The sequence below is a fragment of the Caenimonas sedimenti genome (assembly GCF_007833165.1).
GTDB lineage: Bacteria > Pseudomonadota > Gammaproteobacteria > Burkholderiales > Burkholderiaceae_C > Ramlibacter > Ramlibacter sedimenti.
In genome coordinates this window covers 57672-112804 of record NZ_VOBQ01000018.1, presented here as the reverse complement: position 1 = coordinate 112804, position 55133 = coordinate 57672, and the positions used below count along the sequence as shown (strand labels likewise).

General features: G+C 67.7%; 55 protein-coding genes, 2 tRNA genes and 1 pseudogene (2 of these 58 cut by a window edge). 31 read left to right on the top strand and 27 right to left on the bottom strand.

The window, feature by feature from the left end:
• A protein-coding gene (gene polA, locus FN976_RS22135) for a DNA polymerase I (protein ID WP_432417885.1) crosses the window boundary here: on the bottom strand, positions 1-2368 show its 5' portion. 461 nt of this gene lie to the left of the window's left edge; the window shows 2368 of its 2829 coding nt (coding positions 1-2368); it begins with the start codon at positions 2366-2368; its stop codon lies off the left edge, out of view.
• A gap of 34 nt (positions 2369-2402) precedes the next feature.
• On the opposite strand from polA, the gene FN976_RS22130 reads away from it, so the two are divergent.
• From FN976_RS22130 to FN976_RS22110, 5 genes are all read left to right on the top strand, one after another.
• Positions 2403-2726, top strand: coding sequence for a hypothetical protein (locus FN976_RS22130; RefSeq protein WP_145895244.1), 324 nt, complete (start codon positions 2403-2405; stop codon positions 2724-2726).
• Complete coding sequence (locus tag FN976_RS22125; RefSeq protein WP_145895243.1) at positions 2726-3703, top strand: homoserine kinase; 978 nt, start codon at positions 2726-2728, stop codon at positions 3701-3703. The genes FN976_RS22130 and FN976_RS22125 overlap by 1 nt, the downstream gene beginning before the upstream one ends.
• An 82-nt stretch (positions 3704-3785) precedes the next feature.
• Positions 3786-4577, top strand: a complete 792-nt coding sequence (locus tag FN976_RS22120) for a BPSS1780 family membrane protein (protein ID WP_145895242.1) — start codon at positions 3786-3788, stop codon at positions 4575-4577.
• Positions 4574-5404: a FecR family protein gene (locus tag FN976_RS22115; protein WP_255440709.1), complete on the top strand. Its 831-nt coding sequence runs from the start codon at positions 4574-4576 to the stop codon at positions 5402-5404. Before FN976_RS22120 ends, FN976_RS22115 begins: the two co-directional genes overlap by 4 nt.
• Positions 5405-5519: 115 nt before the next feature.
• Entirely contained in the window at positions 5520-5792 is a 273-nt protein-coding gene (locus tag FN976_RS22110; RefSeq protein ID WP_145895241.1) for a hypothetical protein, read from the top strand.
• A gap of 197 nt (positions 5793-5989) precedes the next feature.
• Here FN976_RS22110 and FN976_RS22105 read toward each other — a convergent pair whose 3' ends face one another.
• Entirely contained in the window at positions 5990-6463 is a 474-nt protein-coding gene (locus FN976_RS22105; RefSeq protein WP_145895240.1) for a tetratricopeptide repeat protein, read from the bottom strand.
• A gap of 151 nt (positions 6464-6614) precedes the next feature.
• Complete coding sequence (locus FN976_RS22100; protein ID WP_145895239.1) at positions 6615-7445, bottom strand: IclR family transcriptional regulator; 831 nt, start codon at positions 7443-7445, stop codon at positions 6615-6617.
• 258 nt (positions 7446-7703) lie between these two features.
• On the opposite strand from FN976_RS22100, the gene FN976_RS22095 reads away from it, so the two are divergent.
• Complete coding sequence (locus tag FN976_RS22095) at positions 7704-8294, top strand: hypothetical protein (protein ID WP_145895238.1); 591 nt, start codon at positions 7704-7706, stop codon at positions 8292-8294.
• Positions 8295-8312: 18 nt separating this feature from the next.
• Here the strand turns inward: FN976_RS22095 and FN976_RS22090 are convergent, their stop codons facing one another.
• Positions 8313-10688: a UvrD-helicase domain-containing protein gene (locus tag FN976_RS22090; protein ID WP_145895237.1), complete on the bottom strand. Its 2376-nt coding sequence runs from the start codon at positions 10686-10688 to the stop codon at positions 8313-8315.
• A gap of 24 nt (positions 10689-10712) precedes the next feature.
• Here FN976_RS22090 and FN976_RS22085 point away from each other — a divergent pair, with 24 nt between their 5' ends.
• From FN976_RS22085 to FN976_RS22075, 3 genes are all read left to right on the top strand, one after another.
• On the top strand, positions 10713-11387 hold the full coding sequence (locus tag FN976_RS22085; protein WP_255440708.1) for a hypothetical protein: 675 nt from the start codon (positions 10713-10715) through the stop codon (positions 11385-11387).
• Between the two features lie 89 nt (positions 11388-11476).
• Entirely contained in the window at positions 11477-14443 is a 2967-nt protein-coding gene (locus FN976_RS22080) for a DUF2135 domain-containing protein (protein ID WP_145895236.1), read from the top strand.
• 151 nt (positions 14444-14594) lie between these two features.
• Positions 14595-15572, top strand: coding sequence for a GMP reductase (locus FN976_RS22075; protein WP_145895235.1), 978 nt, complete (start codon positions 14595-14597; stop codon positions 15570-15572).
• Positions 15573-15658: 86 nt separating this feature from the next.
• Here the strand turns inward: FN976_RS22075 and FN976_RS22070 are convergent, their stop codons facing one another.
• The 4 genes from FN976_RS22070 to FN976_RS22055 form a co-directional block, all read right to left on the bottom strand.
• A complete protein-coding gene (locus FN976_RS22070) occupies positions 15659-15892 on the bottom strand; it encodes a CsbD family protein (protein WP_145895234.1) in 234 nt (77 codons plus the stop codon).
• 2 nt (positions 15893-15894) lie between these two features.
• Positions 15895-16044: a lmo0937 family membrane protein gene (locus FN976_RS22065; RefSeq protein ID WP_145895233.1), complete on the bottom strand. Its 150-nt coding sequence runs from the start codon at positions 16042-16044 to the stop codon at positions 15895-15897.
• Between the two features lie 9 nt (positions 16045-16053).
• Entirely contained in the window at positions 16054-16269 is a 216-nt protein-coding gene (locus tag FN976_RS22060; RefSeq protein ID WP_145895232.1) for a YMGG-like glycine zipper-containing protein, read from the bottom strand.
• A gap of 148 nt (positions 16270-16417) precedes the next feature.
• Positions 16418-17269 carry an alpha/beta hydrolase gene (locus FN976_RS22055; protein ID WP_145895231.1) on the bottom strand — a complete coding sequence of 284 codons (852 nt, stop codon included), beginning with the start codon at positions 17267-17269 and terminating at the stop codon, positions 16418-16420.
• An 86-nt stretch (positions 17270-17355) separates the two neighbouring features.
• Between FN976_RS22055 and FN976_RS22050 the strand changes: the two genes are divergently transcribed.
• The 8 genes from FN976_RS22050 to FN976_RS28985 all read left to right on the top strand — a co-directional run bounded on the left by FN976_RS22050 (position 17356) and on the right by FN976_RS28985 (position 22101).
• On the top strand, positions 17356-18036 hold the full coding sequence (locus FN976_RS22050) for a GntR family transcriptional regulator (RefSeq protein WP_145895230.1): 681 nt from the start codon (positions 17356-17358) through the stop codon (positions 18034-18036).
• A gap of 105 nt (positions 18037-18141) precedes the next feature.
• Positions 18142-19023: a phytanoyl-CoA dioxygenase family protein gene (locus tag FN976_RS22045; protein WP_145895229.1), complete on the top strand. Its 882-nt coding sequence runs from the start codon at positions 18142-18144 to the stop codon at positions 19021-19023.
• A 1-nt stretch (position 19024) separates the two neighbouring features.
• On the top strand, positions 19025-20383 hold the full coding sequence (locus FN976_RS22040) for an NAD(P)H-dependent oxidoreductase (RefSeq protein ID WP_145895228.1): 1359 nt from the start codon (positions 19025-19027) through the stop codon (positions 20381-20383).
• 57 nt (positions 20384-20440) lie between these two features.
• Positions 20441-21310 carry an NAD(P)-dependent oxidoreductase gene (locus tag FN976_RS22035; RefSeq protein ID WP_145895227.1) on the top strand — a complete coding sequence of 290 codons (870 nt, stop codon included), beginning with the start codon at positions 20441-20443 and terminating at the stop codon, positions 21308-21310.
• A gap of 49 nt (positions 21311-21359) precedes the next feature.
• A tRNA-Ala gene (locus FN976_RS22030) sits at positions 21360-21435 on the top strand.
• Between the two features lie 22 nt (positions 21436-21457).
• Positions 21458-21533 (top strand) — tRNA-Lys (locus FN976_RS22025).
• Positions 21534-21751: 218 nt separating this feature from the next.
• Positions 21752-21889: a hypothetical protein gene (locus FN976_RS28990; RefSeq protein WP_186511091.1), complete on the top strand. Its 138-nt coding sequence runs from the start codon at positions 21752-21754 to the stop codon at positions 21887-21889.
• A gap of 2 nt (positions 21890-21891) precedes the next feature.
• The gene (locus FN976_RS28985) at positions 21892-22101 is read left to right on the top strand and encodes a hypothetical protein (RefSeq protein WP_186511089.1); all 210 of its coding nucleotides are present in this window, start codon (positions 21892-21894) and stop codon (positions 22099-22101) included.
• A 30-nt stretch (positions 22102-22131) separates the two neighbouring features.
• On the opposite strand, the gene ligD is transcribed toward FN976_RS28985, so the two are convergent.
• From ligD to FN976_RS22010, 3 genes are all read right to left on the bottom strand, one after another.
• A complete protein-coding gene (ligD, locus tag FN976_RS22020) occupies positions 22132-24006 on the bottom strand; it encodes a DNA ligase D (protein ID WP_186511087.1) in 1875 nt (624 codons plus the stop codon).
• A 220-nt stretch (positions 24007-24226) separates the two neighbouring features.
• Positions 24227-25150, bottom strand: a complete 924-nt coding sequence (locus FN976_RS22015; RefSeq protein WP_145895225.1) for an aldose 1-epimerase — start codon at positions 25148-25150, stop codon at positions 24227-24229.
• Positions 25150-26058 carry an SMP-30/gluconolactonase/LRE family protein gene (locus tag FN976_RS22010; protein WP_255440707.1) on the bottom strand — a complete coding sequence of 303 codons (909 nt, stop codon included), beginning with the start codon at positions 26056-26058 and terminating at the stop codon, positions 25150-25152. The genes FN976_RS22015 and FN976_RS22010 overlap by 1 nt, the downstream gene beginning before the upstream one ends.
• A 125-nt stretch (positions 26059-26183) precedes the next feature.
• Here FN976_RS22010 and FN976_RS22005 point away from each other — a divergent pair, with 125 nt between their 5' ends.
• On the top strand, positions 26184-26996 hold the full coding sequence (locus FN976_RS22005; protein ID WP_145895224.1) for an SDR family NAD(P)-dependent oxidoreductase: 813 nt from the start codon (positions 26184-26186) through the stop codon (positions 26994-26996).
• An 18-nt stretch (positions 26997-27014) separates the two neighbouring features.
• On the opposite strand, the gene FN976_RS22000 is transcribed toward FN976_RS22005, so the two are convergent.
• Positions 27015-27974, bottom strand: coding sequence for a LysR family transcriptional regulator (locus tag FN976_RS22000; RefSeq protein WP_145895223.1), 960 nt, complete (start codon positions 27972-27974; stop codon positions 27015-27017).
• Positions 27975-28084: 110 nt separating this feature from the next.
• Between FN976_RS22000 and FN976_RS21995 the strand changes: the two genes are divergently transcribed.
• The 9 genes from FN976_RS21995 to FN976_RS21955 all read left to right on the top strand — a co-directional run bounded on the left by FN976_RS21995 (position 28085) and on the right by FN976_RS21955 (position 39004).
• Positions 28085-29536: an aldehyde dehydrogenase family protein gene (locus tag FN976_RS21995; protein ID WP_145895222.1), complete on the top strand. Its 1452-nt coding sequence runs from the start codon at positions 28085-28087 to the stop codon at positions 29534-29536.
• Between the two features lie 43 nt (positions 29537-29579).
• Positions 29580-30545: an ABC transporter substrate-binding protein gene (locus tag FN976_RS21990; RefSeq protein WP_145895221.1), complete on the top strand. Its 966-nt coding sequence runs from the start codon at positions 29580-29582 to the stop codon at positions 30543-30545.
• A 76-nt stretch (positions 30546-30621) separates the two neighbouring features.
• Complete coding sequence (locus FN976_RS21985; protein ID WP_145895220.1) at positions 30622-32148, top strand: sugar ABC transporter ATP-binding protein; 1527 nt, start codon at positions 30622-30624, stop codon at positions 32146-32148.
• Positions 32141-33166 (top strand): ABC transporter permease, encoded by a 1026-nt coding sequence (locus tag FN976_RS21980; RefSeq protein ID WP_255440706.1) that lies wholly within the window; start codon positions 32141-32143, stop codon positions 33164-33166. The genes FN976_RS21985 and FN976_RS21980 overlap by 8 nt, the downstream gene beginning before the upstream one ends.
• A complete protein-coding gene (gene yjfF, locus FN976_RS21975) occupies positions 33163-34143 on the top strand; it encodes a galactofuranose ABC transporter, permease protein YjfF (protein WP_145895218.1) in 981 nt (326 codons plus the stop codon). The genes FN976_RS21980 and yjfF overlap by 4 nt, the downstream gene beginning before the upstream one ends.
• A 25-nt stretch (positions 34144-34168) precedes the next feature.
• A complete protein-coding gene (locus FN976_RS21970; RefSeq protein WP_145895217.1) occupies positions 34169-35905 on the top strand; it encodes an IlvD/Edd family dehydratase in 1737 nt (578 codons plus the stop codon).
• Positions 35906-35924: 19 nt separating this feature from the next.
• Positions 35925-36851, top strand: a complete 927-nt coding sequence (locus tag FN976_RS21965; protein ID WP_145895216.1) for a dihydrodipicolinate synthase family protein — start codon at positions 35925-35927, stop codon at positions 36849-36851.
• A gap of 85 nt (positions 36852-36936) precedes the next feature.
• Complete coding sequence (locus FN976_RS21960; protein WP_145895215.1) at positions 36937-37938, top strand: NAD-dependent epimerase/dehydratase family protein; 1002 nt, start codon at positions 36937-36939, stop codon at positions 37936-37938.
• 97 nt (positions 37939-38035) lie between these two features.
• Positions 38036-39004: an ABC transporter substrate-binding protein gene (locus tag FN976_RS21955; RefSeq protein WP_145895296.1), complete on the top strand. Its 969-nt coding sequence runs from the start codon at positions 38036-38038 to the stop codon at positions 39002-39004.
• 17 nt (positions 39005-39021) lie between these two features.
• On the opposite strand, the gene FN976_RS21950 is transcribed toward FN976_RS21955, so the two are convergent.
• Complete coding sequence (locus FN976_RS21950; protein ID WP_145895214.1) at positions 39022-39819, bottom strand: transglutaminase-like domain-containing protein; 798 nt, start codon at positions 39817-39819, stop codon at positions 39022-39024.
• A gap of 108 nt (positions 39820-39927) precedes the next feature.
• Positions 39928-40119 carry a hypothetical protein gene (locus FN976_RS21945; protein WP_145895213.1) on the bottom strand — a complete coding sequence of 64 codons (192 nt, stop codon included), beginning with the start codon at positions 40117-40119 and terminating at the stop codon, positions 39928-39930.
• 205 nt (positions 40120-40324) lie between these two features.
• On the opposite strand from FN976_RS21945, the gene FN976_RS21940 reads away from it, so the two are divergent.
• On the top strand, positions 40325-40537 hold the full coding sequence (locus FN976_RS21940) for a hypothetical protein (protein ID WP_145895212.1): 213 nt from the start codon (positions 40325-40327) through the stop codon (positions 40535-40537).
• A 32-nt stretch (positions 40538-40569) separates the two neighbouring features.
• On the opposite strand, the gene FN976_RS21935 is transcribed toward FN976_RS21940, so the two are convergent.
• The 6 genes from FN976_RS21935 to FN976_RS21910 form a co-directional block, all read right to left on the bottom strand.
• Positions 40570-41145 carry a YbhB/YbcL family Raf kinase inhibitor-like protein gene (locus FN976_RS21935; RefSeq protein WP_222432865.1) on the bottom strand — a complete coding sequence of 192 codons (576 nt, stop codon included), beginning with the start codon at positions 41143-41145 and terminating at the stop codon, positions 40570-40572.
• A 24-nt stretch (positions 41146-41169) separates the two neighbouring features.
• Complete coding sequence (locus tag FN976_RS21930; RefSeq protein WP_145895211.1) at positions 41170-42720, bottom strand: bifunctional 3-(3-hydroxy-phenyl)propionate/3-hydroxycinnamic acid hydroxylase; 1551 nt, start codon at positions 42718-42720, stop codon at positions 41170-41172.
• Positions 42717-43577, bottom strand: coding sequence for a fumarylacetoacetate hydrolase family protein (locus tag FN976_RS21925; protein WP_145895210.1), 861 nt, complete (start codon positions 43575-43577; stop codon positions 42717-42719). The genes FN976_RS21930 and FN976_RS21925 overlap by 4 nt, the downstream gene beginning before the upstream one ends.
• A 77-nt stretch (positions 43578-43654) precedes the next feature.
• Complete coding sequence (locus FN976_RS21920) at positions 43655-44557, bottom strand: VOC family protein (protein ID WP_145895209.1); 903 nt, start codon at positions 44555-44557, stop codon at positions 43655-43657.
• On the bottom strand, positions 44554-45585 hold the full coding sequence (locus FN976_RS21915) for an amidohydrolase family protein (protein ID WP_145895208.1): 1032 nt from the start codon (positions 45583-45585) through the stop codon (positions 44554-44556). Before FN976_RS21915 ends, FN976_RS21920 begins: the two co-directional genes overlap by 4 nt.
• On the bottom strand, positions 45585-46556 hold the full coding sequence (locus tag FN976_RS21910) for a Bug family tripartite tricarboxylate transporter substrate binding protein (RefSeq protein WP_186511083.1): 972 nt from the start codon (positions 46554-46556) through the stop codon (positions 45585-45587). Before FN976_RS21910 ends, FN976_RS21915 begins: the two co-directional genes overlap by 1 nt.
• An 86-nt stretch (positions 46557-46642) precedes the next feature.
• Between FN976_RS21910 and FN976_RS21905 the strand changes: the two genes are divergently transcribed.
• Together FN976_RS21905 and FN976_RS21900 are read left to right on the top strand one after the other, a co-directional pair.
• Complete coding sequence (locus FN976_RS21905; protein WP_186511081.1) at positions 46643-47569, top strand: LysR family transcriptional regulator; 927 nt, start codon at positions 46643-46645, stop codon at positions 47567-47569.
• A gap of 45 nt (positions 47570-47614) precedes the next feature.
• The gene (locus tag FN976_RS21900; protein ID WP_145895205.1) at positions 47615-48835 is read left to right on the top strand and encodes a YwqG family protein; all 1221 of its coding nucleotides are present in this window, start codon (positions 47615-47617) and stop codon (positions 48833-48835) included.
• A 47-nt stretch (positions 48836-48882) separates the two neighbouring features.
• On the opposite strand, the gene FN976_RS29235 is transcribed toward FN976_RS21900, so the two are convergent.
• From FN976_RS29235 to FN976_RS21870, 7 genes and pseudogenes are all read right to left on the bottom strand, one after another.
• Positions 48883-49131: an alpha/beta fold hydrolase gene (locus tag FN976_RS29235; RefSeq protein ID WP_222432864.1), complete on the bottom strand. Its 249-nt coding sequence runs from the start codon at positions 49129-49131 to the stop codon at positions 48883-48885.
• Entirely contained in the window at positions 49128-49574 is a 447-nt protein-coding gene (locus tag FN976_RS29230) for an alpha/beta fold hydrolase (RefSeq protein ID WP_222432862.1), read from the bottom strand. Before FN976_RS29230 ends, FN976_RS29235 begins: the two co-directional genes overlap by 4 nt.
• A gap of 10 nt (positions 49575-49584) precedes the next feature.
• On the bottom strand, positions 49585-50280 hold the full coding sequence (locus FN976_RS21890) for a penicillin-insensitive murein endopeptidase (protein ID WP_255440694.1): 696 nt from the start codon (positions 50278-50280) through the stop codon (positions 49585-49587).
• Positions 50281-50374: 94 nt separating this feature from the next.
• A complete protein-coding gene (locus tag FN976_RS21885; RefSeq protein WP_145895204.1) occupies positions 50375-50800 on the bottom strand; it encodes a GlcG/HbpS family heme-binding protein in 426 nt (141 codons plus the stop codon).
• On the bottom strand, positions 50801-51775 hold the full coding sequence (locus FN976_RS21880; protein ID WP_145895203.1) for a Bug family tripartite tricarboxylate transporter substrate binding protein: 975 nt from the start codon (positions 51773-51775) through the stop codon (positions 50801-50803). It abuts the gene before it with no gap.
• A gap of 14 nt (positions 51776-51789) precedes the next feature.
• Positions 51790-53241, bottom strand: a complete 1452-nt coding sequence (locus FN976_RS21875) for an aldehyde dehydrogenase (protein WP_145895293.1) — start codon at positions 53239-53241, stop codon at positions 51790-51792.
• 114 nt (positions 53242-53355) lie between these two features.
• Positions 53356-55026: pseudogene (locus FN976_RS21870) on the bottom strand (thiamine pyrophosphate-binding protein); the annotation flags it as partial.
• A 93-nt stretch (positions 55027-55119) separates the two neighbouring features.
• Between FN976_RS21870 and FN976_RS21865 the strand changes: the two are divergent.
• Positions 55120-55133, top strand: the 5' portion of a protein-coding gene (locus FN976_RS21865) for an AraC family transcriptional regulator (protein ID WP_145895202.1). 877 nt of this gene lie beyond the right edge of the window; only the first 14 of its 891 coding nucleotides appear in the window; it begins with the start codon at positions 55120-55122; the stop codon falls past the right edge of the window.

Genomic DNA, 55133 nt, shown 5'->3' with positions numbered 1-55133 from the left:
TGCGCGCCAGCCCGAAGGCGCTCATGCCGTAGATCAGGCCGAAGTTGATGACCTTGGCATAGCGCCGCTGCTCGCTCGACACTTCCTCCAGCGCGACGCCGAACACCTCGGCCGCCGTCGCGCGGTGCACGTCGATGTTCTCGCGGAAGGCCCGCTGCAGGGCTTCGTCCTCGCTGATGTGCGCCATGATGCGCAGCTCGATCTGGCTGTAGTCGGCGCTGGCGATGAAGTGCCCGGGCGGCGCGATGAAGGCTTCGCGCACGCGGCGGCCCTCGACCGTCCGCACCGGGATGTTCTGCAGGTTGGGGTCGTTGCTCGACAAGCGCCCCGTCACGGCCACCGCCTGCGCGTAGTGGGTGTGGACGCGCCCCGTGCGCGGGTGCGCCATCTGCGCCAGCTTGTCGGTGTAGGTGCCCTTCAGCTTCGACAGGCTGCGATGCTCCAGCAGCTTGGCGGGCAGCGGATAGTCCTCAGCCAGTTCGACCAGCACTTCCTCGTCGGTGCTCGGTGCGCCGCTGGCCGTCTTGCGCTTCACCGGCAGCCCCAGCTTCCCGAACAGGATCTCGCCGATCTGCTTGGGGCTGCCCAGGTTGAAGGGCTGGCCGGCGAGGTCGTGCGCCTCCTGCTCCAGCGCCATCATGCGGTTGCCCAGTTCATGGCTTTGCTGCGCCAGCGACGCGGCGTCGATCAGCACCCCATTGCGCTCGACGCGGTACAGCGCCTCGCTGCTGCGCATCTCCAGGTCGTAGATGAAGCGCAGCTTGCTGTCGCGCTCCAGCTTGGGCCACAGGGCCAGGTGCACGTCGAGCGTCTGGTCGGAGTCCTCGCAGGAGTACTCCGCGGCCTTCTCGATCGGGACCTGGTTGAAGCGGATCTGGTGCGCGCCCTTGCCGGCGATGGTTTCGTAGTCGATGCCGGCGCGGCCCAGGTGGCGCTCGGCCAGGCTGGCCAGGCCGTGCGGCTTGTGCACTTCCAGCACGTAGCTTTGCAGCATGGTGTCGTGCAGGTAGCCCTGCACTTCGATGCCGTGGTTGGCGAACACGTGGCGGTCGTACTTGACGTGCTGGCCGAGCTTCTTCTTCTCGCCGTTCTCCAGCCAGGGCTTCAGGCGCGCCAGCACTTCGTCGCGCGGCAACTGGTCGGGCGCGCCCTGGTAGTCGTGGGTGAGCGGGATGTAGCAGGCGATCCCAGGCTCGGTGCTGAAGGACAGGCCCACGATGGTGGCCAGCATCTCGTCGAGCGAATCGGTTTCGGTGTCCAGCGCCACCAGCTCCGCCGCCTCGATGCGCGCGAGCCATGGTTCGAATTCTTCCCAGGTGAAGATGGTGTCGTACTGCAGGTTGGTGGCCTGCGACAGGCCGGAGAGGTCCGGCTCCTCGAACAGCCCGCCGGGGCCGGGGCCCGCGCCGACCCGCTTCTTGCTGCGGTGTTCCTCCAGCAGCTCCGGCGGCACGTCGTGGGTTTCCAGCTGCTTCACCAGGCCCTTGAAGCCGTAGCGGTCGTAGAACGCCTTGAGCTCCTCCACCTGCTGGCCGCCGATGACGATGTCCGCCAGGTCGGGGATGCCCGGGATGTGGTCCTTCAGGTCGCAATCCTTGCGGATGGTCACCAGGGCGCGCCCCTGCGGGATCCAGTCCAGCGCCTTGCGCAGGTTCTCGCCGACCGCGCCTTTCACCTTGTCGGCGTTGGCGACCAGATTGTCGAGCGAGCCGTATTCGGTCAGCAGCTTCACCGCCGTCTTGGGGCCGACCTTGTCGACGCCCGGCACGTTGTCGACCGTGTCACCCACGAGCGTCTGGTAGTCGACCATCAGCCGCGGCGGCACGCCGAACTCGGCCTCCACGCCGGCGGCATCGCGCCGGCGGTCGTTCATGGTGTCGATCACCACCACGTGGTCGTTCACCAGTTGCGACAGGTCCTTGTCGCCGCTGGAGATGACCGTGTGCACCCCCTGCTCCGTCGCCACGCAGGACAAGGTGCCGATGACGTCGTCGGCTTCCACGCCGGGCACGCTCAGCACTTTCCAGCCCATGAGGCGGACCACCTCGTGGATCGCGTCGATCTGCGAACGCAGGTCCGGCGGCATGGGCGAGCGCGTCGCCTTGTAGTCGGGATACAGGTCGTCGCGGAAGGTCTTGCCGGGCGCGTCGAACACGCACGCGGCGTAGTCGGCGCGCACGTCCTTGCGCAGCTTCTGCATCATGTTGATCATGCCGCGGATGGCCCCCGTGGCCGGGCTCGTGGGGTCGCCGGGCACCGCCCGCAGGTCGGGCATGGCGTGGAAGGCGCGGTAGAGGTAGCTGGAGCCGTCCACCAGCAGCAGGACTTTGGGTTCGGGCAAGGGGACTTGCGGACTGTCTTCGCTCATGGCCGGGATTGTGCCTGCGCCCTACAATCCAGCCATGCGCTCCACCCTGCTGCTCCTGACATCGGTTGTTGCCGCCGGCGGCGCCCTGGCGCAGGCCGCGCTGGTGCAGGAGTCCGCGCCGGCCGATCCCCGCCTCAACCAGAAGATCGAACGGATCGTCATCGAGGACGAAGGCAGCCGCGTGGAAGAGGTCCGGGTCGGCGGCCAGACGCAGAGCGTCACGGTGCAGCCGCGCGGCGCCCTGCCCGCCTACGAGATGCAACCGAACGACCTCGCGCGCAACCGTCCGGGCGACGGCCGGGAAGGCCTGTCCGGCAGTGGCGGCCGCCAGCGCGTCTGGAACGTGCTCAACTTCTGATGGCCGTCTTCACCGAGGTCTCCGAAGACGAGGCGCGTGCGCTGCTGCACACGCTGAAACTGGGTGAGCTGCGCGAGCTGCGCGGCATCCAGGGCGGCATCGAGAACACCAACTACTTCGCCACCACCGAGCGCGACGGCACGCCGCACGAGTACGTGCTCACGCTGTTCGAGCGTCTCGGGCCGGAACAGCTGCCGTTCTACCTGCACCTGATGAAGCACCTGGCGCAGCGCGGCATCCCGGTGCCCGACCCGCAGCCCGACGCGAACGGCGACATCCTGCACACGGTCTGCGGCAAGCCCGCCGCCGTGGTGAACAAGCTGCGCGGCAAGAGCGAACTCGCGCCGCTCGCCTCGCATTGCGCCGCCGTCGGCGCCATGCTGGCTCGCATGCACCTGGCCGGCCGCGACTACGACCGCCGCCAGCCGAACCTGCGCGGCCTCCCGTGGTGGAACGAGACGGTCCCCGTGGTGCTGCCCCACGTGAATGAATCGCAGGCGCAGCTGCTGCGCGGGGAACTGGCTTTCCAGAACCATGTGGCCGGCAGTTCCGCTCATGCGGCACTGCCCACCGGCCCCGTGCATGCCGACCTGTTCCGGGACAACGTGATGTTCGAAGCCGGGGAGCTCACCGGCTTCTTCGACTTCTATTTCGCCGGCACCGACACCTGGCTGTTCGACATCGCGGTGTGCCTGAACGACTGGTGCGTCGACCTGCCCACCGGCGCGCACGTGCCCGACCGCGCCGACGCCTTCCTGCGCGCCTACGCCGGCGTGCGCCCGCTGGCCGCCGCCGAGCGCCAGCTGCTGCCCGCCATGCTGCGCGCAGGCGCCTTGCGCTTCTGGATTTCGCGCCTCTGGGACTTCCACCTGCCGCGCGAGGCGGCCCTCCTGCAGGCCCACGACCCCGCCCATTTCGAGCGCGTCCTGCGCCAGCGGGTGCGTGCGCCGGCCGTCAGCTTGCCCGCGTTGCGTTAAATTTGTCACGCGGACACCCACTGATCCGCCCCGCCGTCGTCAGAAGGCGCCTCCAAAACCGACCCATGCTGCGTATCTGTTTGTGAAACTCAACATCGTCCCGGCTCGCACCGGCATCCAATGGGTCAAATCCGGCGTCCAGACCTTCCTCAAGCAGCCGCTCGCGCTGGCCGGCCTGTTCTTCATGTACATGGCCGCCGTGCTCGTGGTGTCGCAGGTGCCCGTGCTCGGGCCTTTGCTGGCCGGCATGCTGGTGCCCGCGGCGACGCTGGGCCTGATGGCGGCCACCGCCGAGGCCGCCAAGGGACGCTTCCCGATGCCCTCGGTCCTGATCAGCGCGTTTCGGGCGGGGCGCCAGCAGGCCCGCGCCATGCTGGTGCTGGGCTTGCTGTACACCGGTGGTTCGCTGCTGGCCACCTTGATCGGCAGCTTGCTGGTAGGAGCCGGGCCGGTGCCCGCCCCTCCAGCCGCGGGCGCGGAGGCCACGCCGCAGATCGACGGCCGCACGCTGTTCATCCTCGCGCTCCACACACCGCTGCTGCTGGTGTTCTGGCATGCGCCGGCGCTGGTGCACTGGCATGGCGTGCCGCCGGTCAAGAGCCTGTTCTTCAGCGCCGTGGCGTGCTTCCGCAACTTCGGCGCGCTGCTGATCTACGGCATCACCTGGCTCGGGCTGTTCCTGGGCGTGGGGTTCGTGCTGAGCTCGATCGGCCTCATGTTCGGCGGCCTGGCCGTGGCGCGCAGCGTGATGATGCCGACCGTGCTGCTGCTGGTGGCGATGTTCTCCACCTCCATGTATTTCACCTTCCGTGACAGCTTCCTCGCAACCGACGACAACGATGAACCGGGCCCGCCCGCAGGAGAGACGACGTGAGCAATGAACGACACATGCTTCAGGGACGCACCGAGGAGGAAGTCTTCTGGTTCCGCCGGCGCAGCTTCCTGCAGGGCGCGGCCGCCTTCGTGGCGATGGGCGGCTTCGGCGCGGCCCTCGCGCAGCAGCGCAGCAACATCGTCGAACTGAAGGGCGACGCACAACTGAACGGCCAGCCCCTGCGCGCCGCCTCCGTCATCCAGACCGGCGACCGCATCGAGACCGGCCCGGGTTCGAACCTGGTGTTCGTCGTCGGCAATGCGTCCTTCCTGGTGCGGCAGAACTCGCGCATCACGGTGGAACGCGGCGAAACGCTGAACACGGTGAGCGTGCTGCGGATGGTCACCGGCGCCGTGGCCAGCGTCTGGGGCCGGGGCACCAGCCGCCAGATCATCACGCCCACGCTGACCGCCGGCATCCGCGGCACGGGCGTCTACACCGAAGTGTTTCCGGAGCAGGACTCACGCAGCTACTTCTGCAACTGCTATGGGGTGGTCGACGTCTCGGCCGGCCGCGAACGCGACCTGTCGCGCGCGGAATACCACCAGTCGTACTGGGGCGAAGCGCAACCCAAGGACGGCAAACTGCTGACCGCGGCCCCCCCGATCAACCACACCGACGAAGAGCTGGAGATGCTGGCACAGCTGGTGGACCAGCGCACGGCCTGGCAGATCACGGGGCGCAAGGGGCAGAAGGCTTCGGATGCGGGTGGTGGCAGCGGCTATGGGGCGGCCAAGCCGGCAGCGGGGGGGGCTCCTGCGGCTGGTGCGGCGCCTGCGAGCAGTGGCGGTGGTTATGGGGCGTCGCCGACTGGGGCGTATCGGTAACTCATCCCGTCATTCCCGCGGGGGCGGGAATCCAGGGCTTTCCGTCTCTCTGCATCGTCGCGGGCAAAGCCGCGCCCGGGCGGACTGCCCGATCGGTTAACTCCACTTATTTGGCATGAACTACCGCTGCGTCTTGCCGGAGGCGTTGAAGACCGTAGCCTCACAGTTTCTTGAGTTCGCCAATGGTGGAGCACAGGCCACAGTGGAACTCAAGGACGGTCGCGTGTTTCCGAGAGCGCTCATCTCGAATTCATCTGCAATCGTGGCCCTGCGAGGTTTCGATTCCCCTCCTTTTGGGTCTGACCAGATCGCGCGCGTGTACCAGACCGAAGATGACGCAAATCCGGAAGAGCGAGACGGCTGGAGGTATTGGGACAACTGGGCGTGACCACGCCGGCCATCGTGCTCTGACTCGCGGCCGCTGTCTGAACGCAGCGGCGCAGGGGCGAGTTCTGCAGGGAAGCCGCAGCGAAGCGGAGGCCGCCTTGCCTAGCGCGGCGCAGCCCGCCCGGGCGCGGCTTTGCCAGCGAGGATGAGAAAAGAAGGGAGCCCTGGATTCCCGCTTCGCGGGAATGACGAAGGCCCCTACTTCGCCGCCGCCTTGAACTCCCCGATCGCCTTCGCGAGCTCCTGGTACTCCGGGCACTCCTTGTTGCCGCAGATCTTCTCCAGCTCCGCCAGGTGCTGCTCCGCCTGCGCGGGGCGCTTCTCCATCAGGTAGGCCTGGCCGATGTACTCGTGCGCGCCCTTGTGGCGCGGGTCGAGCCGGAGCGCGATGTAGTAATGCTCGAAGGCCTTGGTGATGTCCGGGCTGGAGCGCTTGCGGTAGCTGTAGCCCATGAGGTTGTGCGCGTCGGCGTTCCGCGGTTCTTCACGCACCACCACGTTCAGCTCGCGCTGGGCGGTGCCGAAGTCCTTCGCGGCGAGCGCCTTGCGCGCGTTGGCCATGCGGTCGGCCGAAGTGACCTGCGGGACATTCGGGTTGCTGCCGGGGGTGTCGGCCGCCTGGGCGGCACAGCCGGCGGCGATCAGGGCCAGGGCCAGAAGCTGCTTTCTCATGGGTCTTCTCCTTGCGATGCGAGGTTGAGGTTGGGACCGAGTGTGGAAGCGGCGGCTGCGCGCGTCAACGGGATCGGCCTGCAATCACAAACGGCCGCCAGATCGCATTGGATGCAAACCAGCCGCCCGCATCGCAACTAAGTCACGCTTTTCAGGTTCCAGCGGCCATGTGCTGCAGCCGCTCGCCCATGCCCACGAGCAGCGGCCGCACTTCCTCCAGCAGGAACTCGCGCGAAAGATTGACACCGGCCCCGCCGCAGTTGATGGCCATGATGCTGCGCCCCGTGGGCGGGCGGAAGGCCACGGCGACGGCGTTGACGTGCGGCTGCCATTCGCCGAACGAGGTGCAGCAACCCAGGCGCCGGTACTCTTCCAGGGCGCGGTCGACGCCCGCGTCGATCCGTGGCCACAACTCGGGATTCCGGTCGCGCACTTTCTGCAGCAGGTCGTTGCGCTCGCCGTCACTGCACAGCGCCAGGTAGGCGCGTCCCATGGCGGTGGTGGCGATCGGGATGCGCGAGCCGACGTCGAGGCTGAGCGTCAACGCCGACTCGCTGCGGCAGTTCTCCACGTAGATCATCGACGTGCGGTCGCGCATGCCGAGGGACACCATGGCCTGCGAGTGGTCGGCCAGCTCCTGCATCAACGGCCGGGCGACGGCGCGCATGTCCATCCGCGCGAGCATGGTGCTGCCCAGCGCCAGCACCGCGCTGCCCAGGCGGTAGCCAGTGGCGCCGGTCGCGTCCTGCGCGTGCTCCAGGTAACCCAGCTTCGTCAGCGTGTACGTCAGGCGCGAGATCGTGGACTTGGGCAGGCCGCTGCGCTTCGCGAGCTCCTGGTTGCCGAGCATGCGGTCGCGCGAGCGGTACGCGCTCAAAACGTCGAGACCGCGCGCGAGCGCCGTGACGAAGTGGCGGTCGGCCTTGGCGTTGATGGGGCGGCGGGCGGCGGGGGCGATGGCGGTCGCGGACTGCGGGGGCATTTGGCTGGACTCCTCGTTCTGCATCTCAGAACCAAAACTCTAGCTGAACTCGCCGCTCTGCCATAGAGGCCAGGAGTCGCCGGGGCTACAGGGACCACAACTCCGCTCGGCTTCAGGGTTCTGCAATGCGAAAATCGTGTTGGGCGCCGGCCAGAGAATGGTGTCGCCAAGCCGGTAGAGAACTAATGGATTCACGTTGTTTTTTGATTGGATGCCACTGGACCGCCACGGTACAGTCCGTTCAACTCACGCTCGCAAATGGCCAAACCACCCTCGAAACCAGGCTCCCCCAAACGCCCGCGGACCGCGCTCGACCTCCCTTACGAGCCCGGTGACCTGATCCCGAAGCCCGACGTGGTCGAACGCTCGGGCGATTCCGCGTGGGCGATGTTCAATGAGCTGCAGGACCAGCAGGACCGCAAATTCGCGGACACCGTTCCTGGCGGCGTCGGGATTCCGTTCGCGCCGTCCACGCAGGACCCGGCGTATGCGCCGACCAAGCCCATGGGCTTGCCGAGCACCAAGGACGGCGAGCGGCCCGTGGCGGCGCCGAAGGTCACGCTGGACTTCGTGATGGTCGAGGCACGCCGCAAGAACCGCGTCTGCCCGCGGCCGCGCCGCTGGCAACAGCTGTACGACATGCTGCCGAACAAGCAGGTGGTCAACGGCATGCCGCATCCGCCGGCACCCATCGTCGGAGCCGCCTGGAATGCCGTCGCGCCCCTCGGCAAGCGCCTTTGCTTCCGCGAACACCTCGAGTGGGCGGAGAAGCAGGGGAAGCTGGTGGAAGTGTTTGCCCTGATCCAGTCCTTGACTGAAGAAGAGTGGTTCCACATGGAAGACGCCTAGGCGTTTTCCACTCCGGCGTCAGTTCACCGGCGTCAGCTTCGCCACCGAGAGCGCCAGCCACTTGGCGCCATGCCGCGGAAACTGGATGTGCGCGCGCGCGTCCAGGCCCTGCCCTTCGAGCGTCAGCACGGTGCCTTCGCCGAACTTCGTGTGGAAGACCTTCATGCCCTGCCGCAAACCGTGGGTAGGCTCGGCCTTCTGCACGGGCACGGGCGGGCTGGCGATGGATTCGCGCTGGTAGCCGCCGCGGGTCGAGGGGTAGCCCATGCCATAGCCGAACGCGGAGCCGCCGAAGTTCTGGTTCTTCGGCGTCAGCCACTTCACCGCGTGCTCCGGCAGCTCCTCGAAGAAGCGGCTCTTGACGTTGTAGCGGGTCTGCCCGTGCAGCAGGCGCGTCTGCGAGTAGCTCAGGTAGAGGCGCTTGCGCGCGCGCGTGATCGCCACGTACATCAGGCGCCGCTCTTCCTCCAGGCCTTCGTAGTCGGACATCGAGCGTTCGCTCGGGAACAGGCCCTCCTCCAGTCCGGTGACGAAGACGCAGTCGAACTCCAGTCCTTTGGCGGAATGGACGGTCATGAGCTGCACGGCTTCCTGGCCGGCGTTCGCCTGGTTGTCGCCGGATTCGAGCGCGGCATGGGTCAGGAAGGCCGCCAGCGGCGACAGTGTTTCCCCCGTCTCGGCATCCGGCGGCACGTAGTCCGGCGCCGGCTCGTGCACCTCCGGCAGGCTCGGGTCCAGCCCCTGGCTCGCCGGTGACTGGCGCAGGATCGCCCCGCCGCCCAGTTCGTCCACGGGCAGGGCCACGGCATCACGGCCGAAACCTTCCTGCGTGACGAAGCTCTCCGCCGCGTTCACCAGTTCTTCGAGGTTCTCGACGCGGTCGGCGCCGTCGCGCTCGGCCTTGTAGTGATCGAGCAGGCCGCTTTGCTGCAGCATCACTTCCATGATCTCGCGCAGGGTCAGGCCTTCGGTCTGGGCGCGCATGGTGTCGATCTTCGCCACGAAGGCGGCCAGGTTCGCGCCGGCCTTGCCGGTGGTGGCCGTCACCGCATCGTGCAGCGAACAGCCGACGGTACGCGCCGCATCCTGCAGCTGCTCGACCGATCGCGCGCCGATGCCGCGCGCCGGAAAGTTGACGACGCGGATGAAGCTGGTGTCGTCGTTCGGGTTCTCCAGCAGCCGCAGGTACGACAACGCGTGCTTGATCTCGGCCCGTTCGAAGAAGCGCAGGCCGCCGTAGACGCGGTACGGCACCGCGGCGTTGAACAGCGCCGTCTCGATCACCCGGCTCTGGGCGTTGCTGCGATAGAGCACGGCCACTTCGTTGCGGGACACGCCTTCGTCGGGCCCGCCGCCGCGCACCACGTGGCGGATCTCCTCCACCATCCACTGCGCCTCGGCCATGTCGGTCGGCGCTTCGTAGATGCGCACCGGTTCACCGGCGCCCTGGTCGGTGCGCAGGTTCTTGCCCAGGCGCGTCTTGTTGTTCGAGATCAGCTGGTTGGCGGAGTCGAGGATGTTGCTGTAGCTGCGATAGTTCTGCTCCAGCTTGATCTGGTGCCGCACCGAGAACTCGCGCACGAAGTCGGCCATGTTGCCCACGCGCGCCCCGCGAAAGGCGTAGATGCTCTGGTCGTCGTCGCCGACGGCGAAGACGCTGTTCCCCGGGCCGGCGAACATCTTGATCCACGCGTACTGCAGCTTGTTCGTGTCCTGGAACTCGTCGATCAGGATGTGATGAAAGCGCCGCTGGTAGTGCTCGCGGATCGGGTCGTTGTCGCGCAGCACCTCGTAAGCGCGCAGCATCAGCTCGGCGAAGTCCACCACGCCCTCACGCTGGCACTGCTCCTCGTAGAGCTGGTAGATCTCGACCTTGCGCCGGTCTTCCTCCGACTTCACCTCCACCATGTTCGGGCGCAGGCCGTCCTCCTTGCAGCCGGCGATGAACCACTGCAGTTCCTTCGCCGGGAAGCGCTCCTCGTCGACGTTGTGCTGCTTCATCAGCCGCTTCACGGCCGACAGCTGGTCCTGCGTGTCGAGGATCTGGAAGGCTTGCGGCAGCGCGGCCAGCTTGTAGTGGGCGCGCAGGAAGCGGTTGCACAGGCCGTGGAAGGTGCCGATCCACATGCCGCGCACGTTGACGGGCAGCATCGCGCCCAGCCGCGTCATCATCTCCTTGGCGGCCTTGTTGGTGAAGGTGACGGCCAATACGTTGCCTGGGCCGATCTGGCCGGTGGCCAGCAGCCAGGCGATGCGGGTGGTCAGCACGCGAGTCTTGCCGGAGCCCGCCCCGGCGAGAATGAGCGCGTGTTCGTTGGGCAGCGCGACCGCGGCCCGCTGTTCGGGGTTGAGGTTCTGTAAGAGCGGGGAGCTGTCGGCGACTTCTGGGAACATGGGCCATTGTAGGAAAGGACTCGAATGCCGACTGCCGGGCTGAAGCGGATCGCCGCGGGATTGCTGACACTGGTGCCTTTGGGAAGCTGGGCGCTGTGCACCAGCGATGGCGTGGCGCAGCCGCAAGCCGTGCTGGAGCGCTTCATCAGCGCCGACTGCGACACCTGCTGGGCGGATCCGGCCACGCCGGGCGCCGCGGCCAACGCGCTGGCACTGGACTGGGTGCTGCCGGGTGGCAGGGGCGACGACGCCCCGCTCTCGGCCGTGGCCAGCCGCGACGGGCTGGACCGGCTCGCGGCCCTGCGCCAGCCAGTGCCCCCGGCGTCCGCCGCGCACACCAGCTTGCGCAAAGGCGCCGGCGCGCGGGTGCGGGTGGCGCAGGGCAACGCCTTCAACGATTACGTCGGTGCATCCATCGAACTGAAAGGCGGCGGCCGATGGGATGCATGGCTGCTGCTGGTGGAAGAACTTCCGGCCAGCACCGAAGGCAGCCCGGTGGCCCGCAACCTGGTTCGCAATGTCTTCCGGCCCGACTGGGACCGTCCGGACCGCGGCGGGCGCACGGGCGCCGGATTGGCCGAAACGCGCGCGATGCAGATTCACCAGGGGGCGCAGCCCGACCGCTTACGGCTGGTGGCACTGGTGCATGACCGGTCGGGCCGCCTGGCCGCCGCCACCATGACCAGTTGCAAGCCCTGATTGGCCCGCGTCCGGAATTTTTCTTCACGAACCCAAACCCCGTTCGTCCGCGTGGCTCGTATGAGCATGGGAACCACCTGGAGGACACCATGCGAAGACTCTTGCGCCCGCTCGCGGCGCTGGCCCTGACCTTCCTGGGCGCGGCCGCGTCCGCGCTCTCGCCCCCGCCACCACCGTTCAAGCCGCCAACCAACTGGCAGCCGCCGGCCATCGTCGTGCCCATGCCGGGCCAGCAGGCCATTCAGCTGCGTTCGGTGCAGATCCGCGCGACCCTCGCCGCGGGCCAGGCCCAGACCGAAGTCGAGATCGTGCTGTTCAACCCCAATCAACGGCAGTTGGAAGGCGAGCTGCAGTTCCCGCTGCTGGAGGGCCAGGTGGTGACCGGCTTCGCGCTGGACGTGAATGGCCGCCTGCGCGACGCCGTGGCCGTGCCCAAGGCGCGCGGCCAGGAGATCTTCGAGGACATCCGGCGCCGCCGCGTCGACCCGGGCCTGCTCGAGGCCACGGCCGGCAACCAGTACAAGCTGCGCGTCTACCCGCTGCCGCCGCGCGGCGAACGCCGCGTGCTGTTGACCATCGCCGAGACGCTGCCGCGGCACGCCGCCGGAGCACTGCTGCGCCTGCCGCTGGAATTCGGCGCGCCGGTCGAGGCGCTGGACGTGTCCGTGGCCGCACCCGGCGCGACGGCGCGCGAAGTCACGCTGGTGGGCGGTCCCGCCGGTGTCACGCCGAACTCCATCCAGTCCAGCCAGGACGGCTCCGCCCTGCGCTTCACGCGGCAACGCTGGGAAGCCCCGCGTGGCCCGGCGGGCTGGCTGCAGGTGGCGCTGCGCGAGCCGGACCGGCCGCAGCTGATGCGCGGCGAATCGGGCGGCGCGCGCTACTTCTCGGGGCTGCTCCCCTTGCGCGATGAGCCGGTGCGGCGCCCTGAACCCAAGCACATCGCGCTGGTGTGGGACGCCTCCGGCTCCGCCGCGCAGCAAGCCCGCGTGCTGCCGGTGCTGGACGCCTGGTTCGGCGCGCTGCGCCAGCCGGTGCAGGTCAGCCTGCTGGTCGTGCGCAACCGGGTCGAGCCGGTCCGGCATTTCACGGTCTCGCCGGGCGGTTTCGCGGCGCTGGCGGATGCCCTGAAGCGCGAACCCTTCGACGGGTCGAGCAACTTCGACGATCTGCCGATTCCGTCCGGCGTCGATGCCACACTGCTGGTGAGCGATGGCCTGGCCACCGACGGCCAGCGGCTGATCAACTACCGCGGCACGGCCCCGCTCTTCGCGATCAACGGCGCGACCGCGGCGGATGTGCCGCGCCTCACCCGCCTGGCCGAGCGCACGGGCGGCGCCTATGTGGACGCCGCCGCACTGGCGCCGGCGCAAGCCGCACGCGTGATGCTGATGCACGGCTGGCGCATCGAGCGGCTGCACAGCCTGGTGGCGGACGACCTGGTCGCGCCCTCGCTCGCGGTGCGCGATGGCCGCATCGCCCTCGCCGGCCGCCTGATCGACGACGGCGGTGTGGTGGAAGTGGCCCTGACGCATCCCGACGGCCGGCGTCGCACGCTGCGCACGCGTTTGCCCGGCACGGACACCGGCCGGCGCTGGCCCGGCCAGCAATGGGCGCAATGGCGCAGCGCGCAGCTGGCGGACAACGCGGTGTCGCATGCGGGCGAGCTGCGCCGCATCGCCGCCGAACACGGCATCGCCGGGCCCAACAGCTCGCTGATCGTGCTGGAGCTGGCTTCGGACTACGCGCAATACGACCTGCCGGCACCGCCGGAACTCGCCGCCGAGGTGGCGCAGCTGCGCCAGCAGCGGCAGGGGCAGCAGCGCGCGACCCAGCAGGCGCACCTGGAACAGATGGTGCGCCAGTTCGAGGCGCGCCAGCGCTGGTGGGAGCGCGACTTCCCCAGGGAAGAGCAGGTCAAGAAGGAGCAGGCGGCGGCGTCCACCCAGGCGGCGCTCGGCGAAGCGAAGCTGCGGCGCGACGCGTCACCGCCACTGCCCGCCATGCTTGCGCCGGCTGCGCCCGCCGGGCCGCCGATGGAGTCGCGGGCGGGAGCCTCCCGCGCAGCCGCGGCAGCGCCTGCCTCGCGCATGCAGCAACTTGCGGCTGACTCGGCGGCGCCGGCGCCCGCCCAGGCTTCCGCACGCATCGCCCTCCAAGCGTGGATCCCGGATGCCGCCTACCTGCGCCGCCTCGCCGACGCACCCGACGGCGACCTCTACGCCGCCTACCTGGACGAGCGCCGCGAAAACGCGGCCAGCAGCGCCTTCTTCATGGACGCCGCGGGCCTGTTCCTGCAGCGCGGCCAGCCCGAACTGGGATTGCGCGTGCTGTCGAACCTGGCCGAGATGAACCTGGAGAACCGCCAGTTGCTGAGGCTGTACGCCTATCGCCTGGTGCAGGCACGCCGGCATGCGCTGGCGGTGCCCGTGTTCGAACGCGTGGCCACGCTGGCGCCGAACGAACCGCAATCCTGGCGCGACCTGGCGCTGGCCCAGGCGGATGCGGGCCAGCCGCAACGCGCGGTCGATCACCTGTGGCAGGTCGTGTCGCGGCCCTGGCACGGGCGCTTCGCGGGCATCAACATGATCGCGCTGGCCGAACTGAACGCGCTGGCGACCCAGGCGCAGGCCACGGGCCGTCCGCTGGACCTCTCGCGCGTCGACCCGCGCCTGCAGCGCAACCTGCCCCTGGCGCTGCGGGTGGTGCTGGCCTGGGACACCGACGACACCGACATGGACTTGTGGGTGACAGACCCGAATGGCGAGGTGGCGAGCTACGGGCGTCCGCTCACGCGCCAGGGCGGCGCGATGAGCCCCGACGCCACGGGTGGCTACGGCCCCGAGGAATTCGCCTTGAAGCAGGCCAGGCCCGGCAAGTACGTGGTGCAGGCGCAGTTCTACGGGCACCGCCAGCAGGCGCTGTCCGCCGGCACGACGGTGATGGTGCGGGTGACGACCGGCTTCGGCACGCCGGCGGCGCGCGACGAATGGCTCACCGTGCGGCTCACCCGGGGCAGCGAGACGGTGCGGCTGGGGGAAATCGAAGTGCAATAGGCCCCATACGAAAGGCCGGATAACCCTACCGGCTGCGAACGCCTAGAATCAGTCACCGGGCCCAAGCATTTGTGGCCCGGTTTTTCTTTGGCGCGCCCGCGCCGGAGCTTGCCGGGTCCCTGTCCAAGCGCTCACCCTCAAGGAGCCTGGAATGGAAATCTTCGACTACGACAACGTCCTCCTGCTGCCGCGCAAGTGCCGCGTGCAGAGCCGGTCCGAATGCGACGCCGGCGTGGAACTCGGCGGGCGGCGCTTCAAGCTGCCCGTGGTGCCGGCCAACATGAAAACCGTGGTGGACGAAAAGATCTGCCTCTGGCTGGCGCAGAACGGCTACTTCTACGTGATGCACCGCTTCGACCTCGACAACGTCGCCTTCGTGCGGCGCATGCGCGAAGCGGGCGCCTACGCGTCCATTTCGGTGGGCGTGAAGCAGGCGGATTACGACGTGGTCGACCAGCTGGCGGCCGCAGGCCTCGTGCCGGAGTACGTGACCATCGACATCGCGCACGGCCATGCCGACACGGTGAAGAACATGATCACGCACCTCAAGGCGAAGCTGCCCAATGCCTTCGTGATCGCCGGCAACGTGGGCACGCCGGAAGCCATCATCGACCTGGAGAACTGGGGCGCCGACGCCACCAAGGTCGGCATCGGCCCGGGCAAGGTTTGCATCACGCGCATGAAGACGGGCTTCGGCACCGGTGGCTGGCAGCTGTCGGCGTTGAAGTGGTGCGCCCGCGTGGCGACCAAGCCGATCATCGCGGACGGCGGCATCCGCGAGCACGGCGACATCGGCAAGAGCATCCGCTTCGGCGCCACCATGGTGATGGTGGGCAGCATGCTGGCGGGCCACGAGGAGTCGCCCGGCGAAACCGTCGTCGTCGACGGCAAGCGCTTCAAGGAATACTACGGCAGCGCCTCGGACTTCAACAAGGGCGAGTACAAGCACGTGGAAGGCAAGCGCATCCTCGAGCCGGTGAAGGGGCGCCTGCCCGACACGCTGCGCGAGATGGAGGAAGACCTGCAAAGCGCCATCAGCTATTCCGGCGGCACCAGGCTGATGGACATCCGCAAGGTGAACTACGTGATCCTGGGTGGGGACAACGCCGGCGAACATCTATTGATGTGAGACGGCGTTTTGCTGTGACTCGCGGGGGAGCATCTGCTGATGTGAAAAAGGGGCCGACTGGCCCCTTTTCTTCTCGATCCGATGGATCAGCCCTTCGGCGGGTCCTTCTCGAACCAGCTGTCGGTGGCCGAGCGCTCCCACGCCGCGATCTGCTTCTGGGCGTCTTCCTTGGCCACGCCATAGCGTTCCTGGATGCGGCCCGCCAGTTCGTCGCGACGGCCGGCGACGACCGTGAGGTCATCGTCGGTCAGCTTGCCCCACTGGGCCTTGGCCTGCCCCTGGACTTGTTTCCAGTTGCCTTGGATGCGGTCCCAGTTCATGGTCACAACGCCTTGCGGCCGCTGATGACGCGCAACAGCACGACCACGATGGCGATGACCAGCAGGACGTGGATCAAGCCACCCGCGCTGACGGAGGTGACCAGGCCCAGGGCCCAGAGGATGACGAGGACGACGGCGATGGTGTAGAGCATGATGTTTCCTTACTTGGCGATCTGGTTGCCGATGACGCCGCCGATGGCCGCGCCGCCCAGGGTCCCGCCGACGCTGCCGCCGGTGAGAACTGCGCCGGCGACACCACCGATGGCGGCGCCGCCGACGGTGCTCTGGTCACGGTGGGACATGCCCGCGCAGCCGCTGAGGGTGGCGACTGCGAGAACAGCGATGGCGAGGGACGTGCGAATCGAATTCGTTTGCATGGTGGATCTCCTGGATCGGGTGGCCCGGCAAGACATTCACCAGGACGTTGACCTCAGCCAACCCGTTCAGGATGAGTCATGCGGTGCCCACGCGGCGTACGCGGAGAGACCGATGAGCTGTAGGACGTACGGCTGACCTGCGCCGCGGTCAGGCGCGCAGCAACTGCAGCGCCAGCTGGTGCAAGCGCTCCCCCGGCGTCACCAGCGCATCCAGCACGCTGAAGTGGTTGCGCCCCAGCACCGGCTCGCACACCGGCACCCGTTCCGCTCCCCAGGCCTGCTGGATCAGGCGGTTCTGCCGGATGTATTCCTCGCTCTCGTCGCCCCCCGTGACGGTGTAGAGCGTGCCGTGCGGCGGCGCGGGCAGCCGCGCGGGGCTGGCTTGCGCCACCTGCTGCGGGGTGAGCTTCAGGTCACCCTGCAGGAAGGGTGACTTCATGATCGGCTCCAGATCGTGCAGCGCGGAAATGGCCAGTGCACTGCGCACCACGTCCACCGGCAAGGCCTGGTCGTGCCGCTTCCACTGGCAGGCCAGCATCATGGTCGCGAGCTGGCCGCCCGCGGAGTGACCGGCCACGGTGATGCGCCGGGGATCGCCGCCGAACGGCGCGATGTTGGCGCAGGTCCAGGCCACGGCACGCACCATCTGCAGGGTGATCTGCGGAATGGTGACCGCCGGAGCCAGCGCGTAGTTGGGGACGACAACGCAGGCGCCAGCGGCCGTGAACGGCGGCGCCACGAACGAGTGGTCGCGCTTGTCGAGCGCGCGCCAATAGCCGCCGTGGATGAAGACCAGCACAGGCGCGCCCGAAGTCGCCCCGGGAAAGACATCCAGTGTTTCACCAGGCTCGCCGCCGTAGGCGATGTCGAGCTTGCAGGGAAGGTCTGTCCGCGCCTGCGCGGAGGCAGCCGCCCACCGCGCCAGGTAGTCCGCCGTGTCGGCCACCCGCGCGCGGTTGTTGTACATGCTGTCGTGCCAGGCGCCGTCTTGCTTGCTCATTGCCGTTCCATGGTGTGCGGCGGCATCTTGGCACAGGCCCAGCCTGGCGGTTGACACGGCCGTACTCTGTATACAGAATGCGAACCATGCCCGCCCAACTGGTCCAGCTCGAAGCCGCGCCCGACCTCGTCGAACGCGTCTATCGCAGCCTGCTCGACGCCATCTGCGAAGGCTCGCTGGCGCCCGGCCAGCGGATCACGCAGGAAGACATCGCGCAGCAGCTGGCCGTCTCACGCCAGCCGGTGCTGCAGGCCCTGCGCCTGCTGAAGAAGGACGGCTTCGTGCACGACGCCCCGGGGCGCGGCCTGCAGGTGGCGGCGCTCGACAGCGCCTGGATGCAGAAGGTCTACGAGGTGCGCGGCGCGCTGGATGCGCTGGCCGCCCGCCTGGCGGCGGCGCGCAAGGTGAAACTGGACCCGCACCTCATCGAACAGGGCCGCAAGGCCGCGCGCGGCCGCAACGTGATGGCCATGATCGACGCCGACACCGCTTTCCACCAGGCCATCTACGAAGCCGCCGGCAACCCGCTGATCGAGCAGAGCGCGCAGTTGCATTGGCGCCACCTGCGGCGCGTGATGGGCGCCGTGCTGCAGCAGGCCCGGCAGCGCGAAGCGGTGTGGGACGAACACGAGGCGATCGCCAGGGCCATCGCCTCGGGCGACGGCGGCCGCGCCGCGAAATTGATCGAAGAGCACAGCCGCCGCGCCAGCGACAACCTGGGCGCGCGGCTGGACGTCGTATTGAAGACCCAAGGAGACAAGTCGTGAAGCGAAAGGCGAGGGGCCCCAGCTTTGCTGGGGATCGACTCGCGCAACGACTTGATCTGGGCGACGCCCGTATCTATGAAAACCAAACGCCGTAAGGAGCCCACCATGAGACTCACCAAGGAGCAACTCGAACAGTTCGACCGCGAGGGCTACCTGTTCTTCCCCGGCCAGTTCACACCGGAGGAGACCCGCACCCTGACCGCCGCCGTCCCCGAGCTGTACAGCCGCCGCGAGGCCTACAACGTGCGGGAGAAGGACAAGGAAGCGGTGCGCACGAACTTCGCGGCGCACATGTACAGCGAGCCTTTCGCCCGCCTCGCGCGCCACCCCCGCATGATCCAGCCCGTGATGGACCTGTTCGACGAACAGCTCTACATGCACCAGTTCAAGATCAACGGCAAGATGGCCTTCGAGGGCGACGTCTGGCAATGGCACCAGGACTACGGCACCTGGCTGAACGACGACATGATGCCGACGGAGCGCGCAATGAACGTCGCCATCTTCCTGGACGACGTCAACGAGTACAACGGCCCGCTGATGTTCATCCCCGGCAGCCACAAGAAGGGCGTGGTCGAGGCGAAGCATGACCTGACGACGACGAGCTATCCGCTGTGGACCGTCGACAACGACCTGATCCGCCAACTGGTGGACCGCGCCGGCGGCAAGCAGGGCGGCATCGTTTCGCCGAAGGGGCCCGCCGGCTCCATGATCCTGTTCCACAGCTGCCTGGTGCACGCGTCCACCAGCAACCTGTCGCCCTGGAACCGGGTGAGCGTGTACCTGAGCCTGTGCGCGGTCTCGAACCACATCCGCCGCTTCAAGCGGCCGGAGTACATCGCGCATCGCGACTTCACGCCGATTGAAGTGCTGCCCGACGATTGCCTGTTGAAGCCCTACCCGGTGGACCTGCCGTGGAAGAACGGCATGCCGGCAAGTGCACTGGCGACGACGAGCGAACCGTTCGACCAGATCCGGAAGGCCGCCTGAGATGTCGTTGCATGCTCAACTGCAAAAGCGCGCCGCCGAAGGCAAACCCATCCGCGTCGGCCTGATCGGCGCCGGCAAGTTCGGCTCGATGTACCTGGCGCAAGCGCCGCGCACGCCGGGCGTTCACCTGGCGGCCATCGCTGACCTTTCGCCCGACAATGCACGCGCCAACCTGGCGCGCGTCGGCTGGAAGGCCGAACGCTCGCAAGCCTCGTCGATCGAGGAAGCCCTGAAGACGGGCGCCACCCATGTGGGCACCGACTGGCAGGCGCTGGTGCGCCATCCGGCGATCGACGTGGTCGTCGAATGCACGGGCCATCCCATTGCCGCGGTGGACCACTGCCTGGAAGCCTTCAGCAACGGCAAGCACGTGGTGAACGTGACCGTCGAAGCCGATGCGTTCTGCGGGCCCCTGCTCGCCCGCAAGGCGGCGGACGCCCGCGTCCTCTATTCGTTGGCCTTCGGCGACCAGCCGGCGCTGATCTGCGACCTGGTGGACTGGGCCCGCACCTGCGGCTTCCCGGTTGTTGCAGCAGGCCGCGGCCACAAGTGGTTGCCCCACTTCAGCGGGTCGACACCCGATACGGTCTGGGACAACTACGGCCTGACGCCGGAGCAGGCGCTGCGCGGCGGCCTCAACCCGAAAATGTTCAACAGCTTCCTGGACGGGTCCAAGCCCTCCATTGAGAGCACGGCCGTTGCCAATGCAACGGGGCTCACGGTGCCCAGCAACGGCCTGCTCTACCCGCCCGCCAGCGTCGAAGACATACCCTATGTCACCCGGCCCATCAGCGAAGGCGGCGTCCTGGAGCGCAAGGGCATGGTGGAAGTGATCTCGTCACTGGAGGCCAACGGTCGCAAGATCCCTTACGACATCCGCATGGGCGTCTGGGTGACTGTCGAAGCCGAGACGGAGTACATCAAGAACTGTTTCGAGGAATACAACGCGCACACCGACCCGAGCGGCCGCTACTTCACGCTCTACAAGCGCTGGCACCTGATCGGGCTGGAAGTCGGCATGTCGGTGGCCAGTGTCGCCCTGCGCGGCGAAGCGACCGGCGTGGCGACGTGCTGGAACGCGGACGTGGTGGCCACGGCCAAGCGCGACCTGGCACCGGGCGAACTGCTCGACGGCGAAGGCGGTTACACGGTCTGGGGCAAGCTGCTGCCGGCCGAAACCTCGGTGCGCCTGGGCGGCCTGCCGCTGGGCCTGGCGCACGACGTCAAGGTGGTGCGTCCCGTGAAAAAGGGCCAGAGCCTGTCGTGGAGCGACGTCGCGATGGACACCGCGACGCATGCTTACAAGATCCGCCGCGAGATGGAAGAGCGCTTCGCGCCGCCTGTGCTGAAAGCTGCCTGAAAGTAATCGCGGCGCCCGCGGCGCCATCATGGCCCTCTCACCTGGCAAGGAGCCGCCATGAAGATCGCCGTCCTGGGCACTGGAGCGATGGGATTCGCCTTGGCGCGCCGCCTGTGCGAGGCAGGCTTCGAGGTCCACGCCTGGAACCGCACCCGCCACAAGGCCGAGCGGCTGCTGCCCTTCGGCGCCCAGGTGCATGACAAGCCGGCCGGCGCCGTGCAATCCGCGGAGATCGTCATCGGCATGCTGGAAAGCGGGCCGGTGGTCGACGACGTGCTGTTCCGCCAGGGCGCGGCGGCCGCGATGGCGCGCGGGACGCTCTTCATCGACATGGCCTCCATCCAGCCGCGCGAGGCGCGTGAGCATGCGGCGCGACTGTCCGACTTCGGCGTGCAGCACCTCGATGCCCCCGTCTCTGGCGGAATCCACGGCGCGGAGACCGGCACGCTGGTCATCATGGCCGGCGGCAAGGCGGCGGACTTCGCGCGCGCGCAGCCGGTGTTCCAGGCCTTCGGCCGGGCGACGCATGTGGGGCCGCATGGTGCGGGCCAGCTGGCGAAACTCGCCAACCAGATGATCGTCGGGGTCACCATCGGCGCCGTGGCCGAGGCGCTGCTGCTGTGCGAACGCGGCGGCGCCGACATGGCGAAGGTGAAGGAAGCCATCACCGGCGGCTTCGCTGACAGCCGCATCCTGCAACTGCATGGCCAGCGCATGGTGGAGCGCAACTTCGCCTCGGGCGCCAAGGTGGCGATCCAGTTGAAGGACATGCGCAACGCGCTGGCGACGGCCGAGGAGATCGGTTTCGAAGCGCCAGTCACCGCGCTGTTCGAGAAGCTCTATGCGGAATCGGCCGAGCATGGCCTGCAGGACCTCGACCATTCCAGCCTGTTCGTCGAACTGGCGTCGCGCAACGGGATGAGCTGAGGGCCCGCCGGAAAGCTCCCGCAAGGTTTGCTAGAATATCGTTCGTTGTGGGGGGGTAGCTCAGCTGGGAGAGCGTCGCGTTCGCAATGCGAAGGTCGGGAGTTCGATCCTCCTCCTCTCCACCACAACACATCAGTTTTCAGACGTGGGTTCTTAGCTCAGTTGGTAGAGCAGCGGACTCTTAATCCGTAGGTCGTAGGTTCGAATCCTACAGGACCCACCACCACATCTTCCAGTGAAAAAGACAACGCCGGCCTTGTTGCCGGCGTAGTGCTTTTCGATGGCGACAGTTCGGTGACAGTTCCTCATCTCGTCACCCGCCGTCCTCGCGCACTCGCTTGACCCAGCTCAGCGCGGTGCAGGACCGCAGAGTGAATACCGCACAGGATCCGCGCGCAGTGGTTCATCGCGGTCGCGGCGCACCACCGGCACGATCCAGGCATGAAGACCCAGCCCAGTCGCGAAGACTTGCCCTGCCAGTTCGACGACTGGCCTGCCGTGCTGCGCCACTGTATGGCCAAGCGCCCCACCGAGGCGCGCACGGCTCAGTACCTCCGGCTCCTCTTCGCGCGCGGGTAGCCATGGCACTGCCTACCGCCCCGGGCCTCTACGACTTCCTGGACGCCGTGGGCGGGCCGCCGCAGCTGCTCCATGTGAGGGATGCCGACGGCGTTCTTGTGGCGCGCTTCCCGGTGCTCGGAAGCTATGAAGTGCCTGTCATCGATCTGATGGGCGAGTTTCGTCCAACTCTCCACGCACCGTGGGCTGCGCAGAGGGGCGGGCGGCCATAGAGCAGGTGGGATCGGTGACGGTTCCGGTGACTAAATCAGCGCTCGCAGTCGCTGCATCGCCGGAGCGAGGTGTTGGGGGTTGCGCCAGTAGCCACCCCATGGATCCGACTTGCGCGAGCGAAGGTAGGCGATCGCAGTGCTGACTGTCCAGTGGCCGCCGCTCCTGACTTCCGCCAACTGGTCCCAGGTGATGGGCATGCTGACCCCCATCCCGGGCCGTGCGCGCGCCGAGTACGCTTCCGCCGTGCTTTGCGACTGGCCGTTGCGGAGGTAGTCGACGAAGATGCGACCCATCCGGTTGCGGCCGCCGGACTTCGCCACGAAGAGTTGCGGCACGGCTTGGCCCAGGTGGGTCGCCACGGCTTCCGAGAACGACTTGACGGTGGGGTACTCCAGCTCGGGCTTCAGAGGCACGACGATGTGAAGACCCTTGCCGCCACTGGTCTTGAGCCAGGACGCCAGTCCAAGCTCCTGGAGCATCACCCGCACCAACTCCGCCGCCTGGCGCATCCGCGCCCAGGTGACGCCGTCGCCCGGGTCAAGATCGAAGATCACCCGGTCCGGCAGCTTGATCGCATTTGCAGTGCTGTTCCACGTGTGGATCTCGATGCAATCGAGCTGCGCGGCCCGCACGAGATCCTCCGCGCTCTCGAACGCAATGGCGGGCTCGTGTCCCCGCCACAACGCAGGATCGGTTCCACGGAGTCCCGCCATCCCTTGAGGGTGTTGCTGGAAGATTCGTTCACCTTCGATGCCCGTGGGGAAGCGCACGACGTAGGCATGCCGGCCCGCGAGGTACGGGAGCATCCACCGCGCGACCTGGGCGTAGTAGGTGGCCAGGTCGAGCTTCGTCAGGCCCGTGGAGGGGTCGATCACCCGCTCGCCGTGCGTGATGCGCAGCTTCCCCGGAGGCGCCACTGCCCTTGTTCTGGCCTTCGCAGGCCGCTCAGGCGCAACTTCCGCCGCCGGCTTGTCGTCAGGCTCCCGCAGCCCCTTGAACGATGCGTGCCGCAGGCTGCCGCCTTCGGGCCACTCGCTGTAGACGACCTCGCAGACCAGTTCAGGCCGCACCCAGGTTGCATGCGTGTCGTGGCCCGTGGGGCCTGCAAAGGGCCGCTTCGGCATGGACATCGCATCCAGTCGCTGGCGCAGGGCTGCGGACACCTTGCCTGTGTAGCCGGTGCCGACCTTCCCCGCGTACTGCAATATTCGGCCCTCATCGACGTAGCCGACCAGCAACGCCCCGATCCCGTTCGCCCGGGAGTCGTCCGGCCAGGTGAATCCGCCGATGACGAACTCTTGCCGCTGCGTGCACTTCAGCTTGATCCAGTCATCCGAGCGCCGATGCACGTAGGGGGAGCCTCTGCGCTTGCCGATGACGCCCTCCAGGCCCAGGCGGCAAGCGGAGTCCAGCAGGTCCGCGGCCTTGCCCTCGATCTCCTGGCTGAATCGCAACCGGTCGGTCTCCTGCAGCACCTCCTGCAGCCTGCGGCGGCGTTCTTCGACGGGCACCTGCCGCAAGTCGTGGCCGGCCAGAAAGGGGGCGTCGAAGAGGTAGAAAACGATGTCGGCATTGGCGCCGCTCTCGATGGCGTTCTGCAGGCCGTTGAAGGTCGGCATCCCGGTTCCGTCGAGCAGCACCATTTCGCCGTCGTACCAGCCAACGGGCAGCTTCGCGGCCATCAGCGCGGCGCGCAGGGTCGGGAAGCGCGACGTCCAGTCGTTGCCGCGCCGGGTGAGGATTCGCACATCGGGCCCATCCACCCGGGCCAGCATGCGGTACCCGTCGTACTTGATCTCGTACAGCCAGTCGCCTGCGGGTGGCTTGCTCACCAGCGTGGCAAGTTCGGGCTCCAGCGTGGCGGGAAGGGGCGAGAGGGGTGCGCGCGAGTGCTTCGAAGTCACGCTGCCCGTGCCCACGCGAGCGGGGCCTACGCGCCTGGGGGCCTGTTCCGGTTCCGCCCTGGCCTTTGGTTTCGCCACCATCGCGGCCTCTTTCGCGAAGCTGAACAAGCATGGTGAGCGCTTTGCCAAGGCCCGCTGGTAGGACGCGATTGATCGCGCCTGTCTGCAAGCCGCGCGAACCTGGCCCGAGTGGCCCCGGCCCTCACCGGCCCAAAAGCCCTCAAGCGCCGATCGCTTCCACCCGCCACTGGACACAGAGGCTGCAAGCCTCCCCCGTCCCCAGCACCCTCAGGCCGGGCCGCCCCGGCAGATGGAACGCATCGATCGGCTGGGTGATGGGCTCGAAACAGAACGCGGGCCCTTGCGGCGGACGGTAGACCAGGCAGAAGTGCCGGTCCGCCCCGCCGTCCTGCTCGAAGTCCGGCATGCGCATCGTGAGCTGCAACCCGAGTTCCGGCCAGGCGATGCGGGCCTGGCCGCCCCAGCCGGTGAACCCGTTGTCGATCAGTGAGCCCCAGGCTTGCATCCCCTCGTTGAGGTTCCAGCCTTCGGGGAAAACTGTCGTGTGCGCAGTCGGCAGCGGATCGTCACCGCACAACCAGACGCCCTTGACCGGCGTGGTGATGCGTGTGTTCTCTGTTCGCGGAAACCACGGGTGCAGGCCCAGACCAAAAGGCAAGGGGTCGGATCCGAGGTTGCGAACCTGCAGCTCCTGGTCGAGCCCGCCTTCCACCAGGCGGAAGGTCTGCGTGGCTTCGTACTCGTAGGGATTGCCGTCGAAGCGGCGCGACTCGAGCGTCATGACCATCGTGTCGGGCGCCGGCTGTGCCAACTGCCACGGCTGCAGCCAGCCGTCGCCGTGAATCGGGTACGGCTCGCCGGCGCGATTGGGGCGCATCGGGTGAGACGTCCCCTCGTGCGTGAAGCCGCCGCCGCTGATGCGGTTGGACCACGGCACCATGGCGAACGACGCCAGACGGTAGAGATCCGGCGTGGCACCGTCCCAGGGCCGCCACAAGTCCAGCGGGCCTTGCGGGCGGTCCAGTTGCCAGGCGGCCACGGAGCCGCCGAGCGAGGGGACGAGCCCCAGGCGCTGGCCGGCATGGTGCAGCCAGGTGATGGGGTGCGTGGAGGATGTCGACATCAACCGCGAAAGGAATGAGCGGGGGTGCCGGGGCCATCGACGCGCACAGCGAACAGCCCGCCCGCCAGCGGTTGCGCATCCAACTGCGCCGGTGTGAGGCCCGTGCGCGCAGTCGTGATGAAAAGTGTCCGCAGGTCCGGCCCGCCGAAGGCGCAGTTGGTCACGTTGCTCACGGGCAGCGCTACGCGGCAGAGTTCGGCGGCGCTCGCGGAGTCGTGGCAGCTGACGCAGGCTCCGCCCCAATGCGCGATCCAGATGCGGCCGGCAGCATCGGTGGTCATGCCGTCCGGCACGCCATCTCCTGGTGCGAAGCTGTGCCACAAGCGCTTGTTGGAGAGCGTTCCACTCGCCGCGTCGAAGTCATAGGCATGGACATGGCCTTTGACCGTGTCGTTGAAGTAGAGCGTGGTGCCGTCGGCCGACCAGGTCGGGCCGTTGGTCACGGCGAAGTCGTCGTCCTGCTTCGAGCAGGCGCCACCGGGGTCATAACGGTAGAGCGCGCCGGTGGGTGCCACGCAGTCGAAGTCCATCGTCCCGGCCCAGAAGCGCCCTTGCGCGTCGCACTTGCCGTCGTTGAAACGATTGCCGGGCAGCGCTTGCTCGGGCTGGTGCAGGTAGCGTGGTTCGCCGCCTTCCGAAGGGTCGAACAACGCGAAGCCCCGGCGCAGCGTCACGATGAGTCCCGGGTGTCCGGCTCTTTCCGCGAGTGCCGAGATCTCTTCCGCGAAGCGCCATTGAGCCGTGGCCCCGGTCGCCGGATCGAAGCGATGCAGCCGGCAGCCGAGGATGTCCACCCAGTAGAGCGCCTGTTCGCGCACGGACCACAGCGCGCCCTCACCGAGCAGCGCCGCTGCGGGCAGGACGCACCGGGGAGTGCCGACGGTGGGGGCGGGCAAGTTCGTGCGCACTCCATCTCCAGGAAAGTTCAGGTCCGTCCAGCTGCGAATGGCCGCCACTTGACGCGACGGATGATATCCACGCATAGTCATGCTTGAAAGTCAAATTTTTGGCATAGTTACATATCGAAATTGCAATGTCACATTCGCTCACCACTCCAACATCCCGGGCCGCGCCGCAGGGCGCCTCCCTTTCGATGTTCCCCAGCCTCAAGGGCCGGGCCGTCTTCGTCACCGGCGGCGGCAGCGGCATCGGCGCGGCCATCGTCGCGGCGTTTGCCGAACAAGGCGCGCGCGTCGCCTTCATCGACGTGGCGCGCGAAGCCAGCGAAGCGCTGGCGGGACGGCTGGCCGACGCGGGACATGAACGCCCGTGGTGGCGCATTTGCGACGTGCGCGACGTGGCGGCGCTGCAGTCCGCAATCGCCGACGCCGCCAATGCGCTGGGCGACTTCTCGGTGCTGGTCAACAACGTGGCGAGCGACGACCGCCACACGCTGGAGTCGGTGACCGCCGAGTACTACGACGAACGCATGGCGATCAACGAGCGTCCGGCCTTCTTCGCCATCCAGTCGGTCGTGCCGGGCATGCGCCGGCTCGGCGCGGGCTCGGTCGTCAACCTGGGCTCGACGGGCTGGCAGGGCAAGGGGGCCGGCTACCCCTGCTACGCCATTGCCAAGTCGTCGGTGAACGGCCTGACGCGCGGGCTGGCCAAGACGCTGGGCCAGGACCGCATCCGCATCAACACGGTGTCACCCGGCTGGGTCATGACCGAGCGGCAAATCAAGCTGTGGCTCGACGCGCAAGGTGAAGAGGAACTCAAGCGCAACCAGTGCCTGCCGGACAGGTTGATGCCGCACGACATCGCGCGCATGGTCCTGTTCCTGGCGTCCGACGACGCCGCGATGTGCACCGCGCAGGAATTCAAGGTCGACGCCGGCTGGGTCTGACAGCGGTCACGGAGCGCCTCAGTCCGCCTCCAGCTTGCGCCCGTACAGCGTGAGGCTGGCGGCCTTCAGTGCCCGCATCATCACCTTGGCCGCCGGCGACGGGAGCCGGTCGGTGCGGGTGATGATGCCGAAGGCGTCCATCTGGCAGGGCATCTCCAGCGGCAGGATGGCCACCATGCCGTGCGAAGCGTAGTAGCGCGCGACATCGGCCGCCAGTACCGCCACCATGTCGCTCTGCTGCAGCATCCGCGTGATGAAGAGCAGCGCGGCCGTTTCGATCACGTTGGCCGGCGGTGCCAGCCCGGCGGCGCGGAACATCAGGTCGAAGCGGTGCCGCAACACGCTGCCGGCGGGCGGCACGATCCAGCCGTTCGAAACCACGTCGCGCAAAGTCACACCGGCCATGCCGGCCAGCGGATGCCCGGGCCGCGCGACGGCCAGCACCAGTTCCTCGACCAGCGGCTCGTAGCGCAGGTTCGATTTGTCGTGTTCGGCCATGACGCGAGCGACCAGGATGTCCAGCTTGCCCTGCTCCAGCCGCTCGACCAGCACGGGGCTGGTCTCGATGTCGAGCGAGATCCGCAGGCTCGGCTGCTCGCGCTTGACGATCGCCATCGCCGGCGGCAGCAGCGCCAGTCCGGGCGACGTGATGGCGCCGACGCCGACCTGGCCGAAGCGGCCCGCCTTCAGGGCGGTCAGCTCATCGTTGGCCTGGTTCAGGTTGGTCAGCACCATGCGGGCGTGCCGGATCATGCTTTCCCCATACCAGGTCGGCTGCATCCCGCGCGGCAGGCGCTCGAACAGCTGCACCTCCAGCACGTCCTCCAGCTCCTTGAGCATCTTGGAGGCGGCGGGCTGCGTGATGTTGAGCACCTGCGCCGCGCGATGGATGTTGGCCTCCTCATCCAGTGCCACCAGCAGCAGCAGTTGCCGCGTCTTCAGGCGCGCGCGGATGAACCAGTGGTTGTAGGTCGTCATGGCAGGGTTTGTCCCCGATGTCCGGATTGATATCTATTTTGCCGAAAAAACCATTGGTTCGATTCCTTTCTTGAACCTAGACTCGCGCCGCATCAGAAGGAAGGTTGCGTTTGAGAGTCCACGAGCTGAAGCAGAACGCGCGGCAATACATCAACGGCCGATGGGAAACGAGCGGCACCACCGGCATCAGCCGGAACCCCTCGGACACCCGCGAAGCCGTGGCGGAGTTCGCCCGGGCCGACCGCAGCCAGGCCGAACTGGCCATCCGCGCCGCCAACGAAGCCCTGCCCCAATGGAGCCACAGCGGGCCGCAGCGCCGCGCCGACGCGCTCGACCAGATCGGCACCGAACTGCTGGCGCGCAAGGACGAACTGGGCAACCTGCTGGCGCGCGAGGAGGGCAAGACCCTGCCCGAGGCCATCGGCGAAGTGGCCCGCGCCGGCAACATCTTCAAGTTCTTCGCTGGTGAAGCCCTGCGCATCGGCGGCGAGACCCTGGCCTCGGTGCGGCCCGGCGTCCAGGTCGAGGTCACGCGTGAACCGGTCGGCGTGGTCGGGTTGATCGCACCCTGGAACTTCCCCTTCGCCATTCCGGCCTGGAAGATCGCGCCCGCCCTGGCCTACGGCAACACCGTGGTGTTCAAGCCGGCCGAATCGGTGCCGATCTGCGGCTGGGCGCTGGCCGAGATCATCAGCCGCTCGACGCTGCCCGCGGGCGTGTTCAACCTGGTGATGGGCAGCGGCCGCGAGGTCGGACAGACCTTCGTCGACAGCCCGCTGGTCCACGCGCTGAGCTTCACCGGCTCCGTCGCCACGGGCGAGCGCATCCTGCAGGCCGCGTCGGCCCGCCGGGCCAAGGTGCAGCTCGAAATGGGCGGCAAGAACCCGCTGGTGGTGCTGGCCGACGCCGACCTGGACCAGGCCGTCGACTGCGCGCTGCAAGGCGCCTATTACTCGACGGGCCAGCGCTGCACCGCATCCAGCCGCCTGATCGTGGAAGACGCCGTGCACGACGCCTTCGTGGCGCGCCTGCGCCATCGGCTGGTCGCGCTCAAGGTCGGCCATGCCCTGGACCGCGACACGCAGATGGGCCCGGTGGCCGACGCGGCCCAGCTCGCGCAGAACCAGACGTACATCGAAATCGCGCGCAACGAAGGCGCCGAGCATGTGTGGGGTGGCGAGCTGCTGGAGCGGCCGACGCCGGGCCACTACATGAGCCCCGCCCTGTTCCTGGCCAAGCCCGAACATCGCGTCGCACGCGAGGAAATCTTCGGGCCCGTGGCCTGCGTCCTGCGTGCCGACGACTACGAGCATGCGCTGGCGCTGGCGAACGATACCGAATTCGGCCTGTGCGCCGGCATCTGCACCACGTCGCTCAAGCAGGCCACGCACTTCAAGCGCCACGCACAGGCCGGCATGGTGATGGTCAACCTGCCCACCGCCGGCGTCGATTTCCACGTGCCCTTCGGCGGCCGCAAGGGCTCCAGCTACGGCCCGCGCGAGCAGGGCCGCTACGCCGCCGAGTTCTACACCACCGTCAAGACCGGCTACACGCAGGCCTGATGGCGGCCACCGCATTCTTTCGCAACCGCAACAGGAGACAACCATGAAGATGAACCGCAGAACCCTGGCCGCCACGCTGGCCGCCGTATCGATGGCAGCGATGCTGCCGGGCACCGCCCTGGCGCAGAAGAAGATCGTGCTCGGCTTCAGCCAGGTCGGCGCCGAGAGCGAATGGCGCACCGCCAACACCGAATCGATCAAGAGCGCGGCCAAGGACGCCGGCATCGAGCTGAAGTTCAGCGACGCGCAGCAGAAGCAGGAAAACCAGATCAAGGCGATCCGCGCGTTCATCGCGCAGAAGGTGGACGTGATCGCCTTCTCGCCGGTGGTCGCGTCGGGCTGGGACACCGTGTTGAAGGAAGCCAAGGCGGCCAAGATCCCGGTGGTCCTGACGGACCGCGCGGTCGACTCGAAGGACACCTCGCTCTACGTCACCTTCATGGGCTCGGACTTCACCGAGGAAGGCCGCAAGGCCGGCCGCTGGCTGGTGGAGAAGATGAAGGACACCAAGGGCGACGTGAACATCGTGGAGCTGCAAGGCACCGTGGGTTCGGCGCCGGCGATCGACCGCAAGAAAGGCTTCGAGGAAGTCATCAAGGCCGACCCGCGCTTCAAGATCATCCGCTCGCAGACCGGCGACTTCACCCGCGCCAAGGGCAAGGAAGTGATGGAAGCCTTCCTGAAGGCCGAGGGCAAGAAGATCAACGTGCTGTACGCGCACAACGACGACATGGCCATCGGCGCCATCCAGGCGATCGAGGAAGCCGGGCTGAAGCCGGCCAAGGACATCACCATCATCTCGATCGACGCCGTCAAGGGTGCCTTCGAAGCCATGATCGCCGGCAAGCTCAACGTCTCGGTGGAGTGCAGTCCGCTGCTGGGCCCGCAGCTGATGACCGCGGTCAAGGACATCATGGCCGGCAAGCCGGTGCAAAAGCGCATCGTCACGGAGGAAGGCATCTTCCCCATGGAAGTCGCGGCGAAAGAATTCCCGAAGCGCAAGTATTGACCCCGCGCCTTCCGTCATCAAGGGCCTGGCGCTGCCGGCGGCGGTGCCGGGTTGACGTTGATCAACAGAACAAGGCATGACCCCAGAAAGCGCCAACCCCATCCTGGACCTCTCGGGGATCGCCAAGCACTTCTCCGGCACGCCGGTGCTGCGCGACGTGAAGCTGCGCCTGCATCGGGGCGAGATCCACGCGCTGATGGGCCAGAACGGCGCGGGCAAGTCCACGCTCATCAAGGTGCTGACCGGCGTGATCGAACCCGACGCCGGCCGCATGCTGCTGGAAGGCCAGCCGGTCTGGCCGAAGTCGCCGCTGGCGGCCCAGAAGCTGGGCATCAGCACCGTCTACCAGGAAGTGAACCTCTGCCCGAATCTCTCGGTGGCGGAGAACATCTTCGCGGGCCGCTATCCGCGCCACGGGCTGGCGCAGGGCTTCCGCATCGATTGGGCGACCGCCAACCGGCGCGCACGCGAGGTTCTTGCCCGGGTTGGGCTCGACATCGACGTGGAACGCCTGCTGGCCAGCTACCCGGTGGCAGTGCAGCAGCTGGTCGCGATCGCGCGCGCCATCAGCATCGAGTCCAAGGTGCTGATCCTGGATGAACCCACCTCCAGCCTGGATGACGACGAAGTCCGCAAGCTGTTCGAGGTGCTGCGCCGGCTGCGCGACGACGGCCTGGCGATCGTGTTCGTGACGCACTTCCTGAACCAGGTGTATGCGGTGTCGGACCGCATCACGGTGCTGCGCAACGGCGGCTGGGTCGGCGAGTGGCGCGCAGCCGACCTCGGCCCGCAGGCGCTCATCGCGGCGATGCTGGGGCGCGAGATCGCGGCGCAATCCACCGCACCGGCAGTCGCGCCGGCCTTCGACAACAGCGCGCCGCCGCTCTTGCAGGCGCTGGGCCTGGGCCAGGCCCGCCAGTTGCAGCCGGTGGACCTGCAGGTGCGCGCGGGCGAAGTCCTCGGCGTCGCCGGACTGCTTGGTTCGGGCCGCACCGAACTGGCCCGCCTGCTGTTCGGCCTGGAGGCGCCGGACCGCGGCGTGTTGCGCATCGACGGCAGCGAAGTGAAATTCGGTTCCCCGGCGGACGCCATCGCGCAGGGCCTGGCGCTCTGCCCGGAGGAACGCAAGACCGACGGCATCGTGGCGGAGCTCTCCGTGCGCGAGAACATCGCATTGGCCCTGCAGGCGCGGATGGGCGTGCGGCGTTTCCTGTCGCACGCCGAGCAGACCGCACTGGCGGAGCGTTTCGTCGCCGACCTGGGCATCAAGGCTGCGAGCGTGGAAACGCCGATCGGCCTGCTGTCCGGCGGCAACCAGCAGAAGGCCATGGTTGCCCGCTGGCTCGCCACGCAGCCGCGCCTGCTGATCCTGGACGAGCCCACGCGCGGCATCGACGTCGCGGCCAAGCAGGAGATCATGGAGCAGATCCTGCGGCTGGCCCGCGCGGGCATGGCCGTCATCTTCATCTCCTCGGAGATGAGCGAGGTCGTGCGGGTGGCGCATCGCATCGTGGTCCTGCGCGACCGGCGCAAGGTGGGCGAGTTGCCCGCCGGCAGCAGTGAAGACGCGGTCTACGAACTGATCGCGGCCGAGCATGCCTGAATTCATGCGCCACCGTCTCGCCTGGCCGCTGGTCACGCTGTTCCTGCTGCTGGCTGTCAACACGGCGTTCAACCCCAGCTTCCTGCACATCCAGTGGCGCGACGGCCACCTGTACGGCAGCCTGATCGACATCCTCAACCGCGCGGCGCCGCTGGTGCTGGTGTCGCTGGGCATGACGCTGGTGATCGCCACCCGCGGCATCGACATCTCGGTGGGCGCCACCGTCGCCATCGCGGCGGCGCTGGCAGCCTGGATGATCGGCGGGTCGGTGGCGGGCGACGTCAGCCGCTTCCCGATGCCGGTCGCCATCCTGGGCGCGCTGGCCATCGCCCTGGTCTGCGGCCTGTGGAACGGCCTGCTGGTGGCCAAGGTCGGCATGCAGCCGATCATCGCCACCCTCATCCTCATGGTCGCGGGACGCGGCATCGCGCAGCTGATCACCGGCGGCCAGATCATCACCATCTACTACGCGCCCTTCTTCTTCCTGGGCGGGGGCTACCTGCTGGGACTGCCCTTCTCGCTGTTCATCGTGGGGGCGGTCTTCGCCGCGCTGTACCTCGCCATGACGCGGACGGCGCTCGGGCTGTTCATCCAGGCGGTCGGCATCAATCCCGGGGCGGCGCGCGTGGCCGGGATTCAGTCGCGCCGGCTGATCGTCGGCGCCTACGCGTTCTGCGGACTGTGCGCCGGCATCGCCGGCCTGCTGATCTGCTCCAACGTCAAGAGCGCGGACGGCAACAACGCGGGCCAGTTGCTGGAGCTCGATGCGATCCTGGCCGTCACGTTGGGCGGCACGGCGCTCACCGGCGGGCGCTTCAGCCTGGTCGGCAGCGTGATCGGCGCCCTGATCATCCAGACGCTGACCTACGCGATCTACTCGCTGGGCGTGCCGCCCGAGATCAACCTGGTGGTCAAGGCCATCGTCGTGTTCATCGTGATGCTGCTGCAGTCGCCCGAGTTCCGCGCCTTCATCGGCAAGGCGATCCGCCGCCCTGCCCTGCACGAGGGAAGGCCATGAACCCCGCCCCGCCCCGGCGCTTCAACCTCAAGTACCTGCCGCTGGCCGCGACCGTCTCGCTGTTCGTCGCCATGGCCACGCTCGGCTCGGCCATGTACACCGGGTTCTTCTCGGCGCAGGTGTTCCTGAACCTGCTGATCGACAACGCCTTCCTGATCGTGGTGGCCGTGGGCATGACCTTCGTGATCCTCTCCGGCGGCATCGACCTGTCGGTCGGTTCCGTGGTGGCGCTCACGACCATGGTCTGCGCATCGCTGGTCGAGCACCGCGGCTGGAGCATGGGCACCGTGATCCCTCTGGTGCTGGCGATGGGCACCGCCTTCGGCGCTTTCATGGGCTTCCTGATCGAGCGCTTCCGCCTCCAGCCCTTCATCGTGACGCTGGCCGGCATGTTCCTGGCGCGCGGCCTGTGCTACCTGATCAGCATCGACTCGATCAGCATCGGCAACGAGACCTTCGCCGCGGTGTCGCAGATGCGCATCCCGCTGTGGGCGGACGCATCGCTGTCGGTCGGCGCGGCGATCGCCCTCGCCGTGCTGCTGGCCGCGATCTTCATCGCCCACTGCACCGGCTTCGGGCGCGCCGTCTACGCGATCGGCGGCAGCGAGCAGTCGGCCGTGCTGATGGGCCTGCCCGTGCGGGGCACGCTGATCGGCGTCTACACGCTGTCCGGCTTCTGTTCGGCACTCGCCGGCGTGATCTTCACCTTCTACATGCTCTCCGGCTACGGCCTGCACGCGGTGGGCCTGGAGCTGGATGCGATCGCCGCCGTGGTGATCGGGGGCACGCTGCTGACCGGCGGCGTCGGCTACGTCGCGGGCACGCTGTTCGGCGTGCTGATGCTCGGGATCATCCAGACGCTGATCGCCTTCGACGGCACGCTCAGCTCCTGGTGGACGCGCATCGTGGTCGGCCTGCTGCTCCTCGCTTTCTGCCTGCTGCAGCGCCTGCTGACGCAGCGCGCGCCGAAGGCCTGAGACCCTACAACCTCCAGGCAATCCAATGACTGACACCAAGAGAAAGCTGCGGTCCACCGAGTGGTTCGGCACCGCGGACAAGAACGGCTTCATGTACCGGAGCTGGATGAAGAACCAGGGCATCCCCGACCACGAGTTCGACGGCCGCCCCATCGTCGGCATCTGCAACACCTGGTCGGAGCTGACGCCCTGCAACGCCCACTTCCGCAAGATCGCCGAGCACGTCAAGCGCGGCGTCTCGGAGGCCGGCGGCTTCCCGGTCGAATTCCCGGTCTTCTCCAACGGCGAATCCAACCTGCGCCCCACCGCCATGCTGACGCGCAATCTCGCCAGCATGGACGTCGAGGAGGCCATCCGCGGCAACCCCATCGACGCCGTGGTGCTGCTGGTGGGCTGCGACAAGACCACGCCGGCGCTGATGATGGGCGCGGCGAGCTGCGACATCCCCGCCATCGTGGTGTCGGGCGGCCCGATGCTCAACGGCAAGCTCGACGGGCGCGACATCGGTTCGGGCACCGCCGTCTGGCAGCTGCATGAATCGCTCAAGGCGGGCGAGATCAACCTGCACCAGTTCCTCTCGGCCGAGGGTGGCATGTCGCGCTCGGCCGGCACCTGCAACACCATGGGCACGGCATCGACCATGGCGTGCATGGCCGAGGCGCTGGGCGCCTCGCTGCCGCACAACGCGGCGATCCCGGCCGTCGACGCGCGCCGCTACGTGCTCGCGCAGATGTCCGGCGCGCGCGCCGTCGCGATGGCCCGCGAGGGGCTCACGCTCTCGAAGATCCTGACCCGCGAAGCTTTCGAGAACGCGATCCGCGTCAACGCGGCGATCGGCGGCTCGACCAATGCCGTGATCCACCTCAAGGCCATCGCCGGCCGCATCGGCGTGCCGCTGGAGCTGGAAGACTGGACGCGCATCGGCCGCGATGTCCCCACCATCGTCGACCTGATGCCCTCGGGGCGCTTCCTGATGGAGGAGTTCTACTACGCCGGCGGCCTGCCGGCCGTGTTGCGCCGCCTGGGCGAGAACGGCCTGCTGCCGCACCCGGGCGCGCTCACCGTCAACGGCCAGTCGATCTGGGACAACGTGCGCGAGGCGCCGAGCTTCAACGACGAGGTGATCCGCCCGCTCGACAAGCCGCTGATCCAGGACGGCGGCATGTGCATCCTGCGCGGCAACCTGGCGCCGCGCGGCGCCGTCCTCAAGCCTTCGGCCGCTTCACCGGAACTGCTCAAGCACCGCGGCCGTGCGGTGGTGTTCGAGAACCTGGAGCACTACAAGGAGCGCATCGTCGATGAGACCCTGGAGGTCGACGCCAGCAGCGTGCTGGTGATGAAGAACTGCGGCCCCCGCGGCTACCCGGGGATGGCCGAGGTCGGCAACATGGGGCTGCCGCCCAAGCTGCTGCGCCAGGGCGTGAAGGACATGGTGCGCATCTCGGATGCGCGCATGAGCGGTACCGCCTATGGCACCGTGGTATTGCACGTCGCGCCGGAGGCCGCTGCTGGCGGGCCGCTGGCCGTGGTACGGGACGGCGACTGGATCGAACTGGATTGCCACGCGGGCCGGCTGCATCTCGACATCAGCGAAGCCGCGCTCGCCGAGCGACTCGCCGCACTGGAAGCCGCTCCGGCACCGGCGCGCCAGAGCGGCTACCAGCGACTGTACATCGACCACGTGCTGCAGGCCGACGAAGGCTGCGACTTCGACTTCCTGGTCGGCTGCCGCGGCTCCGAAGTGCCCCGCCACTCCCACTGACACCACCCGAGAGGCACACATGACCACGCCCCGCCAGCCGCGCTATCGCGGCATCTTCCCCGTCGTCCCGACCACGTTCACCGAAGCCGGGGAGCTCGACCTGACCAGTCAGAAGCGCTGCGTCGACTTCATGATCGACGCCGGCTCCGACGGCCTGTGCATCCTCGCCAACTTCTCCGAGCAGTTCGTGCTTTCGGACGAGGAACGCGAAGTGCTCACCCGCGCCATCCTCGAACACGTGGCCGGCCGGGTGCCGGTGATCGTCACCACCACCCATTTCTCGACGCGGGTGTGCGCCGAACGCAGCCGGCGCGCCCAGAACATGGGGGCGGCCATGCTGATGGTGATGCCGCCCTATCACGGCGCGACGTTCCGGGTGAGCGAGCCGCAGATCCAGGAGTTCTACGCGCGGCTCTCCGACGCGGTGAACATCCCCATCATGATCCAGGACGCGCCGGCGGCCGGAACGCCGCTCTCCGCACCATTCCTCGCGCGCCTGGCCCGCGAGATCGAGCACGTCGCCTATTTCAAGATCGAGACCGCGGGGGCCGCGGCCAAGCTGCGCGAACTGATCCGCCTCGGCGGCGACGCCATCGAGGGGCCCTGGGACGGCGAAGAGGCGATCACGCTGTTCCCCGATCTCGAAGCCGGCGCCACCGGCTCCATGACCGGCGGCGGCTTCCCCGACGGCATCCGCCCCATCATCGAGGCGCATCGGCTGGGCGACCGCGAACGGGCGTTCGCGCTGTACCAGCAATGGCTGCCCCTGATCAACTACGAGAACCGCCAGTGCGGCCTGCTGGCGGCCAAGACCCTGATGAAGGAAGGCGGCGTGATCGCCTGCGAGGCGCCGCGCCATCCCCTCCCGGCGATGCACCCCGAGATCCGCAGCGGGCTCATCGAGACCGCGCGCCGGCTGGATCCGCTGGTGTTGCGCTGGGGCTAGGGAAAATACGGTCAGGCCAATTTTATATAAATCTATAATTGGCCTTACCACACAACAGGAACGACCTCGTTCCCGTTGGACATCCATGCCACAGCCCCATTCCCCTGCCCTCCTCCTCGTGACGGGTGCCACCGGCAAGGTGGGCCGCGCCTTCATCGAGCGCCTGCTGCAGGGCCCTGAGCGTGAGCGGTTTCGCGTGCGGGCGCTCTGCCACAAGCGCACGTTGCCGCCGCAGGAAGGCCTGGTGTGCGTGCACGGGTCCATCCAGGACCGCGCGGACGTCCAGCGGTCCCTCGACGGCGTCACGCACGTCCTGCACCTGGCCACCAGCAAGGAAACACCCGATGACGTGATGGACGTCGCCGTGAAGGGGATGTTCTGGCTGCTGGAGGGTTGCCGCGCGAGCCCCACGTTCCGGCAGTTCGTGCTGGTCGGCGGCGACGCCGCGGTCGGGCATTTCCACTATGCGCACCCGGCACCGGTGGTGGAGAGCCAGCCGCACACCGCCTATCCGGGCTGCTACGCGCTGTCCAAGGTGCTGGAGGAGGTGATGCTCCAGCAATACCAGATCCAGTACGGCCTGAACGGCTGCTGCCTGCGCGCCCCATGGATCATGGAGAAGGACGATTTCCGCTTCACCCTCTCGTTTGGCGAGGACGTGTTCGGCGGCCCGCGCTGGCGCGACCTGGTGTCCGAGAGCGAAGCGCGGGACCACGTGCGGACCGGCGCGGTCCCGGTGATGCTCGACCCCGAAGACCGGCCGGTCCAGCGGAACTTCGTCCACGTGCAGGACCTGGTGGACGCGATCCTGCTGGCCCTCGATGCGCCGCGCGCGCGGCATCAGCTGATGAACGTGTGCATGGACGAGCCCATCGACTACGGCGTGCTGGGCGAGTACCTGGCCCGTACGCGGGGCGTGCCACTCGTGCCGATCCGCACGCCCTATCGCTCCACCTGGCTGGACAACACCAAGGCGAAGTTCCTGCTCGGATGGCGGCCGAAATTCGACATGGTCCGGCTGGTCGAGTCCGCGTGGGCGCATGAACGGGCGGCAGACGACCCGCGCGTGGTCTGGTACCCCGGTTGATCTCCGGCCGCCCGCCACAGCACCGGGCGGCCTGCAACACCTGAAGTGCTGCTGTCCATTGAATCGAGACGAACGCGAGGAGACACAGATGAACACGATGAAGCGACGCCGCTTTGCCGCGGCACTGGCAGCCACCGGGCTGGCCGCCACATGGGCAACCCCGGCCTGGAGCCAGGCCGCCGGCAAGAAGCTGGTCATCGGCTTCGCGCAGACCGGCGCCGAAAGCGAATGGCGCACGGCGAACACCGACTCCGTCAAGGCCGCCGCCCAGGCGGCCGGGTACGAGCTGAAGTTCTCCGATGCGCAGCAGAAGCAGGAGAACCAGATCAAGGCGATCCGCTCCTTCATCGCCCAGAAGGTGGACGTCATCATCCTGGCGCCGCTCGTCACGACGGGATGGGATACCGTGCTGAAGGAGGCCAAGGCCGCCAAGATCCCCGTCATCCTGGAAAGCCGCAACGTGGTGGTGAAGGATCCCTCCACCTGGACCACGTTCGTGGGCTCGGACTTCGTCGAGGAAGGCCGGCGCGCCGCGCAATGGCTGCTCGGGCACACGAAGAACACCACCGGCACCGTGAACATCGTCGAATTGCAGGGCACTGTGGGGTCCGACCCTGCCATCGAACGGAAGAAGGGCTTCGAGGAAGTGCTCAAGGCCCATCCGCGCTACAAGATCATCCGCTCGCAGACCGCCGACTTCACCCGCGCCAAGGGCAAGGAGGTGATGGAGGCCTTCCTGAAGGCCGAGGGCAAGAAGATCAACGTGCTGTACGCGCACAACGACGACATGGCGATCGGCGCGATCCAGGCCATCGAGGAAGCGGGCCTGAAGCCCGCCAAGGACATCCTGGTGATCGGCGTGGATGCGGTCAAGGGCGCCTTCGAGGCGATGATCGCCGGCAAGATGAACGTCAGCGTCGAATGCAACCCCTTGCTCGGCCCCCAGTTGATGGAAGCGGCCGCCAAGGCCGCCGCCGGGCAGCAGCTGCCGCGCTGGATCAAGTCGATCGAGGGTGTGTTTCCAGCCGAAGTGGCCGCCAAGGAATTCCCCAACCGGAAGTACTGACGCCGCGCCGCCCGCGATCAGGTCTGCGGCTCTTCCCGCGGGTGCACCGAGGTCACCACCCGCACCGCCCGCAGCCGGCCGATCGAGCGGCTCATCGCGGGGGCCAGCATGTTCCACTGGATGGCCAGCACGCTGCGCCGGTAGCGATAGCCGTTGGCGCGCAGCGCGGGGGCCACCAGCTGCAGCGGATCGCTGACGACGCAAAGCACGCGCTTGAGCAGCGGATCGTTCTCGATGGGATGGCCGCCGAGGAAGGCGTCGTCCTTGCCGTTCCAGAGCATGTCGGCGTCGCGGTGGAGTCCCCAGCCGCAATCCCAGCCGCGTTCTTCCATGTGCCGCAGGGCGCCCGAGACGTAGGACGCATCGAAGATGTAGGTGTCCGTACGCACCCAGCGGTCCAGGAAGATTTCCAGCACCGGGCGCGCGGCATCCGGCGGATCGGGGCTGGGCACCAGCCCGCGCAGCATCACGCCGTTCATCTCCATGTAGCGGATGCGCGCGGGGATCTCGCTGACGCGCAGCAAGGCGACGAAGAGCGTGGCCTTGTCGTCGCCGTCGCCGCTGCGCTGCCGCAGCACGTCGGCCGCGGTGGGATATTCGAGCTTGATGCGCTTGGCGTAGGGCAGGCGCTTGACGAAGGCATAGATGGCCAGGGCCTTCTGCCGGTCGGACCGGGCGAGCTGGGTCAACGCCCGCGCTTTGAGGCGCAGCTTGGGATCGGACAAGTCCAGCAAGGGCGTGTTGCCGAGCCAGTCCTCCGGCCGTTCACTCAGTGGGGCCGGCCCCACCGTCTCGGACAAGCGGCCGCGTTTCATGGGTGCCTCGCAGGCACATGGTGAGCCAGTTGGGCGCGCCGGTCAACCGTCGCGGCGCGGCGGACTCGTGAAGCTGGTGGAACAGACTGGCTGGCGGCCCGTCGCGAGCTAGTGCGGCTTGTCGGTGACGAGGATCTGGCGCAGCCGCTTGCCGAAGTCTCGCGCGGCCCCCGCGACTTCCTTCAGCGCCCCTTCATGGTGCCGGCGGCGGCTCACGGGCCGTGCCCAACCCTCGTTGTCGGGATTGAATCGTTCGGGACACCGCCAGGGTTCGCGGTCGCCCATCCTGCGTTCGTTCATCGCGGTCTCCCAGTGTTTTGACGTCATCCTGCGGGAGCTGGCGGGCGGCCCAGGTAGGACGGGTCAGGGCGGCCGCGACAGCCGCGACGCCGCGTCTTCCCGGCCGACAGCGCGACAGCGGCAACCGACGCTTTCTCGGCGAACTGTCCCGCAGCTTCCTCGACGCGGGTTGCCTATCTTTGCTGGACTGTCGTTTTGGACCAGCATGAAACCCAAGAAGCAACCGCCGCAGGAGAAGCCCCCCAGGCAGCACCAGCAACAGCAGCAGCAGCCAGCGCGCGGCAAGGATCAGGCCCAGCAGGCTCTGCACAGCGGCAAAGGCGCGGACAGCGCCCTTCGCCGGCTCAAGGAGTGGGAGCGCGGCCGCGCATCGGCCAGCCCGAAGCGCGGCGGAGACGGCCAGCCGTCGGCGACCTGACGCCCGGGGATGTCCAGCACCACCGGGACGCGTCAGGGCCGCCCGTAGCGCAGAACCATGCTGCTGCTGCCCTTGGCACGCCCGGCCAGGCGTTCGGTCAGCTCCTGCATGGTCAACCCGGCGGGCAATGCGCCGGGTTCCACATCCGTGGCGATCACCGTGAAGACGTAGTGATGTTTGCCGGTATTCACCGGCGGGCACGGGCCCATGTAGTTGGGCAGGTTCAAGGTGCTCTTGCCGCCGGTGTACTTGGGGGAAGGCCCACTGATCTCGTTGTCCGCGAAGGCGGTCACCGTGGCGGGGATGTTGTACGCCACCCAGTGCGCCACACCCAGGCCGTTGCGGCCCTGCTGGTCGTACACCAGCATCGCGAAGCTGCGGGTGCCCGCCGGGACGTTCGTCCAGGCGAGCGGCGGCGCCACGTTCTGCCCGACACAGTTCGGGTTGGTGGGCACGTTGCCCGCGTGCTTCTGCTCCAGCTGCGCGCCATCCGCGAACGCAGGCGACCAGAGGGTGAACACGGGGCCCGCAGGCGGCGCCACGTTGCCGGTGGCTGCGCAGCCGGTTACCAGGGCCGCAGCCAGCACGGCTGAGATTTGTTGCTTCAAGGGAGTCTCCTCGTCGTTGATGAATCAGGCGGGGCACGTCATGGCAAAGCCCAGCGCGAGCGCGGCTTCGTCGACCAGCGCACGGGCATCCGCCGGGTCCGCCGCCAAGCCGAACACGTAGTTGTCCGGCCGCACCAACGCAGCCACGCAGGCATGCCGGTGGAACCAGGCCGCAGCCACGCCGTCCGCCTCGGGCTGCGCGTCCAGCGACACCAATCGCAGGCCGGGCCATGAAGCTGACTCGTCGAGCGAAACTCCTGCCGCCAGCACCAGGCGCCAGCCGTTGCCGGCGATGGCGTCCATCTGCCGACGCCCGCCACCAGCCAGCAACCACGGCTGGGGGAACAGGCTGCCGCGCGCCGGATGGTCCTGTTGCGCCAGCAAGCCGGGTTCCAGGCGGGGCAGGATGTCCTGCCTCGGTGTGTCCTTCACCACGCCGCCGCAGTCGGCCAGCAGCTTGGCATCGCGCGCGCGCGCCTTCGCCGGGTCCCGTTCGCAGATGACCGCGCCCACGCCCTTGATGCGGCTCGTGAGTTCACGCACGTGCGCCTTGCGCTCGATGCCGTAGCTGTCCAGAAGTGCTTCACCGGCGGCTCCCCCGACTTCGCCGCGCAGCACCGGAGCCAGCTTCCACGACAGGTTGACGGCATCGCGGATGCCCTGGCACATGCCCTGCCCCAGGAAGGGCGGCTGCATGTGGGCGGCATCGCCCGCCAGGAACACACGGTCCTTGCGCCATGCCGCGGCCACGAGGGCATGGAAGCGGTAGCTCGCTTGCCGCCACAACTGCCCATCTTGCGGCGTCAGCCAGCGGGCCAGCAGCTTCCAGGTTTCCTCCTCCGTCGCCACCTGCTTGAGGTCCTCGCCCGGCTTCAGCGAAATCTCCCAGCGCCGATGGTTCTTCGGCCCGATCACCAGCGTGCAGGGACGCTCCGGCTCGCAGTACTGCACGCTCGTCTTCGGCAGCTTGGCGAGTCCTTGTTCATTCACCAGCACGTCGACCACGAGCCAGGGCTCGTCGAAATCCAGGTCTTCCAGCGGCATCTCGAGCTGCGTGCGTACCGTGCTGGAGCCGCCGTCGCAGGCGATCGCATACTTCGCTCGCACCTGCTTGGTTGCAGCGCCGTCGACGATGTCCAGCGTGACACCATCGCTGTCCTGCGCGACGCGCGCCATCTCCACGCCGAGCTCCACGGTCACGTTGTCCAGTTCCGCCACTCGGGCACGCAAGGCCCGCTCCACCGGCGGCTGCGTGAAAACCACGGACGGCGTGTAGCCCTGCGGGTAGGGCGGCGCGACCATCGTCATGCGGCGGATCAGCTGGCCGTCGACGCCGTAGAACTCGGATGGCGTGAACGGCTCGCAGTACGGCGCGACGGCATCCATCACGCCGAGCTGCTGGAAGACGCGCTGGATCTCGTGGTCCATCGAGATCGCGCGCGGGATCGCGTACACCTCGCGCAGCCGCTCGCACACGTAGACGCTCAGCCCGGCCTGCCCGAGCAAACCCGCGGCCACCGCGCCCGCCGGGCCGTAGCCGACGATCGCGACGTCGTAGACAGTCTCCGCCGTCATTGCGCTTCGTTGACGATGGGATTGGAAAGCAGACCCACGCGCTCGATGTCGATCTCGATGGTGTCACCGGCTTGCATCCACACCGGTGGCGTGCGGGCCTGGCCCACGCCGGCCGGCGTGCCCATCACCAGCACGTCGCCCGGCTCCAGCGTCAGCACGTCGGCCAGCAAGGCGATGGTTTCGGCGACGCTGAAGATCATGTCGCTCGTGTTCGCGTCCTGCATCACGCGGCCGTTGAGGCGGCTCTGGATCTTGAGGCCCACGGCGCCGGCCGGCAGTTCGTCGGCCGTCACCAGCACCGGGCCAAAGCCGCCGGTGCGGTCGAAGTTCTTGCCGATGGTCCACTGCGGCGTGCGCTTCTGGTAGTCGCGCACGCTCATGTCGTTGTAGCAGCTGTAGCCGAAGACGTACTGCAGCGTGTCGGCCTCCCTGGTGTGACGCGGGACCTTCTTTCCGATCACGACAGCGAGTTCGGCTTCGTAGTCGAACTTGGTGGAGACCTGCGGCAACCACGCAGCCTCGCCGTGCGCCACCTGGGAGGATGCGGCGCGGAAGAAGAACCACGGGTAGTCCGGCTTCTCGCGGCCGCCCTCCTTGGCATGGTCGAAGTAGTTGAGGCCCAGGCAGACGATCTTGCCGGGCTCAGGCACCAGCGGGGCGAGCTTCACGCTGGCCAGTGCGACGCGCTTGCCGGAGAGTGCGGCGCGCGCGGCCGCGGCCAGGTCGACGCCCGCCTTGAGCGCCAGGCGCAGATCGGAGGGGACCTGCGGCTGCGCATCGTTCAGGTCGATCAGGTCGGTGCCGTCGACGAGGGCGAGGCGGGGCGCGGCGTCGCGCAGGTAGGTGGTGAGTTTCATTGAGCAGCTTTCAGTCGGAATCAAGGGAGCCCTGGATTCCCGCCTTCGCGGGAATGACGGCCAAAAGGGAATGACGGCTAAGTGGGAACGAACAACACGCGCCGCTGCGCTTCTTTCAAGGAAGCACCGGGCGGCGGGGAGATGCCCCACTGGTCGACGCGGCCGGGGGGCCACTTCCAGTCTTCGGGGCCGCGCGGCTGGTAAGAGTCATCCACCTGCTCCACCTCGGCGGTGTACTCGATGACGACACCAAAGGGATCGATGAAGTAGTTGAAGAGGTTGTTGCCGGGGCCGTGGCGGCCGGGGCCCCACTGGATCGGATGGCCGGCATCTTTCATGCGGCCGCCGCCGCGCATCACCGATTCGTAGTCCGGCATCAGGAAGGCGATGTGGTTCAGCGCGTCGTTGTCGGTGATGCCGATGGCGATGGTGTGGTGGTCGGTGTCACAGTTCATGAAGGCCATGATCCCGGTGCGGTCGGCCAGGGTGAAGCCCAGGGCCTGCTCCAGGAAGGCCTTGGTCTCGTCGACGGCATGGCTGTTCAGCACCACGTGGGTGAGGCGGATGGGGCGGTCGCGCGTGGGCTCCCTGGCCTCGTGCGTGCGGTCGCCGTGCACCACCTGGAAGATGCGGCCGTGCGGGTCACGCAGCGTGAGACCCGTGCCACCGGCCGGATTCTTCGTCAGCGGGCCGATCGGCGAGAGGATGGTGCCGCCGGCACGCGGCGCCGCCTCCGCCACGGCTTGCAGGGCCTCGGCGCTGCGCGCGCGCAGCGTCACCTGGCGCAGCTGCGGCAGCTCGCCGCCCGCATAGAGCGCCAGCAAGTGATGGTCGGTGCCGCTGCCGCGCAGGTACACCGCGCCTTCCTTGCGGTGCGACACCTCGAGGTGCCACACCTCGGTGTAGAAGGCTTCGGCCTTGGCGAGGTCCGGCACGTTGAGCGCGACGCTGCGCAGGCCGGCGATCCAGGGGGAGCTCATGAGACGGTGTCTTTCTGCCGCGCGAGGAAGCGTTCGGCGTTGCCCTGCACGAGCGCGGTGACGGTGGCCTCGTCGAAGCCGGCGGCTTCGATCCGCTCCACCGGCGTGCGATCGTGGAAATTGAATGGATAGTCGGTGCCGATCATCAGCTGCGAGCTGCCGAAGCTGTCGGCCAGGAAGCGCAGCGTCGGCATGTCGAACACCAGCGTGTCGTAGAACAGCTTGCGCGCCTGGTCCACCGGCGCCTCGGCCACGCTGTCCTTCAAGGCCGGGAAGACGCCCCAGCCCTGCTGCAGTCTCGGCAGCAACAGGCCCAGCGTGCCGCCGCCGTGGCTGAACGCGATTCGCAGCTTGGGCCGGCGCACCAGCAGGTTGCCGGTGATGACGGAGGCAGCGGCCAGGCCGACATCGCCCGGATAGCCCAGCACTTGCTGCAGCGGCGCTGGTCCAACGAGGCGGTCCATCCCGGCCGGCCGGATCGCATGCACGAAGACGGCCGCGCCCAGCGCCTCGCAAGCTTCGAAGAACGGATCGAACTGCGGCGCACCGATGGGCGCGCCATTGATGTTGCTGCCGACCTCGACGCCGGGGAAGCCCAGCGTCTTGATCACGTATTCCAGTTCACGGATGGCGAGGTCGACGTCCTGCAACGGCACGGCGCCCAGCCCAGCCAGGCGGCCGTTGCTCTCGTCCACCATGCCGGCGATCTGGTCGTTCAGGTAACGCAGCAAGGGTTGCGCGTCGGCGGGCGCCATCCAGTACGACAGCAGCTCCGGCATCGGCGAGACGACTTGCAGCGCCAGGCCCATGCCCGGCAGGTCTTCGAGCCGCTTGGCGGTGTCCCAGCACTTGTCGGACACGGTGCGGTAGACCTTGCCCGCGATCATCACGTTGCGGTGGCATTCGTGGGCCGGCGCCATCGAAGGCCAGTCCGTCGGGACCTTGGCGCCCAGATACGACGGGAAGTCGTGCGGGATCACGTGCGCATGCACGTCGATGCCGCAGGCGCACTTGATCTGGCCGGCCATCACTCCGCCGTGATGCCCAGCGTCTTGACGACCTGCGCCCAGCGCTCACGCTCGCCGCGCATGAAGGCTTCGAACTCCGGCACCGACATCTTCTGTTCCGCGATGGACCCCAGCGCCAGCAGGCGTTGCGTCACTTCGGGCTGCTTCAGCACGGCTTCCAGGTCGCGATTGACACGCGCGACGATGTCGGGCGGCGTGCCCGCCGGGGCGAACACGCCGTTCCAGCCGGTGTATTCGAAGCCCGGGAACGTCTCGGCCAGGGTGGGGACATTCGCCAGGTCGGCCTGGCGTTGCGCCGTGCTGATCGCCAGCCCGCGCACCTGGCCCGCCTTCAGGTAGGCCGTGAGTGCCGCGTCCGGCAGGCACACCAGCTGCACGCGGCCGCCGATCACATCCTGCATCGCATCGGTGGCTTTGGTGTACGGCACGTGATTGAACTTCACGCCGCCCATCTGCGCCACGCTGTCGGCCAGCATGCCGGAGAAGGTCTTGGGCCCTTCGGTGGCGATGGTGATGGTTCCCGGCGCCGCTTTCGCCTTGGCGAAAACCTCGGCGAGGTCCTTCGCCTGGAAGCTCGAAGCCGCGGCGATGACGAACGGGCTGCGTCCGACGAGGCGGACCGGCACGAAGTCCTTCACCGGGTCGTACGGCAGTGCCTTGAAGGTGAAGGCGTTGGTCACCATGGCGGCGGTGGTCGCGTAGTAGAACGTGTAGCCGTCAGCCGGTGAGCGCGCCGCCGCCTGCGCGCCGATCACGTTCTGGCCGCCGGGGCGGTTCTCGATGACGATGGGCTGTGGCCAGCTCTTGCCCAGCTGGTCGGCAACGTAGCGCGCCAGGATGTCCGGGCCCGCGCCAGCCGGTTGCGAGAGGATGAACTTGACCGGGCGCTGGGGCCAGGCCGGGGTCTGGGCCCATGCCGCGCCGGCGAATGGGAATAGCGCCGCCGCGCGGGCGAAGTCTCTGCGTTGCATGGGGCTTTGTCTCCTGATTGCCTCGCATGCTAGGGACTTCCCCTGCATCTGGCCAGACGATACCGTGGATTCATAGAATCCATGCCATGGATATCCGATCTGTTGACCTGAACCTGCTGGTGGTGTTCGACGCCATGGCGCGCCACCGCAGCGTGGGCCTTGCGGGCGAGGCCCTGGGCCTGAGCCAGCCGGCGACCAGTGCCGCCCTCGCGCGCCTGCGCGCCACCTTCGACGACGCCTTGTTCGTGCGCGCCGGCACGCAGATGAAACCCACGCCGCGCGCACTGGAGCTGGCGCCAGCCATCCACCGCGTGGTGGAGTCCATCCAGACCGACATCCTGCAGCAGGCCGAGTTCGATCCGGCCAGTGCCGACCGCAGCTTCACCATCCTCACGCCCGACATCGGCGAAGTGGCTTTCCTGCCCGGCGTGTTGCGCAGGCTGCGGCAGGAGGCGCCGCAAGTGCGCCTGCTGGCCAGCGCCTTGCCAAGGCAGGCGGCGGCGCAGGCGCTGGAGTCGGGCGAAGCGGACCTGGCGGTGGGCTTCTTCCCTGATCTGCAGAAGGCGGGCTTCTTCCAGCAAGGCCTCTTCAAGACTTCCTATGCGTGCATCACGTGCGCCAAGTCCGGCCCGCGCGTCGAGCGCCTCACGCGCAAGCAGTACCTGGAAGCGCGGCATGTGGTCGTGCGGCCCGACGGCCGGGAGCATGCGCTCGACCGCTTCCTCGAAGCCAAGGGGTGGCGGCGCCATGTGACGCTGGAGCTGTCGCACTTCATGAGCCTGTTGGCCCTGCTACCGGGCACCGACCTGGTGGCCACGGTGCCGGAAGACATCGCGACCGTGACGGAGCGCCTGGTGCCGATCCGTCGCATCGCCCTGCCCTTCAAGGCGCCGGTGATCGATGTGCAGCAGTTCTGGCATCGGAGAATGCAGCACGATCCGGCGAGCAAATGGCTGCGGGGGGTGTTTTACGACGTCAACCGGCGGGAGGCGAATGCGGGACTGCCGCGGTGATCTGTTTGGTTTACAAATCATCAATGCCATTCCCGGGGACCACGTATGGATGCGCTGTTAACCGACTTCAGCCAAAGGCGGTGGGAGACACGCCCTTTTGAACGGCTGTTTGAACTCTTGCAATCAGGCCCGCAAGCGGCGGCGTTGTTTGCGGAATCAGCCCTTGAGCGCGTGCCGGAGGGAGGAACTTTCCTCAACACGGCGCTGAGTTTCGTGCCGCGCGATGAGTTCCAACGCTTGGTCGAGGCATCGCTGCAGCGTTTGGGACGGTCGCAAGCGGCAGAGGATTTGGTGGCCCATGCCAGCCTGCAGTTTCCCGATCTGCTGCACCCCCATCTGGGGCAAATCTTCGAAGCGCGGCCCAACAAAGACACTTACTACGAGCAATGGCCATGGAGGAGTTCCGGCGAAGCCGCAGGCGAACACTTGCTGGACGTGCTGGCATGCCCACCTTCCGAAGCTGCCGCGCTCAGGGCTTGGCTCTGCCTGCTGGAGACCCGCCACGAAACACTGTTGCGCGTGGCCGAGGCCAAGGCCGATGCGGTTCCGCTGGAGCTGCCATTCGCCGACTACTTGCTGGAAATTGGATTCGCGTGGCCTCACGGGCCAATGTACACGTCCGAGGTCTCGCACCTGATCTTCGCGGAAGGCTACTTCACCGCACCCCGTGCGACCTGGACCGCGCGGACACTGCACCCGAGCTGGCATGTCGAGGGCACCGGAGTTGCATGCAGAGTGGGTGGCTGCGCCGCTGGCACCTGTGGCCTGTGCGGAGGGCAGTTGCACCATCTCCTCACTTGCCCTTTGCCGGCCGGCAACGGTGAGTCGACGTGTGAACCGATCGCTTTCGTGACGTGCCTCTCCTGCCTGGGCTGGGAAAAGCCTTTGCTGTCGTACCACCATCCTGTCGGCGACTGCCCGCGCTCTCTGGATGTCGGGAATATCGTGCCGCAGTTTCCTGCGCTGCCGCTGAGAGAGACCGTGGCGCAACTGACGCCGACCCCGTCTCGCTGGAGATGGCAGGATTGGGGACTCTCCAATTCGCGCGAGAACCTCTGTCGCGTGGGAGGCTATCCGACCTGGGTTCAATCGGCAGAGTACCCGGCCTGCCCGGGATGTGAAGAGCGAATGCGCTTCGTATTGCAACTCGACTCCGAGTTGCCAACGGAAAATGACGGCGAGTGGCTCTGGGGCAGTGGCGGGGTGTGCTATGCGTTTTGGTGCGCCAGTTGCCGCAACAGCAGCTTGTTCTGGCAATGCACTTGACCCGCAACTGGAATCCGGGCGACGGTGAATACGAACCTGGCGGCCCATCAACCTTGCTGATCCGGCACCTTCGACGCGAGAAACTCCCGCACGATGCGCGCCGCCTGGTCGGGCACACACTGAAGCAGGAAGTGCGGTGCCACGAACTCTTCAAGGTCGGCCTGCATGGCCGCAGCCAAGATCAACTTCGACGCGCTTGGTGGCACCACGCGATCCTCCGAGGCCCGGAGGACCAGCACCGGAACTTCAATGGACTTCAGCTTTTCGACGACGTCGATGCTCGTGACTGCGTTCAAGCGCTCACGCAAAGCGGTTGGGGAGACTTGTTGAATTGATTGGCGCAGCGCATCGCGAAGGCCTGAATTCGCGAAGCGGCCGCATAACGCAAGTTCCAGCAATCGAAGGGGCGGCTTGCCAGGAGCATGGGAAGCAAGGATCGGAACGGCCCGAGGAAAGGACGCGGATTCCGCGCGAACGTGCAGCACAGGATGACGCCCAGCAGATTCGGCGGTCGGCTGGCGGCGAGGGAGATGGCGATCGGACCGGAGAAAGATTCGCCGAGGAGCACGAATGGCTCGCCACGCGGCAACGCCGATCTCGCGACCTCTTCGAGACCGGCATAGTTCAATACGGCCGTCGGTGGATACCGAACCACTTGCGTCGCGCCCCCGTAGGCCGCAATGAACGGCGCGAACAGCTCGCCCGTTCCGTCCATGCCGGGGAGAAGCACGAGAGTCAACTTGCTCGTGCTACCGGGAACCACACGGGATCGCGAAATCGACATGGTAGTGCTCGTCGTGGCGCACCCACGGCTTGCCCTTCATGAACGGAAGCTGCGTGCGCAGGTAGGCGCCGCGTGGCGTCGCGAAGAGCTTCGGCAAATACTTGTCGTCGAAGATCACGAGCGCAATACCTGCGCCTCGCGCCTTCGCCGACACGTCGAGCTGGTAGAGATGTTCCGCCATCGCCTGGAAGTCGATGGCGTACTCGCCGTGACGGCCGTTCGCATCGAACTCGATGTCGTAGCCGAATCGCTCGGTCAACTTCGTCGGCAACGCGACCGATTTCCCCTTGGCATCCAGGACGGGAACGAAGAAGTCGATCGAAAGGCCGTTCTGGTGCGTTCGATGCGGACGGAATTGGCCGCCGGACGGCCAGCCGGTCTCGCCGTAGACGAAGGTCTTGGCCGGGGCCGATGCTTCGAGGGCCTTGTAGCTTTGCGCGAAGATGGCAGCGACGCGCGAATGCACATGGGTTCGGCCAGCCGCGGCTGCCAGGGAACTGTAGGCGGAGAAATTCGCTCCGCCTGCCGGGAGCGCCACGGCGCCCTCGATGCGCCCGTTGCTGACGGTTCCGAAGCAGCGGCTCTCGGCGGCAACTGCCGAAGCATGGGCGCAGGCCAGGAGCGCAAATCCCAACAACAGTTGATCGATCGAAAGGAACACAGGGCGGCAATACTACGCCGTCGCGTTGCGAGCCGGGCCGCGGGGGGGCGCCCCCATCCCAACCTTCCCCCAGAGCGGGAAGGGGGAAAGCCCGTCAGCCGGCGGTGAGGCCAGCCGCTTCCACCCCCGCCATGCAGATCAATTCATCCTCATCGCCGGTACCGCCACTGGCTCCCACCGCGCCGATCACATTTCCAGTCGCATCCTTGATGACGACGGCGCCCGTCTGCGGTAGGAACTTCCCTTCCGCGGTCGCCGCCAGCGACACGAAGAAATTCGGATTCCCCTTCGCCCGCTCACCCAGCACCCGGCTGGAAACGCCCATGCCGACCGCGCCCCAGGCCTTCGCCCGCGCGATGTCGAAACGGAACATGCTGGCGCCGTCCTCGCTCGCGAAGGCCTTGAGGTTGCCGGATTCATCCAGCACGGCGATGCCCATCGGCTTGAAGCCGGAGGCCGTGGACTTCGCGAGGGCCGCCTCGATGATCGTGTTGGCTTGCGCCAGGGTCAGCTTGACCATTCAATCCTCCGGTTTGAAGCCGATCGCCTTGGCCACGCCGCCCCAGTAGGCGTGGTCCTGTTTCACCATGGCGGCGAAGCGGTCCGGCGCGACCCGCAAGGGTTCCAGGCCATTCTTGGCGAAGGTCTCCGTCATCGCCGGCGAGGCGAGCGCTTCGCCGACAGCCGCATTGATCGCGGCCACGCGCGTGGCAGGCATCTGCGCCGGGCCGAACCAGGCCAGCCACTCCAGCGATGCCAGCTCCTTGTACCCCAGCTCCGTCATCGTCGGCACCTCGGGCAGCGCCTTCCAGCGCGTGGGGGCATTGACGGCCAAGGCCCGCAGCTTGCCCGAACGCACATGCGGCAGGATCTCGCTGACGACATTGATGCTGAACGGGACCTGGCCACCGAGCAGGTCGGTGAGCAGCGGCGCACCGCCCTTGTAGGGGATGGGATTCAAGTCCACGCCGGACTGCTTGGCCAGCAGCATGCCGGTCAGGTGGCCCGCCGAGCCGGTGGCCGGAATGCCGAAATTGGCCTGCGTGGGGTTGGCCTTGGCCCAGCGCAGCAGGTCGGCCACCGACCTCACGTCCGCCGGCATGCCCGGGCCCGCGGTCAGCACCGTCGTGAAAGAACACAAGCCGACGACGGGCGTGAAATCGGCCAGCGTGTCGTAGGGCAGCTTCTTGTACACGTGCGGCTGCAGCACGATGATGGACCCCGGGGCTTGCAGGAGGTTGTTGCCGTCCGGCGCGGCGCGCTTGACGAATTCAGCCGCGATGCGCCCGCCGGCGCCCGGCTTGCTGTCGTAGACCATCGTCTGGGGAAACTTGCCCCGCATCTGCTCGATGAGAGGCCGCGTCACCTGGTCGCCCAGGCCGCCCGCCGGAAAGCCCGACCAGATGAACATGTTGCCCGCCTGGCCGAAGGCCGGCAGCCCCGCAGCCGCGCCGCCGATGGCCGCGGCTGCGCGCAGGATGTCTCTACGTTGCATGCTTGTCTCCTTGTTCAGAACGGGTAGTGCCGCGGCGCCGTCTGGATCGTCATCCAGCGCAGCTCGGTGAAGGCTTCGATGCCGGCCTTGCCACCGAAGCGGCCGTAGCCGGATTCCTTGACGCCGCCGAAAGGCATCTGCGCCTCGTCGTGCACGGTGGGGCCGTTGATGTGGCAGATGCCCGATTCAATGCGCCGCGCGACCTGCATGGCGCGCGCAACGTCGCGGCCGAACACGGCTGCGGACAAGCCATAGGGGTTGTCGTTGGCGCAGGTGATGGCGGCTTCGACACCTTCGACCCGCACCACCGGCTTGACCGGGCCGAAGCTCTCGTCGTGGTAGATCTTCATGTCGCGCGTGACGTGGTCGAGCACGGTCGCGGGCATCAGCGTGTTCTCGGACTTGCCGCCGCACACCAGCGTGGCGCCCTTGGCCAACGCATCGTCGATCAGCGCGTTGCAGCGCTCGACCGTGGCCATGTCCACCACAGACCCCAGCACGACCGGGCCCTTGCGCGGATCGCCCAGCGGCAGTCCGACGGCGCGCGCGGCGAGCTTGGCGACGAACGTATCGGCAATTTTCGCGTCCACCACGATGCGTTCGGTGGACATGCAGATCTGGCCGGAGTTGGCGAAGGCGCCGAAGATCGCGCCGTCGACGGCCGCGTCGAGATCGGCGTCGTCCAGCACCACCAGCGGAGCCTTGCCGCCCAGTTCGAGGATCGCCGGCTTGAGGTACTTGGCGCAGGTCTGCGCGATGATCTTGCCGACCTTGGTGGAGCCGGTGAAGTTGACGCGGCGCACGGCCGGGTGGGACACCATCGCCTCGACGACTTCACCAGCATCGGCCGGCGCGTTGGTCACGAAGTTGACCACGCCAGGCGGCAAGCCCGCCTCTTGCAGCGCTTCGATGATCAAGCCGTGCGTGGCCGGGCACAGCTCGGAGCCTTTGAGGATGACCGTGTTGCCGCAGGCCAGCGGCGTTGCGATGGCGCGCACGCCCAGGATCACCGGCGCGTTCCAGGGCGCGATGCCCAGCACCACGCCGGCCGGCACACGCAGGCCCATGGCCAGGCTGCCGGGCACGTCGGAGGGGATCACTTCGCCGCCGATCTGCGTGGTGATCGCCGCGGCCTCTTGCAGCATGCCGGCGGCCAAGTGCACGTTGAAGCCGGCCCAGGGGGCGGCGGCGCCGGTCTCGGCGGCCATCGCTTCGATGAACTTCGGCGCCTTGGCCTCCAGTGCCACGGCCGCCTTCTGCAACAGCGCACGGCGCGCGCCGGGGCCCATCGCCGACCAGGCCGGGAAGGCCTTGGCGGCGGCGTCGACCGCAGTCAGCGCGTCTTGTGCGGTTCCCGCGGGAGCCCGCGTGGCGATCGTGCCATCCAGCGGATTGCGCCGCTCGAAAGTCTTGCCGGAAGCGGAGGCTGTCTTTTCACCGGCTATGAGCATGCGGATGTCGTTCATGGTTCTCTCTTTGGTGGGCTCCACGCGCGTGAGCGACTGGAAGCCGTACTTGTTCATGCTGACGAATTGGGGGACCGCGGGATGCGGCAGGAACTTGGTGCGGCAATCCAGCACCGCCGGCAGGCCGGAGGCGATGGCGCGCTGCAGGGCGCCGGCGACGTCGCCCGCGCGCGTGACGACTTCGCCATGGCAACCGAAGCCGCGTGCGATGGCCGCGTAATCGGTGTCTTCCAGCGCCGTCGCCATCTCGAAATCCAGGCCCAGCTTCTGGCCCATGCGGATCACGCCCCAGGCGGCATTGTTGTGGATGAGGGTGATGACTTGCAGCTTGTTCCGGCGTGCCGTGTCCAGCTCGTTGAGCGTGAAGCCGAAGGCGCCGTCACCGGTGATGTTGACGACGGTCTTGCCGGGGTTCTGCGACTTGAGCGCGATGGCCGCCGGCAGGCCGTAGCCCAGGTGGCTCATGCCCGGCTCGTGGAAGCGCGTGCGCACGTCGTGCACCGGCGTGAAGTCGTTGCTCCAGAAGGTGGTGTGGCCGCCGTCGTAGACCGCGAGCGAGTCCTTGGGCAGCGCGTCCGCGATGGCCTTCGCCAGGGCGGCCGGGTGCATCGTCTCTTCGGTGTCGGCGGCCATGATGGCCAGCTTGCGTTCGTAACGGGCGCGAACGGCGCGGACTTCTTCCAGCCAACTGGCGTCGGCCGCTGCGTCTTCACCCAGCGCAGAGAGGATGTCGCGCAAGGCTTCGCCCGCATCGGCTTGCATCGCCACTTCATGCATCGCCGCCCCGCCGAGCGCCGAAGGATCGATGTTGACGTTGATGAGCTTGTGGTGGCGCCGCGCCAGCGCGCCGCGCTCGTCCCACATCCACGAGGACCAGCGGCAGCCGACACTGATGATCACGTCGGCGCGCTCGAAGGCGTGCTTGACCGCCTCGCCGGCGATGATGCCGCCGTGGCCGATGAAATGCGGGCTGTCGGACGGCACGACGCCCAGCGCCATTTGCGTGGGGACGACGGGGGCGTTGAGGCGTTGCGCGAGTTCGCGAAGCGCGTCAGACGCGCCAGCCACCACCACGCCGCCACCGCCGACCACGAGCGGCCGCTTGGCGCTTTGCAAGAGCGCGACTGCGGCCTCGACTGCCGCTGCAGCCGGACGCGGCGGCAACGTCGCGCGATACCGGGCCGGAGCCACATCGAACTCATCGGCTGCGAAGGCATGCACCTCACCCAGCACGTCCTGCGGGATGTCCAGGTGCACAGGCCCGGGCCGGCCACTGAGCGCCTCGCGGAAAGCGCGCCGCGCCAGCTCGGGCATGCGCCGGCCGTCCTGCACCACGGCATTCCATTTCGTCAGCGGTGTCGTCACGGCCCGCGTGTCCATGTCCATGAACACGCCGCTGTGCGGATAGGAGGAGGCGCGATGCTGGTTGGTGGTGATCGCCAGCAGCGGCAGGTTGTTGTTGAAGGCGACGCCGAGGCCGGAGGCCATGTTGAGCCCGCCGGGGCCCAACTCGCCGACCGCCACCGCCATCTTGCCGGTGCCCGCATGCACGGCCGCGGCCATCATCGGGCCGGCAGCCTCGTGGCGCACGCCGATGAAGCGGATCTTCGGTTCCTGGCTCAGCGCGTGGAACAGCGGCGAGAGCTTGCCGCCGACGATGCCGAACACCGTGTCGACGCCTTCGGCCAGCAGGATGCGCACCAGCGCCTGCGCGCCCGTCACCCGCACGGGCGGGCGTTGCGCCGCCTGCAGGACGGCTTCGCCTGGGCTGGGATTGCGTGTCATAGGGGCTGGATGATGCGCGGCAAACCCCTGTGACGCGATGGACGATTCGGCCGTTTACATGTACTTTTCCGGCATCGGGTGAAAATCCAGTCCATGAAGCCCGCGCC

What these genes read in the sequence shown, in the direction of transcription:
- FN976_RS22130 (WP_145895244.1), top strand. Translation starts at nt 2,403, where the DNA reads ATGCGCTCCACCCTGCTGCTCCTGACATCGGTTGTTGCCGCCGGCGGC.
- FN976_RS22125 (WP_145895243.1), top strand. Translation starts at nt 2,726, where the DNA reads ATGGCCGTCTTCACCGAGGTCTCCGAAGACGAGGCGCGTGCGCTGCTG.
- FN976_RS22110 (WP_145895241.1), top strand. Translation starts at nt 5,520, where the DNA reads ATGAACTACCGCTGCGTCTTGCCGGAGGCGTTGAAGACCGTAGCCTCA.
- FN976_RS22105 (WP_145895240.1), bottom strand. Translation starts at nt 6,463, where the DNA reads ATGAGAAAGCAGCTTCTGGCCCTGGCCCTGATCGCCGCCGGCTGTGCC.
- FN976_RS22100 (WP_145895239.1), bottom strand. Translation starts at nt 7,445, where the DNA reads ATGCCCCCGCAGTCCGCGACCGCCATCGCCCCCGCCGCCCGCCGCCCC.
- FN976_RS22095 (WP_145895238.1), top strand. Translation starts at nt 7,704, where the DNA reads ATGGCCAAACCACCCTCGAAACCAGGCTCCCCCAAACGCCCGCGGACC.
- FN976_RS22090 (WP_145895237.1), bottom strand. Translation starts at nt 10,688, where the DNA reads ATGTTCCCAGAAGTCGCCGACAGCTCCCCGCTCTTACAGAACCTCAAC.
- FN976_RS22085 (WP_255440708.1), top strand. Translation starts at nt 10,713, where the DNA reads ATGCCGACTGCCGGGCTGAAGCGGATCGCCGCGGGATTGCTGACACTG.
- FN976_RS22080 (WP_145895236.1), top strand. Translation starts at nt 11,477, where the DNA reads ATGCGAAGACTCTTGCGCCCGCTCGCGGCGCTGGCCCTGACCTTCCTG.
- FN976_RS22075 (WP_145895235.1), top strand. Translation starts at nt 14,595, where the DNA reads ATGGAAATCTTCGACTACGACAACGTCCTCCTGCTGCCGCGCAAGTGC.
- FN976_RS22070 (WP_145895234.1), bottom strand. Translation starts at nt 15,892, where the DNA reads ATGAACTGGGACCGCATCCAAGGCAACTGGAAACAAGTCCAGGGGCAG.
- FN976_RS22065 (WP_145895233.1), bottom strand. Translation starts at nt 16,044, where the DNA reads ATGCTCTACACCATCGCCGTCGTCCTCGTCATCCTCTGGGCCCTGGGC.
- FN976_RS22060 (WP_145895232.1), bottom strand. Translation starts at nt 16,269, where the DNA reads ATGCAAACGAATTCGATTCGCACGTCCCTCGCCATCGCTGTTCTCGCA.
- FN976_RS22055 (WP_145895231.1), bottom strand. Translation starts at nt 17,269, where the DNA reads ATGAGCAAGCAAGACGGCGCCTGGCACGACAGCATGTACAACAACCGC.
- FN976_RS22050 (WP_145895230.1), top strand. Translation starts at nt 17,356, where the DNA reads ATGCCCGCCCAACTGGTCCAGCTCGAAGCCGCGCCCGACCTCGTCGAA.
- FN976_RS22045 (WP_145895229.1), top strand. Translation starts at nt 18,142, where the DNA reads ATGAGACTCACCAAGGAGCAACTCGAACAGTTCGACCGCGAGGGCTAC.
- FN976_RS22040 (WP_145895228.1), top strand. Translation starts at nt 19,025, where the DNA reads ATGTCGTTGCATGCTCAACTGCAAAAGCGCGCCGCCGAAGGCAAACCC.
- FN976_RS22035 (WP_145895227.1), top strand. Translation starts at nt 20,441, where the DNA reads ATGAAGATCGCCGTCCTGGGCACTGGAGCGATGGGATTCGCCTTGGCG.
- FN976_RS28990 (WP_186511091.1), top strand. Translation starts at nt 21,752, where the DNA reads ATGAAGACCCAGCCCAGTCGCGAAGACTTGCCCTGCCAGTTCGACGAC.
- FN976_RS28985 (WP_186511089.1), top strand. Translation starts at nt 21,892, where the DNA reads ATGGCACTGCCTACCGCCCCGGGCCTCTACGACTTCCTGGACGCCGTG.
- FN976_RS22015 (WP_145895225.1), bottom strand. Translation starts at nt 25,150, where the DNA reads ATGTCGACATCCTCCACGCACCCCATCACCTGGCTGCACCATGCCGGC.
- FN976_RS22005 (WP_145895224.1), top strand. Translation starts at nt 26,184, where the DNA reads ATGTCACATTCGCTCACCACTCCAACATCCCGGGCCGCGCCGCAGGGC.
- FN976_RS22000 (WP_145895223.1), bottom strand. Translation starts at nt 27,974, where the DNA reads ATGACGACCTACAACCACTGGTTCATCCGCGCGCGCCTGAAGACGCGG.
- FN976_RS21990 (WP_145895221.1), top strand. Translation starts at nt 29,580, where the DNA reads ATGAAGATGAACCGCAGAACCCTGGCCGCCACGCTGGCCGCCGTATCG.
- FN976_RS21985 (WP_145895220.1), top strand. Translation starts at nt 30,622, where the DNA reads ATGACCCCAGAAAGCGCCAACCCCATCCTGGACCTCTCGGGGATCGCC.
- FN976_RS21980 (WP_255440706.1), top strand. Translation starts at nt 32,141, where the DNA reads ATGCCTGAATTCATGCGCCACCGTCTCGCCTGGCCGCTGGTCACGCTG.
- yjfF (WP_145895218.1), top strand. Translation starts at nt 33,163, where the DNA reads ATGAACCCCGCCCCGCCCCGGCGCTTCAACCTCAAGTACCTGCCGCTG.
- FN976_RS21970 (WP_145895217.1), top strand. Translation starts at nt 34,169, where the DNA reads ATGACTGACACCAAGAGAAAGCTGCGGTCCACCGAGTGGTTCGGCACC.
- FN976_RS21965 (WP_145895216.1), top strand. Translation starts at nt 35,925, where the DNA reads ATGACCACGCCCCGCCAGCCGCGCTATCGCGGCATCTTCCCCGTCGTC.
- FN976_RS21960 (WP_145895215.1), top strand. Translation starts at nt 36,937, where the DNA reads ATGCCACAGCCCCATTCCCCTGCCCTCCTCCTCGTGACGGGTGCCACC.
- FN976_RS21955 (WP_145895296.1), top strand. Translation starts at nt 38,036, where the DNA reads ATGAAGCGACGCCGCTTTGCCGCGGCACTGGCAGCCACCGGGCTGGCC.
- FN976_RS21950 (WP_145895214.1), bottom strand. Translation starts at nt 39,819, where the DNA reads ATGAAACGCGGCCGCTTGTCCGAGACGGTGGGGCCGGCCCCACTGAGT.
- FN976_RS21945 (WP_145895213.1), bottom strand. Translation starts at nt 40,119, where the DNA reads ATGAACGAACGCAGGATGGGCGACCGCGAACCCTGGCGGTGTCCCGAA.
- FN976_RS21940 (WP_145895212.1), top strand. Translation starts at nt 40,325, where the DNA reads ATGAAACCCAAGAAGCAACCGCCGCAGGAGAAGCCCCCCAGGCAGCAC.
- FN976_RS21930 (WP_145895211.1), bottom strand. Translation starts at nt 42,720, where the DNA reads ATGACGGCGGAGACTGTCTACGACGTCGCGATCGTCGGCTACGGCCCG.
- FN976_RS21925 (WP_145895210.1), bottom strand. Translation starts at nt 43,577, where the DNA reads ATGAAACTCACCACCTACCTGCGCGACGCCGCGCCCCGCCTCGCCCTC.
- FN976_RS21920 (WP_145895209.1), bottom strand. Translation starts at nt 44,557, where the DNA reads ATGAGCTCCCCCTGGATCGCCGGCCTGCGCAGCGTCGCGCTCAACGTG.
- FN976_RS21915 (WP_145895208.1), bottom strand. Translation starts at nt 45,585, where the DNA reads ATGGCCGGCCAGATCAAGTGCGCCTGCGGCATCGACGTGCATGCGCAC.
- FN976_RS21910 (WP_186511083.1), bottom strand. Translation starts at nt 46,556, where the DNA reads ATGCAACGCAGAGACTTCGCCCGCGCGGCGGCGCTATTCCCATTCGCC.
- FN976_RS21905 (WP_186511081.1), top strand. Translation starts at nt 46,643, where the DNA reads ATGGATATCCGATCTGTTGACCTGAACCTGCTGGTGGTGTTCGACGCC.
- FN976_RS21900 (WP_145895205.1), top strand. Translation starts at nt 47,615, where the DNA reads ATGGATGCGCTGTTAACCGACTTCAGCCAAAGGCGGTGGGAGACACGC.
- FN976_RS21885 (WP_145895204.1), bottom strand. Translation starts at nt 50,800, where the DNA reads ATGGTCAAGCTGACCCTGGCGCAAGCCAACACGATCATCGAGGCGGCC.
- FN976_RS21880 (WP_145895203.1), bottom strand. Translation starts at nt 51,775, where the DNA reads ATGCAACGTAGAGACATCCTGCGCGCAGCCGCGGCCATCGGCGGCGCG.
- FN976_RS21875 (WP_145895293.1), bottom strand. Translation starts at nt 53,241, where the DNA reads ATGAACGACATCCGCATGCTCATAGCCGGTGAAAAGACAGCCTCCGCT.